Here is a 57,258-nt window from a genome sequence, read left to right as displayed (position 1 = left end):
GACGCTGCCGAATTCCACTACCTCGCCGCGCTGCATAACCATGACGTGATCGGCAAAATCCCGAACCACCGGCAAATCATGCGCGATGAAGATGAAAGAGAGGCCCATTTCGCGGCGCAGCTTGTCCAGAAGCGCGATGACCTGCGCCTGAACCGAGACGTCAAGCGCCGAGACTGCCTCGTCACAGATGATGAGCTTCGGCTCCAGCGCCAAGGCGCGGGCAATGGCGATCCTTTGCCGCTGGCCACCGGAGAACTGGTGGGGATAACGGCGCATATGTTCCGGAGACAGGCCGACCTGATGCAGCAGTTCCGCGGCGCGTTCGCGCCATCTTGCCCTGGGCAATATGTCCGGGTGGATGACCCAGGCTTCGGAGATGAGCTGAAATACCGTCATGCGTGGGTTGAGCGATTGGGTGGGGTCCTGAAAAACCATCTGCAGGTCACGCCTGAGCGCGAAAAGCTCCGCCGGCGAAAGCTGGAAGAGATCCCGCCCCTTCCACAGGGCGCTGCCGGCATCCGGCTCGTCGAGCCGCAGCAGAATGCGCGCCAGCGTTGACTTGCCGGAACCGCTTTCCCCAACGACGGCAATGGTCTCGCCGGCCATCAGGTCGAAGGAAACACCCTTCAAGGCCTCAAAGGCGCCGTAGCGCTTGCGCACATCGCGCACGCTGAGCAAAGGTTCCCCCCCTGCTTTCGGTTCGTGCATTTCGCCCCGGCCGGGGGCGGCGCTGATAAGCTTGCGGGTATAGGGGTGCTGAGGGTTGCGGTAAACCTCGCGAACGGTGCCGGCCTCCACCAGCACGCCCTTCTCCATCACCACTACCCGGTCGGCGATTTCGGCAACGACGCCGAGATCATGGGTGATGATGAGTACGGCCATACCGGTTTCCCGCTGCAGCTCCTTGAGCAGGGACAGCACCTCCGCCTGCACCGTCACGTCAAGCGCCGTGGTCGGTTCGTCGGCGATCAGCAGGTCGGGCTGCAGCGCCAGCGCCATGGCGATCATGACGCGCTGGCGTTGGCCGCCGGAAAATTCATGCGGATATTTCCTCAAGGCGCCATCCGGATCGGGAATGCCGACACGCGCGACAAGCCGCCTTGCCTCCGCCTCAGCTTCCGCCTTGCCCATGCCATGGGTGGTCATCGCCTCACGGATCTGCCAGCCGACGGTATAGACGGGATTGAGATGGCTGAGCGGATCCTGAAAGATCATGGCGATGCGCCGGCCGTTGACCTCGCGGCGCGCTTCTGCCGGCATGGTCAGAAGGTCTTTGCCGTCAAGCAATATCTGGCCGCTGCTGATATGTCCGGGCGGCATGTCGATGAGGTTCATAATGGCTGAGGACGATACCGATTTGCCGGAGCCGCTTTCACCGAGGATCGCCAGCGTTTCGCCACGGTCGATATGGTAGGAAACATCCTTGACCGCATGGACGACACCGCTTGCGGTGTGAAACTCCACGGAAAGATTGCGCACGTCGAGAAGATGGTCAGCCATGCTTGCGGCCTTTCATTTCCAGCCGCCAGCGTTGCACGGGGTCCAGCGCGATGCGCAGCCAGTTGGAAAGCAGGTTGAGCGACAGGGTGGTGAGGATGATGGCAAGGCCCGGCCAGAAGGACAGCCACCAGGCATTAGTGAGATATTGCCGCCCCTGCGAGATCATCAGGCCCCAGGTGATTTCCGGCGGCTGAATGCCGATGCCAAGGAAAGACAATGCGCTTTCCGCCAGCATTACATAAGCGAAATCGAGCGTCGCAAGCGTCGTCAGCGTTGGCAGCACCACGGGCAAGATGTGGCGGAACAGAATGCGTTTTCCCGATGCGCCCATCACCCTTGCCGCCTGCACGAACATGCGCTCGCGCACCTCCAGCACCTCGGCCCTTGTGGTGCGGATGTAAACGGGAATGCGGGTGATCGCCAGAACAAGCATCAGGTTGAGGATGGAGGAACCGAGCAGATAAAGCACGATGACCGCGATCAGCAGCGACGGAAACGACATGATCACATCGGCAAGCCGCATGATGATCTGGCCGACGCGGTTTGAGGAAAAACCGGCGATGAGGCCAAGCACTGTGCCGGTGACAGCGGAGAGAAGCACGGCGCCGGGGGCGATCATCAGCGTGTTTTGCGTGGCGGCGATGATACGAGCCAGAAGCGAGCGGCCGAGCGCATCCGCTCCCAGCCAGAAGTACCATTCACGCTGCCAGTCGAAGGGGGCGAGATTGCGTCCGCGCAGGTTCTGTTTCGTCGCGAGATCGCCAAGCCAGGCCGGGCCGACAAAGGCAAGTATGACGATGACGATGAGGAAAATCGCGGCACAGAGCGCGAATTTATCCGCCCACAACATGCGCAGCATGCGCGTTGCAAAGGACGGCTCGTCGATGATCTCAGTATCGGCGTTCAAAAGGCTCATGGCTGAATGGCCTCCTCAGTGCCGGATACGCGGATCGAGCAGCGCATAGGCGATATCGATCAGCAGGTTCATCAGGAAGATCGCCAGCGCCGTCACGAGAATGGCGGCCAGAACGACATTGAAATCGCGCTGAAGAATGGAATCGATCATCAGCTTGCCGACACCCGGAAACCCGAAGATGGTTTCAACGATGACGGCGCCATTGAGAAGGCTTGCGGCCTGATCGCCGATGACGGTGATGACGGGAAGCATGGCGTTGCGCAGGGCATGGATGAAGATGATCGGCCCGGATTTCACACCCTTGGCGCGCGCCGTTTTCACGTAAGCCGACGACAAAGCCCCGATCATCGAGCCGCGCACCACCTGCACGATGATACCGAAGGGGCGCACGAACAACACCGAGATCGGCAATATCCAGTGCAGCACCGAGCCCGTGCCTGATGTGGGCAGCCATGCGAGATTGACGGAAAAAACGACGATCGCCACGATGGCCAACCAGAAATCCGGAACCGAAGCGCCGACGAGCGAAATGGTCGAGGCCATGCGGTCGAAAAAGCCACCGGACCGGAAAGCCGCAAGCGAGCCGACAACGATGGCCGCAGTGGTAACCAGCGACATGGTGATGACCGCGAGCCAGAGCGTCCAGTTGAAAGCCTCCAGCACCACATCCAGCGCCGGACGGGCTTTTCGGAGCGATTCACCCAGATCACCCGTCATCACATCACCCGCATAACGCAGGAATTGCACCATCAGCGGATCGTTCAGCCCATGCAGCGCGCGAAACTGCTGCTTCAATTCCTCCGAAGCCTCCACCGGCAAAAACAGCGCGGCCGGATCACCCGTCAGGCGGGAGAGGAAGAAAACCATCACGATGAGGCCGATCAGGGAGATCAGGCTCGCAACGGAACGTTTTCGGATGAAGCTCAGCATGGTTGCCTCCGGGTTTCAACGCGGCGGCAAGGCTTTCGCCCTGCCGCCGCTCATTGGCTTAAGGTTCGGGGCTTTATTTGATGCCGATTTCCGAAAGCTGCAGCATCGAGTTGGTGGCAATGGTGGGCTTGAAGTCCAGACGTTCGGAAACGCGGGAGAAACCGACCATATGGAACAGCAGCACATCGGCCACGACATCATCATGCAAATAGGCGATGAGCTCGGACCAGAGCTTGGCGCGCTCGTCACCAACAGCTGCGGAGGCGCGTTCGATCAGGTCATCCACCTTGGGGTCCGAGAAGCCGGACTGCGTGCCCTTGGTGGCATATTTGAAGAACATGGTGAAAGACGGATCGCCCTTGGAATTGTCGTGCATCGCGGCGACGATCTGCGGTCCACGACCTTCCTTGAAAGGCTTGGAATAATAGCTCTCGTGTTCGGCCACTTCCACGAATTTCAGGTCGATCTTGAAGCCGACATCCTGCAATTGCTGCTGGATCGCCTCCATGATTTCGGTGACATTCGGGAAATTCGCCGTGCGTGCGATGATGGTGATCGGCGTATCCACCTTCACACCGGCAGCTTTCGCTTCTTCCAGCAGCTTCTTTGCGCCGTCAGGGTCGTAAGGGAAAACCTTGACGTCGGGGTTCCAGCCAAGCGTCGTCGGCGGAACCAGCGCGGTCGCCAGCACTGCACCTTCCGGAACCAGCGTGCCGAGGAAGGCCTGACGGTCGATGGCGAGGTTGAGCGCGCGGCGCACCCGCACATCGTTTAGCGGCGCGATGTTGTGGTCGAGGCGCATATAAACCGTCTCGCTATCGAGATAGGAAAAATCGGTCTTCGAATTGGTCGCGTCGAGCTGGGAAATGGAGGGCGAAAGATCGGCCTCGCCGGTCTGCACCATGGCAGCGCGAACCGAAGGATCGGCACGGAAAAGATATGTCGCTTCCGTCACCTGTGGCTTCTTGCCCCAATAATCGTCACGTGCAGTCAGAACGATCTGCTGGCCCGGCGTCCAGTTGGTCAGCTTGTAAGGTCCGGTACCGACAGGCTCGCGGATGAATTCCATCTTGGTTTCTTCAGGAACGATGGTGACCAGCGACATCAGCAACGGCAGAATGGGTTGGGCCGGGTCTGTCTTGAAGTCGATGGTGTGGTCGTCAACAATCGAAGGCGTCACCGTCATACCACCGAAATAACGGCGGGATTCGCAGGCGTTCTTGTCGCTCATGATACGCTCGAAGCTGTGCTTCACGTCCTTGGCGTCGAAGGTGGTGCCGTCAGAGAACTTCACGCCTTCACGCAGATGGAAACGCCAGCTTCCATCGGCATTCTGCTCCCATTTTTCGGCAAGCCGCGGCTGAACGCCGTTCTTGCCGCGCACATCAAGCTCGGTCAGCGTCTCGCTGACATTTTCCATGATGATGCGGCCAATGTTGGAGCGGGTCGCCATGCAGGGCTCCAGCAGGTCAGCCTCTTCCGCCAGCACGATCTTGATCGGCCCCGATGCCGCAAGCGCCGGCGAAACCGCGGCGCTGAGGGAACCCAAAACAAGGGCGCCCGCAATCAATGACTTCTTCATTCCGTTCTCCTCCCAGATCAGAAATTCAGCAACATGGCGGCGTGCCGCAAGGGGTTTTAAAAAAAGCCCCGCCTCCTGCATCGAGGAGCATGGCGTGCGGATGATCGTCTCCTCCACCCGTGAACAGAGCATCGACGCTATCACATTTTTTGTCAATTTATTTTTCGTAAGCATTTTTTATTCGCGCCATAATAACAATTTTTATTATTTTAAAACAGATAATTAGATAAAATAATCAAAACCTATAAGATCCGTTTTTTGTCTAAATAAACTTGACAACTTTTCAACTATGCCATTTTCATCAGGCCAAGAGGAGACCACGATGACCCCTGATGACATCGCTCACGCCATGACCGGAGCCATCCGCGCCACGTCAGAAAAACGGCAGGAAGCGCTTCTGCCGTCGCCGATGATCCAGAACCACGCAAGCTTTCTGCACTTGGCTGATGACGGCGCTTTGCTGTGCGCGTGGTTCGGCGGCACGCTGGAAGGAAAATCGGATATTTCGATCTTCGCTTCCGTGCTGATGCCCGGCGCTACCAGCTGGGGCGCACCACAGCGCCTGAGCCACGATCCTGCCCATTCCGAACAGAACCCGGTTCTTTTCACCGCGCCGGATGGCGCCCTCTGGCTGTTTCACACCGCCCAGCCCTCCGGCAATCAAGACGAATGCCGCATCCGCATGGCGCGTGTTACCCGTGATGCGACGGCACCGGAAAAGCTCATCTCCGAAGAGGGGCGTTTTCTCGATCTTCCGAAGGGCTGCTTCATCCGCGCGCCGCTGCGCATTCGTGATGACGGCGCCTGGCTGCTGCCGATCTTCCGCTGCATCCAGCGCCCCGGCCAGAAATGGAACGGCAGCCATGATACGGCAGCGCTTGGCATATCCAAGGACAATGGCCTGACGTGGCACTTGCAAGACCTAGGAGATTCGACCGGCTGCGTGCATATGAGTCCTGTTGCGGGCAGTAATACGCGCTATTCCGCCTTCTTCCGTCGCCGGCAGGCCGATTTCGTTTATCGCACGGAAAGCGCCGATGGCGGCCGCTCCTGGTCAAAGCCACAGCCGACCGACGTGCCGAACAACAATTCCTCCATCGCCGCAATCAGGCTCGGTGACGGTCGGCTGGCGATGATCTGCAATCCCGTCAGCGCTGCGCAATCGAGCGACCGGCGCGCCTCGCTTTATGACGAGCTTGGAGAGGATGACGGCAGGCCGGAGGCCGATCCGACAGGCGGATGTGTGCCCGTCTGGGGCGTGCCGCGCGCGCCGGTTTCCATCTGCATCTCCGATGACGATGGGCGCAGCTTCCCCATCCGTATCCTGATCGAAGATGGTCCAGGCACCTGCCTGTCGAACGATTCGACTGACGGCCGCAATCTGGAAATGTCCTATCCATGGCTTCTGGAAGCGCCGGACGGTACGCTGCACGCAAGCTACACCTATCATCGCCGCGCAATCAAATATGTCCGGCTGGCGCCCGGCTGGGCCGAGGCCAAGGACGAGGAAAAAAGATGAGCAATATTATTGGCATCACCATGGGCGACCCCTGCGGCGTAGGCCCTGAGGTCACCGTCAGGGCGCTGGCTGAAATGTCCGCGCCTGACCGGGCCGCGACGCGGATTTACGGCAACCTCGCAACGCTTCTGGCGGCGCGGGATGCGCTTGGCGTTGACATTGATCTCTCGCAGCATGTGGTTGACCTGCCCATCGAGGGCGCGCCGCTGCCCTGGGGTACACTGTCGCCGGTCGCTGGTGACGCCGCTTTCCGTTTCATCGAAAAGGCCGTTCGTGATGCAGAAGCGGGCGCAATCGGCTGTATCGTCACCGCACCGATCAACAAGGAGGCGCTTAACCTTGCCGGTCACCATTATGACGGCCACACCGGCATGCTGCGCAGCCTCACCGGCTCTTCGGCCGCCTATATGCTGCTTGCCTCCGAACGGCTGAAGGTCATCCACGTATCGACCCATGTCTCCCTGCAAGACGCCATTCGCCGGGCGACGACGGAGCGGGTGCTGGCGACCATCCGCGCCGGCAATGCCCACCTGAAGCGCATCGGTTACGAGCGGCCGCGCATCGCGGTTGCCGGCATCAATCCGCATTGCGGTGAAAACGGTCTGTTCGGCACCGAAGATGACGATCAGATCGCCCCGGCAGTCGCCGCCGCACGCGCGGAAGGCATCGAGGTGCAGGGGCCGATTTCCGCCGATACCGTGTTTCACCGGGCCTATTCCGGCGCTTTCGATCTCGTCGTGGCGCAATATCACGATCAGGGCCATATCCCGATCAAGCTCGTGGCCTTCGATACCGCCGTCAACGTTTCGGTCGATCTGCCGATAGATCGCACCTCCGTCGATCACGGCACGGCCTTCGACATTGCCGGCAAGGGCATCGCCAATCACGGCAACATGAATGAGGCCATCGCCTATGCCCGCAAGCTCGTGGCGGGCAAGAGCGCGAAAGGATAAACACCATGTCCATAGCTCCCATTCTCCTCCATCAGCCACGCAGACTCGCCGTTGGCGCAGGCACCATCGCGCAGGTCGGCGCCTTCGCCGGCAAAACCGCGTCGACCCTGGTGATCGCCACGCCACTGACGGCGAAATTCGTCGACCGTCTGCAATTGCAGGGCCCATTCACGGTCTTCGATGCCATTCCCGGCGAGCCGGACACGGCGACACTCAATGCAGCATTGACGGCAGCACGCGCCGCCAAACCCGATCTCGTCATCGGCCTCGGCGGCGGTTCCGTGATGGATGTGGCAAAGCTGGTCTCCGCATTGTGGAATTCCAACCAGACGCTCGAACAGGTGGCCGGACCGAACAGGGTTACAGGGCGCGATACACGGTTGGTGCAAATAGCCACCACTGCGGGCACCGGCTCGGAGGCCGGTATCCGCTCGCTGATCACCGATCCCGTCAAGGGCAACAAGATCGCGGTCGAAAGCCCCTATCTCATCGCGGATTTCGCGGTTCTCGATCCGGAGCTGACCTATTCCGTGCCATCAGCCGTGACGGCAGCGACGGGCGTGGATGCCATGGCCCATTGTGTCGAAGCCTTCACCAACCGCAAGGCTCACCCGATGATCGACGGGTTTGCCCGCATGGGCTTCGCGCTGGTCGGCAAATATCTGGCGCGCGCCGTTCGAGATGGCGCGGATACTGAAGCCCGTGAGGGAATGATGCTTGCCTCCTATTATGGCGGCATCTGCCTCGGCCCGGTCAATACGGCGGCCGGCCACGCCATCGCCTATCCGCTCGGCACGCTTCTCAACCTGCCACACGGACTGGCGAATGCCATCGTTTTTCCGCATGTTCTGGCCTTCAACCAGCCTGCGGTTTCAGCAAAAACAGCGGAAGTGGCAGATGCGCTGGGGCTTCGCGAGCATCTTTCGCCTGATGATCTGCGCAAGGCGGCAACGGATTTCTGCGCCGGGCTCGGCATCGAAATGTCGCTGGCAAGGCATGGAGCGACAGAGACCGATCTTCCCCGTTATGCCGAGGACGCACACGCCATCCGCCGGCTGATGGACAATAATCCGGTCGATATGAGCCTTGAAGATGTACTCGGCATTTACCGCCGCGCCTTTTGAAAGAATGGCCGGCGCGCCTCCGGGCGCATCGGCCTCAATCCGAATGCGAAGACTCGAACAGACGGTCGCGCGATCCCGTTAGATGCTGGAGCATCAACTGACGCGCCGCCTCGGCATCTCCATCGGCTATAGCCTTCGCAATGGCCTCATGCTCGGCAAAAACGCGCGTCAGGCCGGAGGCCTCGCGCTTTACCGACATGCCGTGGAACTTCATTCCCATCGCGATATGATCTTTCAGAGCCTCCATCGCGGTGGAGAAATAACTGTTCCTGGCCGCCCGCGCGATGGCGAGGTGGAACTGGTAGTCGGCATCCTCGCGGTGGGACTGGCGATTGGTGGCGTCCCGCATCAATTCGAGCGCCTTTTTGATCGCCGCAAGCCTCTCGCCATCATGCCGTAATGCCGCCGCAGCGGCCGCGGCCGGCTCCAGCGTCAGCCGGAATTCGTAACAATTCAGAAGGTCGGCGACATTTTCCAGCTGGCCGAAGCCGAGCGGCTCGCGCAGGCCGAAAGCCCGCACATAGCTGCCGGACCCTCTTCGGGAATAGATAAATCCCTGCTCGCGCAGCCGCCGCAGCGCCTCACGCACCACCGGCCTTGAGACCTCGAATTCCATCGCGAGTTCGTGTTCTGTCGGCAGCCGTTCGTCCGGCTTGTAAGCACCGGATTTGATCGCCCTGTGCATTCTCTCGAAAATAATGTCCGGAAGTGCCTTGCGCGCCGTTTCTTTCATCAACCCCATCTGGTCAGCTCTCTCCAGCGTCGTTTACGCCAAGCATCATTTTCGCAATGTGTTTCAACGTGTCAGCTTGCCCAAAACCGCCGGACTTCGCAATGATGCATTGGTCGCCACACCAGCCGACGCCCAGGCCCGGCAGACATTCGCCGGCAAGACGCAGCCGCGAAATGCCCATGGCGCGCAGCACGGCTTCGGCCGTGGCCCCGCCCGACAGAAGCAGCCTGCCAGCACCTGCCGTGAAGTGCGGCACGACGCCCTCCGCCAGCCGATCGGAAACGATAAGCGGTGAAAGATCTTCTGCCCCTTGCGTTGCACGAACAAGTGTCAGGCCGGAACCATCATATGCATGGGAAGGCACGGCACCATTGGGCGCATCGATAATCGACGCAAGCCCGGCACGCTCAAGCGCTTCCATTTGCTCTACCGTAATCGGATCACGCGAACCAACGACGAAAAGTCCCTTGCCGGCCGGAATGATCGCCGTTTCGGGAACAGTCCGCCCCGTCATTACTTCAGCCAGCGCCTCGGCAAGCCCGCGCGCGCCGACCAGAAGATCGACGCCTTTAGCCTGTGCGGCGACAAGAGCTTCCCGGATGTCGCCCTGCGATCGCGTGTCGGGTATCGTGCAGCGACCAGCATGTCCGCCGAGCTTTTCATGAACCGGAATGACGACATCAATGCCAAAGCCGGATACGGACCCGCCAACAACGATACGTCCAAAATCAGGGATGGCGGGCGCGACAAGCGCGTGCCGATAGGACATCGCATCCATTTCAACCGCAATATGCCCCTTCAGCCGGGAATCGACCTTCTTGAACAGAATGGTATCCGCTGGAACCAGCGCCAATAGTGACCGCGTGCGCTGCCCGGCTTCATCCGCATCACCGTCACGACAACCCAGATTGACGCTGAGAACAGCAGGCGCATCCGCCAGTGCTGAGGGTACACCGTCAAGCCCGATCGCAACCTCAGTCGCCAGCCCGCGCCCGGCAAAGGGTGCGGCGGCGTCGAGAGCGCCTGTCAAATCATCGGCGAAAATCAGCAGCACGGGCGGAGCTTTCAAAAAGTTGTAATGTTTTACCTCAATAAATTTATTTATAATCAATAGATAAACAGATGTGAATAACAAAAATTATTATGCAGGCTCTCGGATTGGCTTGCTGGCTATGAAGAGGCCCGCCGGGCCATCGCCGAATTCAGAAACGATGGAGACAAACGGCAAACGCGGCCCGCCGGCATGCAGATCCGCAGGCAAGGCGAAAGACGACAAACAGGATGTCGCCGCTAGATGAACCGGAAAGGCAGCCCTGAGATAAGCGCTTTGACAAAACGCTTCTTTTGAAAGCGCCCGTTCAGCGAAACACGCGGCAACTGCGTTGGCTTTTCGAGGCTATGAGGGCCAAGAACACCAGCCTGCGTGGTGACCGCCACGGAAAACCCCGCGTCAAGCACCGCCTGCGCCTCACGCTCTGCCACGGCCTTTGTCCAGCCATAGGGATAAGAAAAGGATTGTGGCCGACGGCCGACATAAGCCTCTAACCGGCGGGTCGATTCCCTGATCTCTTGCGCCAGACGCGCGGCATCTATCTTGCGCATGTTCACATGCGTCATGGTGTGCGCGCCGAAATGCACCAGAGGATCGTCCGACAGCGCCCTGAGTTCGTCCGCATCCATGACAAGCTCATCCACGATCGCTATGGGATCGATGCCGTGCTGCCTCGCGACGCGGTCGATCCTTTCCACTGCCTCATCCTCTGAAAAGTTCTGCACGAAATTCTCCAGGCGCGTGAATGCTTCCGCCTTCTGCTGAGGCGTGGCGGATGTCACAGGCTCCGACCCAGAGCCGAAATCGAAGTCAAACGATGCGGCTTTTTGCGTCAACGCAGCCGCGGTTTCCCACCACAGGCTGCGCGTCCGCTCAACAAAACCCGGTGTGATGAAAATCGTGTAGGGAATGGCATATTTGCGGAAGACCGGCGCGGCATGATCGGCATTATTGCGATAACCGTCATCAAGCGTGAAGGCGCAAAAAGACTGGCCTTCGCGATTGTCGGCAAGCAGCGCCGGTAAATCGTGCAGGTGGACGGGAACGAGACCACATTCGAGTGCGGCCTGTATCGCCTCTTCCAGAAACTGAGGCGTGACGGACAATTGCACATTGGGCGCAAAAGGCGAGATGGCCGCCCCCGGGCGCACATGATGAAGCGTAAAGATCACGCCACGCCCGGCAAGGGACGGAAATGCGGCGCGGATCACGGGCAGAGAACTCGCCTCCAGCCCGGCCCTTATGGCTCCGTATTTCAAGAGGCGCTTTACCGGCTGCCAGGAAACCGTTGCGGATTGTTTTGACTTCAGGCCGGGTAGAACCCGTTTTTTGACGACTCTCCACGCGGTGAGCGGCAGATCGATAAGACCCGGCAAGGGATCATTCAGTGCAAAAGCGGCCCAGCTGCGGACCTTGCCCAGAGACGCAACGTAGTCGCCGATATCTGCCTTGCCGCGCCAGCTTAATGTAAAGGCGGCAACCGCATCACGGACAAGATAGGACCACGACACACCTTGTCGCACAGTCTGGGACTGGCCGGCCGGTACGCCATTGGCAACCTGCCACAATAACGCGCCAAGATCGACGCCCGCCGCCGAACTGAGCCCGAACCACGACCATGGGCGCGGATTGACATCGAGAAGCTTCAGCGAACCATCCCTGCCGTCGAATTTGAATTCCACCTCGACCAGACCGCTGTGGCAGGCCGATTTTAATATCGTCCGGGCCGCCTCGGTCGCCTGATGGTTGTCGACAACCTCGACGCAGGTGCTGGTATATCCGAAATCAACGGGATATTGACGCGTGCGCCGGGCGGTGAATTCGGCAACCGGTTCTCCGTCGCGCCATAGCGCCGCATAGGAAAACTGGCTTTCTCCACCGCCAGGAATGAGTTCCTGCACCACGACATTGCCTGCGCCTATCTCCGCGCTCGCATCGGCAAAGGCAGTTTTCAGCGCCTGCCGGTCATCGGCGCGAACGACCTTCGCCCGGGAGATCACGGTGTCGCCGCCACCCATATTCGGCTTGAGAATGACGGGAAACGTCGCGTCCAGCGCATCGATGTCAGCGGTCGATGTCAGCGCATAGGTTCGGGGAAAGCTGACGCCAAGCGCCGCCGCGCGTTTGTAGAGCAGCGGCTTCTCACACAACCATTGCAGGGATTGCCATTCCGGCAGGATGATTTTGTAAAGGGCGGAGAGTTCTTCGCGATGTTGTGAAACGAGCTGTACCTCGCCATCCCCGGATGGCACGAGCAGACAGCCCTTCAGATGATGCTTTTCGGCCATTTCCCGCAAAAACGGCAACGCCCCGGCATCGTGCGGGCCGGCCCAGCGGATCGTCTCCCGCACGAAACGCGACCAGCCCGGTAGGGGTGAATCATGGGTGAGATAATAAACAGGCACATTCAGGGCGCCAAGGCTGCGGGCAAGGGCAAGCGTGCCGTGAGCGCCGCCGACAATAACAACACCTGGAATGGTCAAAGCCTGATCCCCGTCCTATTCCGTACCTTGATCGCAAAAATTGATAAATAAATTGGATATTTCTAAAGTATTGAGCGGTCGACGATCGAACTGCCGGAGCCGAAGCGCTTCTTACTCTCCTGAGCTTCTTTCAGCGCTTCGGAATTTGCTTCGAACTGAACGGGAACCGCCTCACGCGTCTTTGCGGACGGGGCGCGGCTCGCCATTGTCGTCCACCGCGACCATGATGAAGACGGCTTCCGTGACCTTTTCGCGCGAATCCTGATAATGCCTGCGGGTCCAAGCCTCGATCTTGAGCGTGACTGAGGTGCGCCCAACCTTCTCTATCCGGGTATAGACGCACAATGTATCGCCGATCTTGACCGGCTTCTTGAAGACGATTTCATTAACAGCCACGGTCACGGTGCGGCCGCCGGCCACATCATTGGCGCGGACGAAAGCGGCAAGGTCCATTTGCGACATCACCCAGCCGCCGAAAATATCGCCGGCCGGATTGGCGTCGGCGGGCATCGCAAGCGTTCTGAGGGTGAGTTCCATATCGGCGGGCGGTTGCTGGTCCATATGTCAAATTCCTTTCACAAACCTCCCGCTGCCGGACTTAGACAACCGCGCTTCATCAGCCAATAGCTGATTTATCGCGGCAGCCCTTCCAAAACAGCAAGGAATCACAAAGCCATCGTAAGCTTCGGTTAACCATGATGGGGCACGATTCCAAAAAACGCGAGGGCGTGCGAATGGCCTATGACTGGAGTGGGAACAACACGATACAGCAACGTTACGACCGCATCATTGTGGTGGTCGCAAGCGTTATCGCCGTTAGTCTGGCGACCGGAACCATTGCCCTGCGTTCGCAGGCGGGACCGGAGACCACCATAAATCTCGCCAAACAACAGCGGCTCGACCTGGAAAAATGGCATTTGCGGCTGTGATCAGCAGCGACCAACCCAAAAGATGACATAGCGAAACGGCTATTGCGAATTGCCATCGCGCTTGGCGATATTTTCCTTCGGTACGGCGTGGTCCAGATGGGCGACAGCCGGGGAAAGAACCGACAGAAACGTCTCAGAGCGACCGATATAGATGATCGCCGCGCCGTCGATGCCGTTCAAAACCTCGGCCAGCGTATCCTGCGTCTGTTTCTCCAGCCCTTCCAGCAAATCGTCGATGACAACGAATTTCGGCTTCAGCAACAAGGCATTGGCGACGCGGATGCTGGCCTGTTCGTCCGGATCCAGTTTCTTGTCCCAGCGGATGTTTTCATCGAGACGGGGCGCCATATCGCCAAGCCCGCACGCGATGAGCGCCGCGACATAATCCTCCTCGGCAAACCGCTGCGGCGCACGTGGGTAGGCCAGAATTTCGCGCAGCGAACCCGTCGGCAAATAACCATGTTGGGCAATGAACAGCGTGTCGGATTGTTCGGGCATTTCTATTCTGCCCTGCCCCCAGGGCCACAATCCCGCCATGGCGGCAAATAACAGCCGCCGGTTCACGCCCTGCTCGCCATTGATCATCAGCCGCTCGCCCGGCCCGATCTCCACATTCGCCTCACGCAGTCTGAAACCGCGCTCCACATCCTGCCCGCCTGCATCACGGCAGATCGTGACCGACTGAAGGCGAATCTTTTCATTCTCCGCGCTCCGTTGCAGATCGATCGCCAGCCCGTGCTGTTCGACGCTGTCCATCTGGATCAAGGCGTTGCGAAACACCGAGACGCGCTGCAATGTCGCCTTCCAGCTGGCAATCGGGCCGAAATTGTCGATGTACCAGCGAAGCGCGGTATTGACCTGGTTGAAGGCGCCGACAGCCATCATCAGCCCGCCAAAGGTAAGGTTGCCGGAAAAATAGACCGGGGCAGCGATCAGGATCGGTGCAACAACCGCCAGCCAACCATAGCCCGACGAAACCCAGGTCAGATGCGTCAGCGCCATGGCCAACCCCCGGATCACACCGAGCACGGCATCAATATCGACACCGATCCGCCGCCGTTCGTTCTTTTCACCGCGGGCCAGCGCAATCGCGGCCAGATTTTCGCTGGCGCGCATCAGGGAAAAGCGCAGTTCAGCCTCTTTCGAATAACGTTCGGCGTTCAGCCCAACCAGACGATAACCGACAAGGTTGCTCAGCAAAGACGCAGAACCGGCATAAAGGATCGCGGCCCAGACCATATACCCGGGAATAGGGACAAGATCGCCATTGATGGTGATGGAGAAACCCGCCGACAGGCCCCAGAGAACACCGATAAAGCTAATAAGCAGGATCGTTGCGTTCACGAGACCGATGGACAGCGCCGTGCTGCTTTCGGCAAGGTTGCGGACATCGTCATGCAAACGCTGGTCCGGATTGATGGCGATCGTGCCGAAACCGGCAAGACGGGCGGCGCGACCCGGTTTCAGCCATTGATCCACCATATCCTTGGCAAGACCCTCGCGCATGTTCAGCGCCGTCATCTGGTTGAGCCAGGTCTGGATGACGTTGAGGAGAAGCAGCAGCCCGGCGATGATCGCGAAGACCTCGAGCTGGTGAATGAAGGCATCAAGATCGCGCCGCTCCAGCGCATTGTAGAACGGCGCATTCCACTCGTTAAGGCGGATCTGCCCGTAGGCCGTCAGCAATATTACCGTAAGCAGGGCAAACGACAGCAATATCAGCCGGTTACGCACCGGCGATGTCCAGAAGGCATTGCCCATCATGCGCAATTGCGCAGGAAAATCGAGATCGAAACCCGAAGGGTTAGCCGCGCTCTTGCGCTGATCGTCGGTCACGGTTGTTGCCATTCATTCCATTCCGAAACGTCAGTCGGCAAAGAAAGCGGGTCGCGATTCTGCGCCTTGCGATGCCAAGCAATAACACGCTGTTCGACCTTGTCCACAATCCCGGCGAAATCCCGGCGGCGGCGATTGAAAAGCGCGGATAGATCTTCGCGCGGGCAAACCTCGCGGCCCGTAGCAACAATGCGGATGTCCCCGGAAATGATCCTTGCTTTCTTTTCCTGCATTGCACAAAATCCGAATAATTTCAGAGGGGCGGATAAACCGCATAGACCGGAAAAACCGGGCAAGGCAGATTAATGGCGATCAAAGCGAGCATCTATCATCTGACGCATTATAAATATGACAATCCGGTTCGCCTTGGACCACAAATCATCAGATTAAAGCCCGCATCGCACTCCAGAACCCGTGTTATCAGCCATTCGCTCAAGGTTTCGCCATCCAATCATTTCGTAAACCTGCAGCAGGATCCTTACGGCAATTACCTTGCCCGCTTTGTCTTTCCCGAGCCGGCAACGGAATTTAAGATCGAGGTCGATCTTGTCGCCGATATGACGGTCTATAATCCGTTCGATTTCTTCGTCGAGGAAGAAGCGACCAAATGGCCGTTCGATTATCCGCAGGAATTGCGGGACGACTTATCCATCTACATGAAACCGGAGCCGACCGGCCCGTTGCTCGCCGCCTTCATGGCGACCGTCGACCACACGCCCGGCCAGCCGACGGTCGATATGGTCGTGGGCCTCAACGCCCGTCTGCAACAGGAAATCGGTTACGTCATTCGCATGGAACCGGGCGTCCAGACGCCGGAGGAAACACTGGCCTCCGGCAAGGGATCGTGTCGCGACACCAGCTGGCTGCTCGTACAGATTCTGAGGCATCTTGGTCTCGCCACGCGTTTCGTATCCGGATACCTCATCCAGTTGACACCCGATCTGAAGGCCCTGGACGGCCCTTCCGGCACCGAGGTGGATTTCACCGATCTGCACGCCTGGGCCGAGGTCTATATGCCCGGCGCCGGCTGGATCGGTCTTGACCCCACATCGGGGCTTTTGACGGGTGAAAGCCATATTCCACTGGCGGCAACACCGCATTATCGCAACGCCGCACCGATTTCGGGCGGTTATTTCGGCCATGCCAATACAGAATTCGCTTTCGACATGCAGGTCCGGCGCGTTGCCGAAACCCCACGCATCACCAAGCCCTTTTCCGACGACAGCTGGGAAGACCTCAATACGCTTGGCGAAGTGGTCGATAACGTTCTGAACGCCCATGACGTCCGGCTTACCATGGGCGGCGAGCCGACCTTCGTTTCCATCGACGATTTCGAATCCGAAGAATGGAACACCGGCGCGGTTGGACCCACAAAACGCGAAAAGGCAGACGCTTTGATCCGCCGCCTGCGCGAGCGTTTCGCGCCGGGCGGCTTTCTGCATTATGGGCAGGGAAAATGGTATCCGGGCGAAAGCCTGCCGCGCTGGACCTTTTCGCTCTACTGGCGAAAGGACGGGCTGCCAATCTGGCAGAACCCGGCGCTGATAGCCGAAGAAGGCGCAGATGCCGGCGTCGATGCCGATGATGCGCAGAAGCTGCTCAGCGGCATCGCCACCCACCTCGGCATCGAGAAGGAACTGGTACTGCCCGCCTATGAGGATCCGGCCGAATGGATCATCAAGGAAGGCAGCCTTCCCGATAATGTCGACCCGTCCAATTCCAAATTGAAGGACCCCGAAGAGCGAAACCGCATAGCTCGCGTGTTCGAACGCGGGCTTACGACGCCGACGGGTTATATTCTTCCCGTGCAGGCGTGGAACGCCAGAGCCGAAGGCAAACGCTGGGTCAGCGAAAAATGGAAGACGCGGCGCGGCAAGATTTTCCTTGTTCCGGGTGACAGCCCGGTCGGTTACCGCCTGCCGCTCGGTACCCTGCCATATGTACCACCCTCTGCTTACCCCTATATCCACGAGGCCGATCCATCGATCCCCCGCGGGGCCCTTCCCGATCTCGCTTCGCCGTCGGGCCGCGCCCTGCCGGCAGCGTCCTTCCATGTGGATGAGGCTGCCGCCCAAGCGCGTGTCGAACAGACGCTTGGAGAAATCGGCGGTGCGGTGCGCACCGCGCTCTCCGTAGAGCCGCGCGACGGCCGTCTCTGTGTTTTCATGCCGCCGGTCGAACGCATTGAAGACTACCTCGAGCTAGTCGCAGCGGCGGAAGCCGCGGCGGCAGAACTTGGGCTGCCCGTTCATATCGAGGGTTATGCGCCGCCGCATGACGAGCGCATCAATGTCATCCGCGTCGCGCCCGATCCCGGTGTCATCGAGGTCAACATCCATCCCGCCGCAAGCTGGAAGGAATGCGTCGATATCACCTCGGCGGTTTATGAGGAAGCACGCCAGACACGTCTCGGTGCTGACAAGTTCATGATCGACGGTCGCCACACCGGCACCGGCGGCGGCAATCATGTGGTCGTGGGCGGCGCCAACCCCAATGACAGCCCCTTTCTGCGCCGACCCGATCTTCTGAAAAGCCTCGTTCTGCACTGGCAGCGGCACCCGTCGCTTTCCTACCTCTTCTCCGGGCTGTTCATTGGCCCGACCAGTCAGGCGCCCCGCATTGACGAGGCCCGCCACGACAGTCTCTACGAGTTGGAAATCGCACTCGCACAGGTGCCTGCTCCCGGTGAGGGCGCGCCGCCGCTGCCATGGCTGGTCGACCGTCTGTTCCGCAACCTGCTGACGGATGTAACGGGCAACACCCACCGCGCCGAAATCTGCATCGACAAGCTGTTTTCGCCTGACGGACCGACCGGTCGCCTCGGCCTTGTGGAATTCCGCGGCTTCGAAATGCCGCCGAATGCCCGCATGTCGCTGGCCCAGCAATTGCTGGTGCGCGCGCTTATCGCCCGCTTCTGGAAAAACCCCGCCGGCGGCAAATTCGTGCGCTGGGGCACGGCGCTCGCCGACCGCTTCATGCTGCCGCATTACATCTGGGCGGATTTTCTGGATGTGCTCGCCGATCTCAGGGAAAACGGCTTCGATCTGAAACCCGAGTGGTTTACCGCCCAGCAGGAGTTCCGTTTTCCCTTCTTCGGCGAAGTGGAATATGAAGGCTCGAAACTGGAGTTGCGTCAGGCGCTGGAACCCTGGCATGTGATGGGCGAACAGGGCGCCATCGGCGGAACCGTGCGTTTTGTCGATTCCTCGGTCGAACGTTTGCAGGTGCGGCTGGAAACCTCCAACCCTGCCCGTTACGCCGTGGCATGCAACGGCCGCGCCGTTCCGCTGACCCCGACGGAGAACCGCAGCGTCGCGGTTGCCGGCTTGCGCTTCAAGGCATGGCAGCCCGCTTCCGGCCTGCATCCCGTTCTGCCCGTCAATTCACCCTTGACCTTTGACATTTATGATACATGGTCGAGGCGATCGATCGGCGGATGCATCTATCATGTTGCTCATCCGGGCGGGCGCAATTACGAGACGTTTCCCGTCAACGGCAACGAGGCCGAGGCACGCCGCCTTGCCCGTTTCGAACCATGGGGACATACGGCAGGGCAATATCCGCTTCATGCGGAAACCGTGTCGCCAGAATTTCCGCTGACGCTCGATCTGCGTCGGCCATACGGAGTGTAAATTGTCCAAAGCCCCGGCAACGGAACGCAAGACGGAAACCGGCGCGCCGCTGCGCGGGCTTGGTTATTCCACTTTGCCGGGCGTGGCCGACGAAATGCTCGATACCGACGGCAAGGTCAGGCCGGTCTGGAAGCACCTCCTCGGTGCGCTCTCGCGCATGTCGGAACGCGAATTGCACGAGCGCTTTGCCCGCACCGACCGCTATCTGCGCGACGCGGGTGTGTTCTACCGCGATTACAGCAAGGGCAGCAGCGAACGAAACTGGCCGATCTCGCATATTCCAGTGCTGATCGACGACAGGGAATGGACGGTTCTCTCTGAAGGGCTGAAACAGCGCGCCGATCTTCTGGAGGCCATGGTCGCCGATTTTTACGGCGAAAACCGATTGGTGAACGAAGGTTACGTGCCGCCGGCGCTGATCGCCTCCAATCCGGAATATCTGCGTCCAATGGTCGGCGTCAAACCGGCAAGTGGCCATTACCTGCATTTCTGCTCATTCGAAATCGGACGCGGACCTGATGGAAACTGGTGGGTGCTGGCGGACCGGACGCAGGCGCCTTCCGGCGCGGGCTTTGCCCTGGAAAACCGGGTGGCGACCACCCGCGCGCTTTCCGATATCTATGCCGAAACCCATGTTCACCGTCTCGCCTCATTTTTCGGCGCTTTCCGCGACACGCTGCAGGCCCACAGGAAGCATCCTGACGATCGCATCGCGGTGCTGACGCCCGGCCCCGCCAACGAAACCTACTTCGAACACGCCTATATCGCCCGTTATCTCGGCTTCATGCTGCTGGAGGGCGAGGACCTCACTGTCGTCAACGGCCGCGTCATGGTTCGAACCGTGGCGGGGTTGAAGCCGATCGGTGTGCTCTGGCGGCGTCTCGACGCCTCCTATTCCGATCCGCTGGAACTCAACCAGCAATCCCATATCGGCACACCCGGCATGGTACAGGCGCTGCGCAACGAAGCGCTCACCATCGTCAACGCCCTCGGCAGCGGCATTCTCGAAACGCGGGCGCTGCTTGCCTTCATGCCGCGCATCTGCCGCCACCTTCTGGGCGAGGAGCTGAAGCTGCCGTCGATCGCCACCTGGTGGTGCGGACAGGAATCGGAACGCCACCACGTTGCCGGCAATATCGAAGGCATGGTCATCGGCCCGGCCTATTCCCGCCTGCCCTTTTTCGACGACAACGGTCAATCCGTGCTCGGCTCTTCCCTGCGCGAGACGGCGAAGGAATCGATCAGCGACTGGCTGGCCTCCGATGGTCACAAGCTGGTGGGCCAGGAAGTCGTGAAGCTTTCAACCACGCCGGCCTATATCGACAACAAGCTGGTGCCGCGTCCGATGAGCCTTCGTGTGTTTGCCGCCCGCACGCAGAATGGCTGGCAGATCATGCCGGGTGGCTTTGCACGAATTGGAAGCGGCGATGACGTTTCCGCCATTGCCATGCAATCGGGTGGCAGCGCGGCGGATGTCTGGATCGTCAGCGAAAAACCGGTGGAACGCACGACCCTCCTGCCGGCGGAAGAGAGCTTTACCCGCAATATGCCGGGCAGCCTGCCAAGCAGGGCTGCCGATAACCTCTTCTGGCTCGGCCGTTATATCGAACGTTCTGAAGGCGCATTGCGCATCCTGCGTGCCTGGCACGGGCGTTATGCCGAGTCGGCCGATCCGCGCCAACCCCTGCTCGCCCATGTGACGCGGTATCTCGAAGCGCTTGACGTGGAGATGAACGATGCCGTGCCGGAAAGCCTGCTGAACAACATCAACAGCGCGCTTTATTCCGCCAGCAATATCCGTGACCGCTTTTCGCCCGATGGCTGGCTGGCGCTGAACGATCTTGCCAAGACAGCCCGCCGTTTCCACGCGAAAGTGGCGCCAGGCGACGATGCTACCCACGCCATGACGATCCTTTTGCGCAAGCTTGCCGGCTTTGCCGGTCTCGTGCATGAAAACATGTACCGCTTCACCGGATGGCGTTTCCTGTCGATCGGCCGTTATCTCGAGCGCGGCCTGCATATGACGCGACTTCTCGGCCACATGACCGGGCCGGACGCGCCTGACGGTTCCTATGACATGTTGCTCGAAATCGGCGACAGCGTCATGACCCATCGCCGCCGTTACAATGTCGCTACGGCAGGTCTGACCGTCACCGATCTTCTGGCGCTTGATCCGCTCAATCCGCGCTCGATCCTGTTTCAGCTGAACGAAATCCGCACCGAGGTGGAACAGCTTCCAAATGCCTTCGTGAACGGCCAGATGTCTCCTTTTTACCGCGAAACGATGCGTCTGCATTCCGGACTCGCCGTCATGACTCCGGAAAACATGAACGGTGCGGTCTATCGCCAGCTCGAAACCGACATGGAACATCTGTCCGATGTTCTGGCCCGCACCTATCTCGGATAGCCTTATGCTTTACGATCTTTCCCTGCATATGGGTTACACCTACGACACGCCGGCCCATGGCGCACGCCACATTATCCGCGTGCTGCCGCTGTCGATCCCGGGTCGGCAGAGATTGGTCGCAGGTTCCATCGACGTTTCGCCGGTGCCGGAAGAACGTGCCGTCTTTGACGATTTCTTTCATCAATCGTCTACCTCGGTGCACCTGCGCGCGCCGCATGAAAAGCTGGATATCCGCATGCAGGCGCGGGTGATGGTGGAAGCGCCGGCCATGACGGCCGATTTTTCACCCGAGCTTTCCCGCCTGCCGCAAGACCTTGCCGATGTCTGGTCCATCGATTTCCAGTCACCGCATCATTTCATCGGCACAAGCCCGAGAATAGGGATGGATGCGGCGATCTCGGCCTATGCGCGGGAATTGCTGAAACCGGGAATGACCATCCGCGAAATCGCGCTGGCCATGTGCAAACGCATCCACAAAGACTTCACCTATGATGGCGAGGCGACCACCGTGGATACGACACCATCCGAAGCCTTTAAATTGAAGCGCGGCGTGTGCCAGGATTTTTCGCATATCATGATCACGGCGCTGCGCAGCCTCGGCATTCCCGCCGGTTATGTCAGCGGTTTCCTGCGCACCATTCCTCCGCCGGGCAAGGAACGGCTGGAAGGCGCCGATGCGATGCATGCCTGGGTCCGCATCTGGTGCGGAGAAGCGGCCGGTTATCTGGAACTGGACCCTACCAATGATATCGTGGCCGGCAGCGACCACATCGTCGTCGGTTATGGCCGCGACTATTCGGATATTGCACCGGTGATCGGGGTCCTGAAGAGCTACGGCAACCAGCAGATAAAACAGGCCGTGGATGTGGTTCCCGTCCAGCAATGACACACTGTGTGTTATTTCAATCTTCCAACCCATTAATTCTTGAAAATACTTCGAAAACTGCGCCAATTTGAACGGTTTATAAAATTATAATCTTCGTGTTAGCGGATTTTACATCCTTTGCGGGTTTCCTGCGCTTAATCGAATATTCTAATCGGTGAGCCCCATCATGACCGCCTCCACAGACAAAAAACTGAAGCGCCGTTTCCTTGCCGATACCAGCGGTAATTTCGGCATCATGACGGCAATATTGCTGCCGGTGTTGTTGGGCGTGGCCGGAGCCGGTTTGGAGCTGGCAAATGTGATGCAGGTGAAAGCCGACCTGCAGAACACGGCGGATTCTGCGGCGCTCGCTGCAGCAACCGAGGCGCGCCTGAAAGAAGGCGATGCCACCGACGAGCAAATCAAGGAAATCGCCAAGGCTTTCATCGCCAGTCAACAGATAAAGAACCTGACCGAGGAAGAGAGGAAGGAGCTCGAAAAGAACTCTCCGATCAATATCTCGTCAACCGAAGACGCACGCGGCAAGACCTACTTCATCGAGACCACGATCAACCGTCAGCTGCAACTCAATCCTCTAATCGGTTTTTTGGGACTGAAGACTATCGATATTTCCGCGACCGGCACCGCGAAAAGCACCGTCAACAAGGGAGCGCCGATCTCCATGTATCTGGTGCTTGACCGTTCAGGATCGATGTCCTTCAAGACCGATACGATCAATAGTGCGAAAAAATCGTGCCCGAATTACACTTCCAGCAATTGGGGCAAGAGCGAATCGCAGGTTACCTCCAGTCCGTGCTACGTCAACAAGGCCACATCGCTGAAAACCGCGGTCGGCTTTCTCGTCGCTACGTTGAACAAGGCCGACCCGACCTATACCGCCAGCGGTGGTTCCCAGCTCGTTCGCACAGGTGCATCGGTCTATACACATGAGACCTATCCGACGCAGGCCACCACCTGGGGTACAAGCAGCGTTGTCACTTATGTTGATAAACAGATCCCGGAATTTCCGACCGGCGGCACAGATGCCCGCAGCAGCCTGACCGCTGCCTACAACGCCCTTAAAAAATCCAACCCCGACGAAGCGAAAGCACACAAAGACAAAGGCAGTGAATCCTTCGAGCGCTATATCGTCTTGATGACCGATGGTGAAATGACTGGAAACAGCGCCTCGTGGAGTTCCAGCATCGACCAGTCGGTGCGCACCACCTGTGAGACCGCCAAGAAAGACGGGATCAAGATTTTCAGCGTCGCCTTCATGGCGCCGGACAAGGGCAAGTCGCTGCTGCAATATTGCGCCTCCAGCCTGGACAATTATTACGCGCCCGAAAACATGGAGCAGATTGTCACCGCTTTTGGCGAAATCGCCCGCAAGGCAGCCGGCAGCATAGCCACGCTGACCAACTGACGAAAATTCGGCAGACGAAGACGCAAACATATCGCTTCCGGGGTATTTGCCCCGGAGGCCAGTGTTCTCAGGCTCTGCATGGCTGACAAGACATGAGCGGCAGGTGACAGCGGCGGCGACCCGTGGCATAGGAGGGCCGCTCCCATTCATAGGCCCCGTCATGATCCGCATCGAAAATATCAGCAAGTCGAACAGTCACCGCATTCTTTACATCGAGGCCTCCGCCGCGCTCAATCGTGGTGAGAAGATCGGCCTTGTCGGGCCGAACGGTTCTGGCAAGACCACGCTGTTTCGGATGATGACCGGCGAGGAGCAGCCCGATGAGGGCCAGGTCGTCGTCGAAAAGGGTATGACGGTCGGTTATTTCGATCAGGATGTCGGTGAAATGTCCGGACGCTCCGCGGTCGCCGAAGTCATGGAAGGCGCAGGCCCGGTCAGCGAAGTGGCGGCGGAACTGCGGGAGCTGGAAGCCGCCATGTCCGATCCCGACCGGATGGACGAAATGGACGCTATCATAGAACGTTACGGTGAAGTGCAGGCGCGTTACGAAGAGCTTGATGGCTACGCACTGGAGGGCCGCGCCCGTGAGGTTCTGGATGGCTTGAGCTTCAGCCAGGAAATGATGGACGGTGATGTTTCAAAACTGTCCGGCGGCTGGAAGATGCGTGTGGCGCTCGCCCGCATCCTTTTGATGCGCCCGGACGTGATGCTGCTTGACGAACCGTCGAACCATCTCGACCTCGAAAGCCTGATCTGGCTTGAGGATTTTCTGAAGAACTATGACGGCGCGTTGTTGATGACCTCGCATGACCGCGAATTCATGAACCGCATCGTCACCAAGATCATCGAGATTGATGCTGGCAGCCTCACCACCTATTCCGGCGACTATGGATTTTACGAACAGCAGCGGGCACAGAACGAAAAGCAGCAGCAGGCGCAATTCGAGCGTCAGCAGGCCATGCTCGCCAAGGAAATCAAGTTCATCGAACGCTTCAAGGCGCGTGCCTCGCATGCCTCGCAGGTGCAGAGCCGCGTCAAGAAACTTGAAAAGATCGACCGCGTCGAACCGCCAAAACGGCGTCAGACTGTCGCTTTCGAATTCGCACCGGCCCCAAGATCGGGTGAGGATGTCGTGGCGCTGAAGAAGGTCAACAAGGCCTATGGCAGCCGCACGATCTATGGCGAGCTGGACTTCATGGTGCGGCGCAAGGAGCGCTGGTGCATCATGGGCGTCAATGGTGCTGGAAAATCGACCTTGCTGAAGCTGGTGACCGGCACGACCGAGCCGGATTCCGGCAATGTCACGCTCGGCGCCAGCGTCAAGCTCGGTTATTTCGCCCAGCACGCCATGGATGTTCTGGATGGCGACAGCACCATTCTGGAATGGCTGGAGGAACGTTTTCCAAAAGCCGGGCAGGCGCCTCTGCGTGCGCTTTCCGGCTGTTTCGGCTTCTCCGGCGACGATGTTGAAAAACGCTGCCGTGTTCTTTCCGGCGGCGAAAAAGCCCGTCTCGTTATGGCGGCCATGCTATTCGATCCACCGAATTTCCTCGTACTGGATGAGCCGACGAACCATCTCGATCTCGACACCAAGGAGATGCTGATCAAGGCCCTGTCGGATTATGAGGGTACGATGCTGTTCGTTTCCCACGACCGCCATTTCCTCGCCGCCCTTTCAAACCGGGTACTTGAACTGACCCCGGATGGTATTCACCAATTTGGCGGCGGCTACACGGAATATGTTGAAAGCACCGGGCAGGAAGCACCGGGCCTTCGCAGCTGAGGAGACTTACCAGACGCATGGTCTCCGCAACGGTAACTTTCGTACTCGATACTGGAGAAGCAGATGCGGATCGTGGTTTACAGCGCCAAGCCCTATGACAGGCAGTTCCTTGACGCCGCCGCCGGGCCGGGCATGCGGATACAATATTGCGAAGCGCGCCTGTCGCTTGAAACGGCGGCCCTGGCGGAGGGAACCGATGCGATCTGCGCCTTCGTGAATGACGACCTGTCGCGGCCTGTGCTCGAAAGGCTGGCGGAAATGGGTGTGCGGCTCGTCGCCCTGCGCTGCGCCGGCTTCAACCAAGTCGATCTTGCGGCCGCCGAGAAGCTGGGCCTCACCATCGCTCGCGTCCCCGCCTATTCACCCTATGCGGTTGCCGAACATACAATGGCGCTCATCCTGTCGCTCAACCGCAAGATCCACCGCGCCTATAACCGCGTCCGCGAAGGCAACTTCGCCCTTGATGGCCTGCTTGGTTTCGATCTCCACGGCAAGACCATCGGCATCGTCGGCACGGGAAAGATCGGCGCGATTTTTGCGCGTATTGCAGCCGGCTTCGGCTGCCGTCTCATCGGTCACGATCTTCATACGAATCCTGATTGCGAGGCGTTGGGCATGGCCTATGTCACGCGGGAGGAATTGTTTCGGACATCGGACATTCTTACGCTGATGTGCCCCCTCACACCGGAAACCAGGCACCTGATCCGCAAGGAGACGCTGCCCTTCCTCAAGAAAGGCGTGATGCTCATCAATACCAGCCGCGGCGCGATCATCGACACGCGGGCCGCGATCACGGGTCTGAAAGATGGCAGGATCGGTTCTCTCGGCATCGATGTCTATGAGGAGGAGGGCGATCTCTTTTTCGAAGATCTTTCCAATGACGTGCTGCGCGACGATGTCTTTGCGCGGTTGCTGACCTTCCCCAATGTTCTGGTAACCGGTCATCAGGGGTTTTTCACGGAGGAAGCCCTCAAAAACATTGCGGACACCACGATCGGCAATATCGAGAGCTTCATCAGCACTGGCAAAGCGCTGCATTCGGTTTCCACCGGGCAGCTTGCAAGCCCCGTTTAGCGCTGCCCCCGGTGACAGGACATTCGTAACCCCGGTCGCACGTGACCTTTGGATGAAACATGTATTTTCATCCTTCCCGACTGTGGGCACGGAAATGTGGATGTCGGTCCTCCGGCTTTCGGCGAAGCACCTCGCTCCAGGAGCTGCTGCTGCCGCCCCGACCCTGAATTATTCATGCTTCGAGCCTGCGGAAATCGTCGGCAGGCCGATTGCCCGCCCCAAATCCCCGGTATAGGTTTCGAGCAATCTTTTCAGGGCTTTCAAACCGGACCGGTCGAGCGACAGATGCAACTCAAAGACTGCTATAATTTCCACGATTTTCGCCGCATGGCCAAACAGCGTCTTCCCGGGCCGATCTTCAACTACATAGACGGCGCCGCCGATGACGAGGTAACGTATCGGCGGAACACGGCTGCGTTCGAAAATTGCGATCTTGTTCCGGATGTGCTGCGCGGCGTGTCCGACGTGGACATGTCAGTCACCGTCATGGGGCTAAAGCTCTCCATGCCGGTCTATTGTTCCCCGACGGCGCTGCAGCGCCTCTTCCACCATCAGGGAGAGCGAGCGGTCGCGGCCGCGGCGGGAAAATTCGGCACCATGTTCGGCGTCTCCTCGCTCGGCACCACCAGTCTTGAGGAAGCGCGCCGGATCAGCGGCGGGCCGCAGGTCTATCAGTTCTATTTCCACAAGGATCGTGGCCTCAACCGCGATATGATGGCACGCGCCAAAAGCGCTGGCGTCGAGACAATGATGCTGACCGTGGACAGCATTACCGGCGGAAACCGCGAGCGCGACAAGCGCACCGGTTTTGCCATCCCCTTCAAGCTCAATCTCTCCGGCATCGCGCAATTCGCCATCAAGCCGGCCTGGGGCATCAATTATCTGACACATGAGCGCTTCAGCCTGCCACAACTCGACGGCCACATCAAAATGGATGGCGGGGCTCTGTCCATCAGCCGCTATTTCACCGAGATGCTGGACCCTTCCATGAACTGGGACGATGTGGCGCAGATGGTACGAGAATGGGATGGGCCTTTCTGCCTCAAAGGCGTCATGTCGGTTGACGACGCCCGGCGCGCCGTCGAAATCGGCTGCAGCGGCATCGTGCTCTCCAATCATGGCGGCCGCCAGCTCGATGGTTCCCGCAGCGCCTTCGACCAGCTGGCAGAGATCGTCGATGCGGTTGGCGACCGGATCGATGTGATGATGGACGGCGGCGTACAGCGCGGAACCCATGTCCTGAAAGCCCTGTCTCTGGGCGCAAAGGCTGTGGGGCTCGGCCGCTATTATCTTTTCCCTCTCGCTGCCGCCGGCCAGCCCGGGGTGGAAAGGGCGCTGGAAATGATGCGTATCGAAATCGAACGCGGCATGAAGCTGATGGGCTGCACCACTGTCGAGCAGCTGACGCGACGAAATCTACGGTTTCACGGCTAGAGCCGTATTCCGTATTTCCAAGCATGCTCACAGCTTCCCGCTGTAATCACACGCCATTTCCACCGCGTTTCGCCGACATTCCAGGAGCGCTGCACCGATATTCCAGATAAGCGCCAAAGATACCAGCACGCAAATGCTACCGGAAATCAAGGAGCGGTGGCGTTTGGCACCCGACAGAAACAGCCAGCCGATGATGGCATAGGCTGCAAGCGCTGGTACGGCAGGCATCAGAACCGATATAGGCCCGTCGCAATCTGCCGCCTCGATGCCGATGGCGCGATACTCAGCCGGCGTTGTCACGACACCGAGGACAGCGACGGGCAACATCGCAGCGAGAACGGCATAACGGAAGAAACGAGGCGTATCGGGCATATCGGCTCCATAGCCGGATAATTAAATTTTGCGACTTGCCCGCAAACTTCCATACGGACTGCTTTAATGGTCTTTTCTCGAAAGCCGCCGTTCAGCAACGCCATGTTGGCGTTGCCGAACGGGAGCTTGCCCTATTTTACAGAGAAATCCAGCATTTTACGGAATCCAAACTTGGCAGACGGCGCAGAATGTGATTATGGTTGCATGATGCAACCATAATGGATTTAGCATGCCCGAACAGTCCCTTCCCATAAATGACATCCGCTTCACCTCGCGCCGGCTTGTCCGTGAACTCGGCTTCATGGGCGGGGATTTCGCCGGCACCGATCTGCCGCCCTCTGCCGTGCATGCCCTGATCGAGATCGAGACATGCCCGGGCATCACGGCGCGCGATCTGGGGAAGCTTCTGCGGCTCGAAAAATCGAGTGTCAGCCGCATGCTTCGCAAACTCATTCTGTCCGGAGATGTTCTGGAGGCGGCGGACAGTGAAGATAACCGCATCAAGCGGCTCTATCTGGCCGGACGAGGGCAGGATCGGGTCGGTGCCATTCACTCCTTCGCAAACCGGCAGGTATCGAACGCCCTTTCACGACTTGCCCTGGCGGATGGCCGCGCCATTCTGGAAGGGCTTCGTCTTTACGCCGACGCGCTGGAAGACCGGAGCGATGCCGCGGTGCCCACCGTGGAGATCGTAGAGGGTTACAGGCCCGGTCTCATCGCCCGCATCACGCAGATGCATGCGCTTTATTATGCCCGGACATCCGGTTTCGGCCAGCCTTTCGAATCCGTTGTGGCTGAGGGTCTCGCCTCCTTTTGCAACCGGCTCGAAAAACCACAAAACGCAATATGGGCCGCAATGCGCGGGCAAGAGATTATCGGCTCCGTCGCCATCGACGGCGAAGACTTGGGATCGGACATCGCGCATCTACGCTGGTTCATTGTTGATGACGGCGTGCGCGGTGGCGGTGTAGGGCGCAGGCTGCTCGCCGCAGCACTCGCCTTTGCCGACAGAAAGGCTTTCGCCGAAACGCATCTATGGACATTTAACGGTCTTTCGGCCGCACGGCATCTTTACGAGACCCATGGTTTCGCCTGTGTCGAGGAACGTCCCGGCAGCCAATGGGGAAGCGAGGTTCTGGAGCAGCGTTTCGTCAGGCCACGAGAGCTTTGATCTCACAGACACCCTGCAGCCAAACCGATGGCCGCACTTAAACACTGCTGAGCAGGAGGCTGGTTTCGCTGTTCGAGACGCCGTCTATCATACGGACCTCCCGCAGCACCCGGTCGAAATCCGAGAGGCTGCCGGCGCGGATATTCGCCACCAGATCCCAATTGCCATTGGTGGTATGGAGCGAGGAAATCTCGGCAATGCCACGAAGCTTGCGGATAACCTGCGTGGTCGATTTTCCCATGACCTCGATCATCATCACCGCATGGACCGCCCGGTCATCATAATCCTCGCGCACCCGCACGGTAAATCCAAGCAGTGTGCCGGTTTCCGTCAGCCGGTCCAGCCTGTTCTGTACCGTGCCGCGCGCGACACCCAGCGCATCGGAAAGTTTGGCAAGCGATGCCCGGCCATCGACCCTGAGATGGGCGATGATTTGCCGGTCGAGTTCATCGGGTATGTATTTTGCAATACTCATGGAATCTGACCGATTTGACAATTGGATTGAACATATTGTTCAAAATGGCTTCAGAAACAACAAGCTTCTGCGATTTCGGTTGAACAGGCCCGGCAGCTATCTTCGTTGCAGCAAGCGAGGAGTTGCCCATATGCCCCTGTCCCCGTCCCCAAAAGCCCTTATTCCTTTCGTCAGCGTCGAGAACATGATGCGCCTGGTGCATCATATCGGCATAGAGCAGATGCTGGTTGAGCTTACAGATGCCATCGAGACGGATTTTCGCCGGTGGCCATGCTTTGACAAGACGCCGCGCGTCGCCTCGCATTCGCGCGAAGGTGTCATCGAACTGATGCCGACCTCCGACGGGGAAATTTACGGCTTCAAATATGTGAACGGCCATCCGAAAAACATGGCGGAAGGGCTTCAGACTGTCACCGCCTTCGGCCTGCTCGCATCCGTCTCCACCGGTTATCCGGTGCTCTTGACGGAGATGACCCTTTTGACGGCGCTGCGCACTGCCGCCACCTCGGCAATGGCCGCCCGGCATCTCGCGCCGAAGGGTGTGAAAGCCATGGCGATGATCGGTAACGGAGCTCAGGCGGAGTTTCAGGCGCTGGCGATGAAGGCGGTGCTCGGCATTGAGGAGGTACGCCTCTACGATATCGATCCCCGCGCTACCGAAAAGACCGCCGCAAACCTGAAGGAAAGCGGCCTGACGGTGATCCCATGCAAATCGGCACAGGCTGCAATCGAAGGGGCCGGCATCATCACCACCTGCACCGCCGACAAGCAATATGCGACCATCCTGACCGACAATATGGTCGGCGCCGGCGTGCACATCAACGCCATCGGCGGCGATTGCCCCGGCAAGACGGAATTGCACAGGGATATTCTGCTGCGCGCCGACACCTTTGTCGAATATCCGCCGCAGACACGCATCGAAGGTGAAATCCAGCAGATGGACGCGGATTATCCGGTGACCGAGCTTTGGAAAGTGGTTCTCGGCGAGGCCGAAGGCCGTCAGGACACACGCCAGATCACCCTGTTCGACAGCGTCGGTTTCGCCATAGAGGATTTTTCCGCCCTGCGTTACGTGCGTGGCAAACTCGAAGGCTCGAGCTTCTATCAGGAAATCGACATCATCGCCGATCCCGATGATCCGCGTGATCTCTTCGGCATGCTGCAACGCGCCCGGGCCTGAGGAGCCAGAAGATGATGAAAAGAACCTATTCCATTCAGGCGCCGGCCGCCGTCGTCATGGTGCGTCCGCATCATTTCACGGTCAATACAGAGACCGCCGCTGACAACCGGTTTCAGGCAACACCCGACAGCGGCGAGGACTTCAGCGCCATCGCCCATGCGGAAATCACCCGAGCGGCACAGACACTGGAAAGCCATGGCGTGACGGTGCATCTATTTGAAGACGAAGGCACACAAACACCCGATTCCGTCTTTCCCAACAACTGGTTTTCCACCCATGCCGGCGGCCATGTCGCAATCTATCCGATGAAGGCCGAAAGCCGCAGGCGCGAGCGTCGGCACGATGTCATCGAGATGTTGAAGAGCCGCTATCGCGTTCAGGACATCATCGATTATTCCGGCCTGGAACCGGACGGTCTTTTTCTGGAAGGCACGGGCGCCATGGTTCTCGATCATATCGACCGTGTCGCTTATGCCGTGCGGTCCGACCGCACCGACCCGATCGCGCTCGAGCGCTTCTCGACGCATTTCAATTTCGAGCCGATGGTGTTCGATGCCCGTGATGAGGCGGGCGTGCCGGTCTACCACACCAATGTCCTGATGTGCATCGGCACGGATTACGCAATGATCGGCCTCGACATGATCGCCGACGAAGGCCGGCGCGCGGAAATCGTCGCCCGCCTCGAACGATCGGGACGACGGGTCATCGCGCTCACCAATGCCCAGATCCGTGACTTCGCCGGCAACGCGCTGGAGTTGCAGGGGCGGGACGGCCGCATCCTCGCCCTTTCCAACACCGCTTACGCTTCGCTCACCGCGGCGCAGAGGGACACGATCCGCGAAAGCGCCGTTCCAGTCGCGCTTGACATACCGACCGTCGAGAAAGCCGGCGGTTCAGTTCGCTGCACGCTTGCCGGCATTCACCTGACACCACGATGATGGGATCTCAGGCCGGGATTTTGAGCGAATGTCGATTTCACCAATGCGACTATACAAATCGCTCAAAATGCCTGCAGAAAATGCGCTGAAATGCCATTTTTTATAGCCGTTCAACTTCGCTAGACTGTTTTTTATCGATGCAGCGGCGGTCCTTTCATCTGGGCCGCCAGCGCATCTCTCGTCATCCAAAGGCTTGGGAGGGCCTTCCTCATGAAGATAAAAATAAAGAAATCACTGCTCATGTTCTGAGGTTCGTCGCCAGAAGAAGCCCCGTGCCGTCTCTATGATCCGCGACAGCAAAAGGGCGTTTCCTCAACATATATTCCCCGTTGTTTTTCACCTTCGTGCAGCGCGTTCCGCTGTCCGCAGCCAGATGGCTGCACGCTTTTTATACGGAGTTTTCCCATGTCGATCCTCAAGAAAATAGCTCTTGCCGGGCTGGCCGTCGCGGCGCTGGCATCGGCCTTGCCGGCCTCCGCCAACGATCTGGCCAAGGTCAGGGAACGCGGCACTTTCAGCTTCGCCATGAGCGGCAGCTTTCCACCCTTCAGCTTCGTCAACGACAAGAACGAAGTCGTCGGCTTCGATGTCGATATCGGCAATGAACTGGCAAAGCGCCTTGGCGTGAAGCCGGTTGTGGTGACGACGGCATGGGACGGCATTATCGCCGGCCTGATTTCCGGCAAATACGAAGCAGTCGTGGGATCCATGACCATCACGCCGGAACGCGAAAAGGCCGTCGCCTTCGCCGGTCCCTATTACCATAGCGGAAGGGCCGTCTTCGTCCCCGAGACATCCCCGGCAAAATCCCTCGATGACCTGAAGGACAAGAGCGTCGGCGTCACCCTCGGTGAAGTCAGTGACAAGTGGGCGCGCCAGCGCGGCGACTGGACCGTGCGGACATACAAGGCTCTGTCGGAAGCGCTGCTCGACCTCCAGGCCGGCCGCATCGACGCCATCGCCGCCGATTCCATTCCCGTTCTCGTGGCCTCGAAAAGCAGCGGGCAGAATGTACGGGAAATTGCCATTCCCGATGCCGGAAACGGCGACAGTATCGGCATTGCGTTGCGCAAGAACAGCGGCGAACTCAAGGAGGCGATCCAGAAGGCGCTGGAAGACATGCGCGCCGACGGCACCTACGAAAAGATTTCGATGAAATGGGTCGGCCGCGACATTCGCTGACAGCCGCCCCGATGCAAACCGTGGAAGGAAGGTTCCCTCCGTGGACCTTCCCTTTCCTTTCTCAGTTCGAGAGGAGGCACAATGGGCTTCTCCTTAATGACGCAGGTGTTTCCATTTTTTCTGGAAGCCGCGCTCGTCACGCTTGAAATCACCGTACTCGCTCTGGCGCTAGGCCTCGTCCTCGCCACGCTCGCAACAGCGGCGCGCCTTGCCCGGTCTAAGCTTCTGCGCTTTGTCGGGAGCGCCTATGTCAGCGTTTTTCGCGGGACGCCCTGCCTGCTGCAGCTTTTCATCCTCTATTACGGTGGCCCACAGATCGGCATCGATCTCGACCCCTTCACTGCCGGCGCGATCGGCCTCGGCATCAATGTCGGTGCCTATCTTGCCGAAGCCATGCGCGGTGCGATCCTGACCGTCGACAAGGGGCAAACGGAAGCGGCCCGGTCGATCGGTTTCGCCCGCGGGCAAACAATGCGACTCGTGGTGTTGCCGCAAGCCGGCCGCTTGATGATCCGTTCCATCGGCGTCAATACGATCATGCTGCTCAAGGGCTCTTCGCTGGTCTCCGCCATCTCGGTCGTGGAACTGACCTATACCGCCCAACGCTTCATCGGCTCGACCTATCGTCCCTTTGAAATCTTCGCCGTCTCGGCAGCCATATACATGGTGCTGGTCTATCTGCTTGCCCGTCTGATCGACGCGCTCGATGCCCGCTTTGCGCTGAAATAGGAGGTATTCCATGCTGGATTTCACCATCGTTCCGCCCTTTGCCGCCGCGATCCTCACCGGTGCGCTGTGGACAATCATCATCGCCGCAAGCGCCGCCGTCATCAGCTTTGCCGGCGGCGTGCTCATCGCGCTCGCCACGCTTTATGCACCGCGTATCGCCCAATATCCCGTGCGTTTCGTCAGCTGGGTGCTCATGGGAACGCCGCTGCTACTGCAACTCTATTTCATCTACTACGGCCTTTCCCAGATCGGGGTGAACATTCCGGCAATATGGACCGGCATCATCGGCCTCGGACTGCATTTCGCCATCTACAATGCCGATATCATCCGTGTCTGCATCCTCGGCATCGATAACGGCCAGACGGAGGGCGCCCGCAGCATCGGTTTCAGCAAGGTGCAGACGCTGCGTTACATCATCGTGCCGCAGGCCGTGGTCCGCGCGCTGCCGCAAATCGGCAACAACATGATAGCCATGCTGAAGGACACCGCCGTGGTTTCGGTTCTCGGCGTTTCCGAACTGGTTCTCGCCTCCCAGCAGGCGATCAGCGAAACCTATCGCCCCTTCGAATTCTATCTCGTCGCCGCCGCGATCTACTACGCGATCAATCTGACGCTGGAATTCGCATTGCGCAGGACCGACAAGAAAATGGAGTTTATCCGATGAGCAATTCCCAGCCGATGGTCCAGCCCACCGTGGACGTGCGCAATGTCGCAAAGTCCTATGGCGACCTCGAAGTTCTCAAGAACATCAATCTTTCGGTAGCAAAGGGCCAGATCGTCGCGATCATCGGGCCGAGCGGCTCCGGCAAGAGCACGCTACTGCGCTCCATCAACCATCTGGAAACGGTCAACTCGGGAGAAATCTACCTCGAAGGCCTGCAGGTCAACCAGCCGCTCACGGGCCGCGCTTTTGAACGCCACATCAATGCCGTGCGGCAGGACATGGGCATGGTCTTCCAGCACTTCAACCTGTTCCCGCATCTCAGCGTGCTGGAAAACATCACACTGGGGCCGATCACGCTCAAGAACATGACCAAAAGCGCGGCGACAGAGCTTGCCCTTTCGCTGCTGGCCAAGGTGGGGCTGGATGCCAAGGCGGCCGCTTATCCTTCCATGCTCTCCGGGGGCCAGAAACAGCGGGTTGCGATTGCCCGCGCGCTCGCCATGCGGCCGAAAGTCATGTTGTTTGACGAGGCAACCTCCGCTCTCGACCCGGAACTGGTGGAAGAGGTCAACCAGGTCATGAAACAATTGGCGCGCGAGCATATGACCATGCTGATCGTGACCCATGAAATGCGCTTCGCCGCGGAAGTCGCCGACCGCGTAGTGTTCATGGACAAGGGGCTGGTGGTGGAGGAAGGCCCACCATCCGAAATCTTCGTCCGGCCGCAGCAGGAGAGGACGCGCAGCTTCCTCAAGACCTATTTGAACAATTGAGCGTCCGAGCAAAACCACAGGCGCAAGCTATTGCGCCTGTGTTCTCAAGGCCTGGCCACGCCGACAAAATTAAAAGGCGAGCTGAACCTTCATGGATTTGCTCCTGTCACCGGCGGTTTCAAATGCCGTGACTGCCTCTTCCAATGGGAAAGTTCCGGTCAGCAGAGGTTTCAGGTCGACACGGCGTTGGTTGATGAAATCGACGGCAAGTCCGAATTCCTCATGGAAACGGAAGGTGCCTTTCATCTCGATTTCCTTGGCAACCACCATATTCTGCGGGATAGAAACATCGCCGCCAAGGCCGAGCTGAACCACGGTGGAGCGGGGTTTCAGCGCTTCGAGACCTGACCGGACGGCCCTTTCATTGCCGGACGCCTCGAACTGCACATCGAAATAACCCTTGTTCACCGAATAGGCGGAGAGCGCATCCGGGTCACTGGCGACATTGATGACGCGGTCGGCCCCAATGGCGAGCGCCTTTTGCAGAACCGCATCCATGACATCGGTCGCGACAATTTCCCGGGCGCCATGGGCGCGGGCGGCGATGATGGCAAGCGCCCCGATCGGCCCACAGCCGGTGACCAGAACACGTTTGTCCGTTAGTGCGCCGGCGCGGTTGACGCCATGCAACGTTACCGCGAAAGGTTCCGCCATCGCCGCCTCATGAATGGAGACGCCATCCCGCACCTTGTGGCACTGATACGCCTCGGCGACCAAGCGCTGGCGGAATGCGCCCTGAATATGCGGCATGGGCATGGCTGAGCCGTAAAAGCGCATGTTCAGGCACTGGTTCTGCTGGCCCTTCAGGCAGAATTCGCAATGGTTGCAGGGCCGGCTCGGCGATACTGCGACGCGGTCGCCGACGGCGAGATGGGAAACGCCCTCCCCCAAAGCTTTGATGGTGCCGGCGACCTCATGACCGAGGATCATCGGCTCCCGCACGCGCACGGTGCCGAAGCCACCATGATTGTAATAATGCAGGTCGGAGCCGCAGATGCCACCCGCTTCGATAGCAACCTCGACCTGCCCCGGACCGGGCTGCTCGGTCTCCCGTTCCTCGATCCGCAGATCCTTGGCCGCGTGGATGACAACCGCTTTCATAGTCTCTCCTCCCATGAGGGTTTGGCTCGGCGGCTGTTGCCGCCAGGCCTTTCCTCGAATTTTTCTCAGATATCGACAACAAGTCCCTTGGCTTTCAGAACCGGCTCAAGCTTGCTGACCTCGATCACCGACTTACCCTGCTTGTAGGCTTCGATGTAACCGGCCTCGGCATCTTCGCGGGCCTGCGAAAGCTTCGCCGCTTCCTGCGCTTCCTCGCGCCTGACGACGACAAGGCCATCGGCGTCACCGACGATGATATCGCCCGGATTGATGATTTCGCCGCCGACAATCACCTGGTCGTTGACCGCAGCAATGGTCTCCTTGACCGTGCCCTTGATGCAAACGCTGAGCGAAAAGACCGGAAAACCGAGGTCCCGCAGTTGCAGCGTGTCGCGCACGCCGGTATCCGTCACCAGACCGCCGATGCCTTTTGCGAGGCAGGCATTGGCGAGAACGTCGCCGAAGGAACCCGCTTCTTCATATTCGCCGGCGGAAACGACGATGATGTCACCCGGCTTGGCATAGTTGATGGCGAGCTGCAGCATGATGTTGTCGCGCGGCGCGCATTTGACCGTGAAGGCCGGGCCGCAGAGCTTCATGCGATAATCGACCGGCTTCAGCCGCGAAGACAATGCGCCGCGACGCCCCTGCGCCTCATGGATGGTCGCAGGAGAGAATTTGGCAAGGGCTTCGACATCGGCCTTGGCCGGACGCTGCGCGATATCTTTAATGTGGATCATGAAAACCTCCCACGTTGAAGCTGTCGGCGAGAGCGTCTCGCCGACCGATAGTGTTGAAGAGTTGGAAAATTTGACCGAGGCTGAGCCGAAGCTCAGGGGATCGGGTCGAACTTCAGTTCGGACAGAGGCACGACCTTGTCGGTGCGTGTCATCTTGTATTCGGTGTTCGGGCCAAGCCACTTGTCCCAGATGCGGTTGATCTCGCCATCCGCATCGAGCTTGCGCAGGATTTCGTTGATCTTGGCGGTCAGCGCCGGGTTGTCCTTGGCCATGCCGATGCCAATGGGCTGGAAGAGCATCGGCTCTTCGATCATGCGCATCTGCTTGCCCTTGGTCTTGGATTCATTGACGAACTTGGTCATCGTCATGGTGTTGCCAACGATGCCGCGCGCCTTGCCCTGCTGAACGGCAAGATAGGCCGACGCCGTATCCTGGAATGTCAGCGGCTCGGACTTGTTGAGCTTGACCGAGAGTTCCGATGTCGAGCCCTTGCTGGAAGCGATGCGCTGGCCGACGAAGTCAGACTTCTTGGTGCCGGGGTCATCGACCGGAACGATAAGCATTTCCTTAGCCAGATAATAAGGGTCGCTGAACTGGATCTGCTCGGCACGGCTCTGGGTATAGGCGAGGTTGGCGACCGAGAGATCGACGCGGCCGAGCTTGACTTCGGGAACGCGTGCTTCGACCGACACCGGCTTGACCTCGGCCTTGACGCCGAGTTCCTTGGCGATGGCGCCGCACAGATCAACATCGAAGCCGGCCATTTCACGTGTCTTCGGATCCGGCGAGGCGAAAGGCGGTACGTCGGCGAAAGTGGCGCAACGCAGCGTCTTGTTCGCGATAATCGTATCGAGCTGGTCGGCCTTGGCCGGCATGATGGCAGCCGAGGTCGCCAAAGCGGCGGTAAGAGTAATGCACTTCCAGTTCATTTCAGTTCTCCCTGTTATTATAGAGGTTGGGTTGATAGTTCGGTCCTGAGCGAGATTTCAGGCGAAAACCGCTCACACTTTTCGCCATCCCGCTCTAGTGCCTGAGATCAGCGAGAAAACGCTGGGCACGGGGATGTTGCGGATTTTTGAAAAACTCGTCCGGCTTAGCCGTCTCGAGAATGCGTCCCGCATCGATGAACCAGATGCGGTCGGCCACTTCACGGGCAAAGCCCATTTCATGGGTGACGCAGAGCATGGTCATGCCTTCGGCTGCGAGGCTCTTCATGACGGCGAGCACCTCACCCACCATTTCCGGGTCGAGAGCGGAGGTCGGCTCGTCGAACAGCATGACCGGCGGCTCCATGGCGAGCGCCCGCGCGATTGCGACGCGCTGCTGCTGGCCGCCGGAAAGCTGTGCGGGATAGGAATTGGCCTTGTCGGCAAGGCCGACGCGATCGAGAAGCTTCAGCGCCTTGTCATGGGCGACGGCCGGAGAAACACCCTTCACCCGGATCGGCGACATGGAGACATTCTCCACCACCGAAAGATGCGGGAAGAGGTTGAAGCTCTGGAAGACGAAACCCACCCGGCTGCGCAGCGCATTCAGCTCCTTTGCGCGCATCTGGGCATGGATGTTCCTGCCATCGAGCATGATCGAGCCGCTGCTGATCTCCTCCAGACGGTTGATCGTGCGGATGAGGGTGGACTTGCCGGAACCCGATGGCCCGCAGATGACAACGACTTCGCCACGGGTGACGTTTTCGTTGACATCCTTGAGCACCTGATAATCGCCATAGCTTTTGCAGACCTGCGAGAGCGTGATGGTGTAGGGATCTTGAGTGGCGGAAACTGGCGCGGTCATAGCTGCTCCGTAACGATATTGGCGGGGGCCGGGGCCGTGTCTGCGGCAAGCTTGCCACGCGGGCCAGCCCGCCGGCGGGCGATACGCCGCTCGAGAAGATTGGCGACATGGGTCAGCGACCAGCAGATGATGTAATAAACCAGCGCCAGAATGAGGAAGACCTGGAAAGGCTGGGTCAAAAGCTGGTTGTTCACCTGGTTCGCCGCAAAGGTCAGATCAGGCACATTGATGACGTAGCCGAGCGTCGTATCCTTGATGGTGGACACGAATGTCGAGATCAGGCTCGGGATCATGTTGTAGAGCGCCTGCGGGAGGATGATATAGCGCATCGCGCTGAAATATCCGTGCCCCAGCGCACGCGCCGCATCCATCTGCCCCGCTCCAAGCGACACGATGCCGGCGCGGACAACCTCGCTCATGAAAGCACCCTGATAAATGACGAGCGTCGCCAGCATGGTAACGAAGCTCGGCACATCCGCCCCGGTCCACAACGGAACGAGAAAATAGCTCCAGAGAATGAGCATCAGCAGCGGCACGCCACGGGTGAAATAGACCACGGCGGTGACCGGCCAGCGCAAGAGCCGCCATTTCGACAGCCGCGCCAGCGCCATCAGAATGCTGACGGGAAAGGCTAGCGCGATGCTGAGCGCTGAGAGGATGAGCGTGTTGGCAAGGCCGCCCAGCGGCCCGTTGGGATATTGGCCGATCAGGAGAAGCAGCCAGTAATCCTTGATGATTGCGATCATGTCGTGGATCATGCCCGTGCCCTCCGCAGTGGATCGGCACGCATGGAGATATAGGCTCCGAGACCCATGATCAGCAGCGAGAAGAACAGATAAAGCACGGTGGCGACCAGATAGACCTCAAACGTCCGGAAACTCAGATTCTCGACTTCCTTGACCGCATGGGTGAGTTCGGGCGCGCCGATCAGAACGCCGAGACTGCTGTTCTTGAACAGCGAAGTGCTGTGATTGATCAGCGGCGGCAGCGCGTTGCGAACGCCCTGTGGCATGATGACGAAACGCATGGCCGAGACATAGCTATGCCCGAGCGCACGCGCCGCTTCCATCTGGCCGGGATTGATGGAGCGAACGCCGGAACGCAGATCTTCGCTGAAATAGGCGGCCTGACAGAGGCCGAGGCCGATAATGGCGAAGATCGCTTCCGCATTATGGCTGGAAAGCCAGCTGGCCAGCCCGCTCGGCAACAGCGTGAAGACGCCGAAATACCAGAGCATCAGCTGCACCAGCGTCGGAACGTTCCGGTGATAGGAAACATAGGCCGCCACCAGCGGATCGCCGAAGCGGAAGGGCGACAGGCGGACGGCGAGAAGCACGATGGCCAGCGACATGGCGAGAAGCCACGAGCCGGCATAGATGATGAACGTCATCTGGATGCCATGCAAAAGCATCGAGACGTAATCTGTATTGCTCAGAATTGCCCAGAGGTCAAAACCGCTCACGCGAGTTTTCCTCCGGAACCGCCCGCAGCTGCCTGATATTCGGCGGTTTGGGGCTTGGCCGTCTGCAGCCCGCCCATGACCTGAAGCGTCGGGGTGATTTCCATGTGGCCGATATTCATGGCCACGGGTGCGGCGATGGCAAACGCAATCGCATCGGCGATATCGGACGCCTGCGGCAACTCGAAACCATCGATGAAACGTTCGCGAATGCTCGGATCATCGCCATGCACATGATTGAAAATATCAGTCGCGACGCGACCGGGGCAGATTTCCGTCACCCGCACGCGCTTGCCGAAAGCATCGATGCGCAGCTGGTTGGACAGCATCGCCACGCCGGCCTTGCTGGCGTGATAGGTGGAATTACCGCCGAAATTGTAATTGCCGGCAATGGAGGAGATGTTGATGACGTGACCGCGATCACGCGCCACCATTCCCGGCACCACCATGCGGCACAGATGCAGCACGGCCCGCAGGTTGACGTCGATCAGGAGATCGATATCGCTCTCATCCGCTTCCAGGAACTTCTTCGGGCGGTCGACGCCGGCATTGTTCACGAGGACATCGAACGCTACCTCACTGGTGAGCTTTGCAAGCGCCGGTCGGTCCGTCACATCGATGGCATGGGCAAAGCAGCCCGTGCGCTTCGCCAGCTTGTTGAGAGCGTCCGCGCTTCTGGCAACCGCATGCACTTCCAGCCCTTCGCGGCAAAGGCGCTCCACGACGGCGGCGCCAATTCCGGAAGATGCGCCGGTTACGAGTGCGGTCTTGTAGTCTGAGAATGGCATGTTTGTCCCCTATCGTTGAACAAACATTAGTGAAGCTTTCATCGCTTGCCTAAGACCGATTTTTTTTGGAGTAATAAGCAACTTGTATGGATGACGGATGCGAACGCTACTTTCGGCACTGCGCCAGTCCGGCTGGCGAAAGGGCACACCTGCCCCGTCACCGCCCGAACCGCCTAGACGACCGGCGTCAGCAAATCTTTCCCCGCAAAATGCGCATCCAGATTGGCGAGAACCAGAGCGCCCATTTCCAGCCGCGTCTCATGGGTCGCAGCGCCGATATGCGGGGCGAGAACCACATTGCGCATGCCGAAGAGTGCCTCGGGAACATGCGGTTCGTTCTCGAAGACGTCGAGCGCCGCACCTTTCAACCCACCCGCCATGAGAATATCGACCAGCGCCTTTTCATCCACCAGCGACCCTCTGGCGACATTGACTAGAACCCCATCCGGCCCCAGCGCCTCCAGCACCTGGCGGTTGATGGCATGTTTCGTCTCCGGCGTCGCCGCAGCCGCGACAATCAAGACGTCACAGGCACGCGCGAGCGACACCGCCGTCGGATGATATTCATGGGCCACATCCTGTTTTTGCCGACTGAAATAGGAAATTTCCGCATTAAAGGCTTCCAGCCGCGCCGCGATGGCCCGGCCTATGCGGCCGAGCCCGTAAATGCCGTAACGCCGGCGCGACGCCTTGTTGCCGAGCGGCATCTCGCCTCTTTTCCATGCGCCAGAGCGGACATGGTGATCCGCATTGACGAGTTGGCGCAGCAGCATGATGGAAAGTCCAATGGCGAGATCGGCGACGTCCTCGGTCAGCACGTCCGGCGTGTTCGTCACCCTGAAGCCGTGCGCGCGGGCCTGATCGAGATCGACCTTGTCGAAACCGACGCCGTTGATGGCGACGATTTCGAGAGCCGGCAGGCAGGCGGCGAGATCAGGGGCGACACCGATATGGCCGCCGGTGACGACAGCCTTTATCGACGCCGCCTCCGCCTGCAAAAACGCCTGTTTGTCGGATATTTCGTGCCAGCGATGGACCCGGAAGCGCTTTTGCAATTCGGCTTCTATCTGTGGCTGAAGCGGGTAGGTTTGCAGAAGATCGGGCTTCATGCGCGCTCCTTAGCCGCGACCGACGAAAGGCATGCCGCTCGCCATCACCGTCATGGTCAACACATTCGCTTCGAGCGGCAGCGAGGCCATATGCACCACGGCCCGGGCGACGATACTCGCATCGATGGTGGGTTCGATGGCGGTGCTGCCATCCGCCTGCAACACACCGGTGGCCATGGCGCGCGTCATTTCGGTGCTGGCATTGCCGATATCGATCTGCCCGCAGGCGATGTTGAATGCCCGACCATCCAGCGCGGCCGACTTGGTAAGGCCGGTGATCGCGTGTTTGGTCGCGGTATAGGGTGCCGAACGCGGCCGCGGCGTGGTGGCCGAAATCGAGCCGTTATTGATGATGCGCCCGCCCTGCGGCGATTGCGCCTTCATCTGGCGGAACGCCGCCTGGGTACAGAGAAAGGCGCCCGTGAGATTGGCCCCGACCACCGCGTTCCAGGTTTCGAACGGCACATCTTCGATATAAACGGCCGGCGCCGACATGCCGGCATTGTTGACCAGAAGATCGAGACGGCCGAAACGTCCGGTGACCTCCGCAAACAGCCGTTCGACATCGGCCGGAACGGAAATATCGGCCGCGACGGCCAGAACGCGGTCTCGATGTTCGCGCCATTCGCCGACAGCGGCGTCCAGAACCTCCCGCCGTCGCCCGGTGATCGCGACGCTGTAACCATCGTCCAGGAGCGCTTTGGCAATCGCCTTGCCGACTCCTGTTCCTCCGCCCGTGACGAGCGCGATCTTTCCATCACTCATGCTGCTTTCACCTCCAGCTCATCTTCCACATGCGCCTGAATGATTTCGGCAAAGGACGTTTCCGCCCTGAAGCCGAGCGACAGCGCCAGTTGCGGATCGTAGTCCTCGGCCCAGCCATCGACGATCCGGATGATCCGCTCGTCGGGAACGCGTTTGATAAGCGCCACAGCCTTTTCCCCGGCAAAGGCGCGCAGGGCCTCGATTTCATCGGCCACCGTGGCAGAAAGCCCCGGCATGATGAGATTGCGGCGAACGCCAAGCCCGGAGAGATCAACACTCGCGGCGCGCAGAAGGAAGGCGACAGCCGAGCGCGGGCTGGCAAACCAGTGGCGCACGGTATCGGCGACAGGCAGCACCGCTTCCTGGCCCACCAGCGGTTCGCGCAGGATATTGGAGAAGAAGCCGGAGGCGGCCGCATTCGGCTTGCCGGGGCGGATGCAGATGGTGGGCAGGCGGATGCTGACGCCATCGAAGAAACCACGACGGCTATAATCCGCAAGCAACAGCTCCACGATCGCCTTCTGCGTGCCGTAGCTGGTCAGCGGAGCCGTCAGGAACTCATCGCCGATTACCTTGGGGAATGGCGAGCCGAACACGGCGAGCGACGAGCAGAACACTACGCGCGGCCGGTATCCATCCTTTTGATGCTCCAGACGGATGGCTTCGAATAGCGAACGTCCGCCATCGAGATTGATGCGATAGCCTTTCTCGAAATCGGCCTCCGCCTCGCCCGAAACCACGGCGGCGAGGTTGAAGATCACATCCGGTCGCCTGGCGATCAGCTTTTCGGCGACGCCGACATTCGACAGATCGCTACGCTCGATGGTCACTGCGCCGCCGAAGCCTTTCGGCGCAACCGGCTCGAAAACATCCGTCAGCGTCATTTCGGTGATCTTCACACCGCCAAGCGCTCCGTCAGAAGCGAGACGTTGCATCAATTTGCGGCTGATCATTCCCGCCGCGCCGATTATCAGAATATGCATATTTCACCTTTGTTTGGCCGGCCGCGCCGGCTCGATTGATTGTCAGTCGTCGTCACCCTGAAACACCACCTCGCGACGGCGCATGATCGCCGGCATCGCCATCATGATGACGACCATGCCGGACAAGGCGAGCAGGGTGGCGCTGATTGGGTGAGTGACGAATGTCGAAAAATCGCCCTGCGAAATCAGCAGCCCCAGGCGCATGTTCTGTTCCAGAAGCGGACCGAGGACGAAGCCCAAAACCAGAGGCGCGGGTTCGCAGCCGATCTTGCGCAGGAAGAAGCCGACAATGCCAAAGACTGCGCAGAACAGAACATCGACGACGCTGTAGGACAGGCCATAGGCGCCGATGGCGCAGAACATCAGAATGGCGGGGCACAAAAAGCGGTAAGGAATGCCGAGAAGCCGCACCCAGATGCCGATCAGCGGCAGGTTCAGCACCAGCAGCAGCAAATTGCCCACCCACATGCTGGCGATCAGCCCCCAGAAAAGGTCGGGCCGCGATTGCATGACCTCCGGTCCCGGCGTAATGCCCTGGATCATCATTGCACCGACCATCAGCGCCATCAGTCCATTGGCGGGAATACCGAGCGTCAGAAGCGGGATGAAGGAGGTCTGCGCGCCGGCATTGTTAGCGCTTTCCGGCCCGGCCAACCCTTCGATCGCACCCTTGCCGAACCGGGATGGATCTTTGGCGATCTTGCGCTCCAGCGCATAACTCGCAAACGAACTCATGATCGCACCACCACCGGGGAGCACGCCGAGGAAGGAGCCGAGTGCGGTGCCGCGCAACACAGCGGGAAAGGCCTGTTTGAAATCCTGCCGGGTCGGCATCAGCGATCCGGTCTTTGCCGCGCCCGCATCGCGCTCCACGCCCTGCTGCAGATTGAAGAGAATTTCGCTGACGCCGAGCAGCCCGATGGCCAGCACCACGAAATCGATACCGTCGAACAGTTCCGCCATGCCAAAGGTGAAACGCTGCTCACCGGATGTCGGATCAATGCCGACGAGGCTGAGCGCGATACCGAAGGCGACCATGCCGACCGCCTTGACCGGCGATCCGCTGGACAGAAACACGGCGAACAGAAGCCCGAAGATCACCAGACTGAAATAATCAGCCGGCCCGAAGGCAAGCGCGACGGCGGAAAGCGGCTTTGCGACAACAACGATCAGCACGGTCGCCACCGTGCCGGCAAAAAACGACCCGAGCGCCGCCGTGGCCAGCGCCACACCCGCCCTGCCCTGCCGGGCCATGGCATATCCATCGATGCAGGTGACGACGGATGAGGATTCGCCCGGCAGGTTGACGAGGATCGCCGTGGTCGAACCACCATATTGCGCACCGTAGAAAATGCCCGCAAGCATGATCAGCGCCGCCGTATCGGGCATCGTATAGGTAATCGGCAGAAGCAGTGCGACGGTGGCGGAAGGACCGATGCCCGGCAGGATGCCGATCATCGTGCCGAGCGTGACACCCAGCAGGCAATAGAAAAGATTGACGGGCGTGACTGCCACGCCAAAACCGAGAACGATATTGGAAAGAAGATCGGTCATGGCAGCAGCGGTATCCTCTGTCCGAGGCCCACAACGAAAATGAGGATGCAGGCGAGGATGAGCACGGCGGAAAGCAGCAGAACCTCAACCGGGCGGATCCTGCCATAAGCGATGCAGGCGAGCACGATCAGCACGAAGGCGGCGGCGATAAAGCCCAAAGGCTCGATCAGCAGCGCAAAACCGGCAATGCCGGCCACCGCCAGAAACGGGCGCATCTTCGGCGCCACCCAGGCTTCCGATGGTGTCTTTCCCAGCATATCCTGTAAAAGCAGCGCGATACCCAGCGCAAACATCAAGGCTGCGATGACCGTCGGCATATAGCCGGGTCCGGGCTGGAAATTAGTGCCCATGCTCAGCGGTCGCGCGCCGTAATAAAGCCCGGCGGCGGCCGCCAGAAAGAAGGCCCCGGACAGAATATTCGCGGTCAGTTTCGAGCCGTTTTCGGCCATGATTATCTCCCCTCCTCATCAAGGAATACGCCGCGCCTCCGACACGGCGTATTCAAATGCCGAATTGCTGGCTCAATCGGCCCAGACACATCCCTTCGAGCGCATCATTTCATAACGATCCTCGATATCCATCTTGCCCTGCCGGTGCAGCTCCATCATGTGGTTCTCGTGGTCGTCGCGCTCCCGGCAGGCCTTGACGAGTTTCGGGATATCGCTCTCGCGAACGACGACGACGCCGTCATCATCGCCGCAGACGATATCGCCGGGGCTGATCAATTCGCCGCCCACCACGACCTGATGGTTGATGGTGCCGAGCGTGTCCTTGGAGGTGCCCTTCATGCAAAGCCCGAGCGAGAACACCGGGAAACCAATTTCGCGCAGACCCTTGCCATCACGCACGGCGGCGCTGACCACAAAGCCGACAATGCCCTTGCCGATGCAGGCGGCGGCCAGCACATCGCCAAAGCCGCCCTGATTGGGATTGTCGCCGCCATCTATGACCAGCACATCACCGGGCTTTGCCAGATTGATGGCTTCAAAAATCATCAGATTGTCGCCGATATGGCATTTCGCGGTGATTGCCGGGCCGCAGATTTTCAGGCCGGGCTTGATCGGCTTGATGCGATAATCGAGAGCGCCGAGCTTGCCCTGTGCCTCGTGAATGGTCGCGGGGCTGAACTTGCTGATCGCCTCGACATCGGCCTTTGAAGGACGCTGGAAATTGCGGATGACATGGGCCATTGGCCGGATTCCTTTCAATAGTGGGTCATGCCCGGGCCAAACGCAGGCCCAAGCGTCATTTTGGTTTAGGTTGAGAGAAGCAGTCGTTGCCGGCCGCTTATTTTGTCCAGGGCTTGCTTTTCCAGAGCTCGGCCAGATTGGCGTTGCCCTTCTTGAGAGCCTCGGCAAATTCGGCCTGGGTCAGCGGCAGCGTCGTCAGTTCGCGCTTCTTGGCGTCGGCAAGATAATCCGGGTCCTTCAGCGCCTTCTGGAAGGCATCGACCAACTTTGCCTCCACATCCGCTGGCAGGCCTTTAGGCGCACCGAAACCGGCAAGCAGACTGAACTGAACATTGTAGCCGGCTTCCTTGAAGGTCGGCGCATCAGGCGAGAGCGGCGAACGCTCTGCACCGGAGGTCGCGAGCACACGCAGCGCGCCCGAACGGTTGTCGGCAAAGACCTCGTTGAGGTTCATGAAACCGAGCGTCACGTGGTTGCCAAGCATGGCGAGCCTTGCCGGCCCGCCACCGTTGAAGGGCACAAAATTGAGCTTCACGCCCGCTGCGTCTTCAAACAGCAGGGCGGTGATCTGGCTCGGATGGCCGATGCCCGTCACGCCGACGACGACCGGGTTCGCCTTGGCCGCCTCGGCAAATTCCTTGGCGGTCTTGATCGGCGACGCCTTATTGACGGTCAGCGCCAGATCGCCGCCGATCTGGTTGGCGAGCGGCGTAAAGGCATCTTCCTTATAGCTGGCATTGCCCTGCACGATCGGCGAATACATGGACGGGAAATTCAGCGCGCCGATGGTGTAACCGTCAGGCTTGGCATTGGCGATATAGGTGGCGCCTATCAGCCCGCCGGCACCTTCGCGGTTTTCCACCACGACCGATGTGCCGAGATATTTTTCGAGGTACGGCACCAGCGCCCGCGACTGGATATCGGTGCCACCGCCGGCCGGATAACCGATGACCAATGTGACCGGCCGCTCCGGATATTCCGCCGCTGCCCCTCCTGCAGCCAGCATTCCCGCAGCCGCCAGCACAAAAAACAGAGATGTCTTCAAACGCATATCTTTTCCTCCCCGATACGCTTTCACCGGGGAGGCTAGGAAGAAGCCATCAACAACACAAATACCGAGTTTTCAAATTACCCATACAAATCTTTTATGGGTTAAGCGAAGGCTCACGCCTTGCGACCGACCGCAACAGGTCTCGAAACAGCCTGAAGGTGCGCTCGTCCACCTCCCTGCCCTTCAGCAGATGGATGGAGCGATAGATAACCGGATCGGTTATATGCGCGGCCTGAAGCTGGCCAGCCTCCTGCTCCTGCTGAACCGAATTCCATGACAGAATCGTCGCACCGATGCCGGCGCTGACGGCGCGTTTGATCGTATCCTGCCCGTCAATTTCCATAGTCACGTTCAGTGTAATGCCGGCACGGGCGGCAGCCTCGTCTATCGATACGCGCAGCGGATTGTCCTTTGGCGGCAGAATAAGGTCGAGCTTTGCGGCCCCCTCAAGCGGCATCGCCCTGCCGAGTGGCCTTGACGACACGGCAAACAGGCTCTCCTTGACGATAAGATCGTCTGCCTTTTCCTCCGCACCGACAAGCGCGACCGCCATATCCACCTTGCCGAGACGGATGAGGCGCAGCGATTCATCATTGCGCGCCTCTATCAGCCGCAATGAGACCTTGGGCATCGAAGCGGCAACCTCGCTGATGATGCTTGGCGCAAAGGCGGTCGCCCAGGAGGGAATGAGGCTCAGTCGGACCACCCGCTCATCCAGATAGGCCATGGCGCGGATTTCCGCTTCCGCCTGCCTGACCTTCTCGGTAATCTCCCGCGCATGGGAAAGCAGGACTTCACCCTTTTCCGTCGCCTTCACCCCGCGCGCCAGCCGGTGCAGCACGGGAAACCCCACCAGCCTTTCCAGTTCCGTGATGTGGTGGCTGAGCGCCGGCTGGGCGATGCCCAATTGCCGCGCCGCCGCCGACATGGAGCCGCAATCAGCAATCGCGACCAGATATCGCAGCCTGCGCAAATCCAACATGCCCGCTTAAACCTCCCGCCAGTTCGAGAGGTGATCATGACACCAAATCGCCGCCATGACCTAGGGCAAAAAGCCCTTTTCCGCGAAAGGTGGGCAATGGGCCAAGTGATGGGGTAAGACAAGATTCTTATGACAGCCGGCCAAGGCTTTTCTCCGCTTCTTCCCCATGACACGGTCTCGGCTGCGATGGGGAGCGGGATGGATCCTAAGACCGGTATTTTGCTCAAGCTGACGGCCATGCTGGCATTCACAGTCATGTCCGCCTGTGTGAAGGGTTTGGACGGGGCGATCCCGGTCGGCGAAGTCGTCTTCTGCCGGGGATTTTTTGCGCTCATTCCCCTCTGCCTCTGGTTCGTCGCCTCGTCAGAGCGGATAACCGTGCCCGCCACGAAGAATATAGGCCGCCTGCTTGCCGGAAGCTCGGCCGGGCTCGGCGGCATGTTCTTCGGCTTTCTGGCGCTCGCCTATCTGCCGCTGGTGAATGTCACGGTGCTGAGCTACACAACGCCGCTTTTCACCATCATGCTGGCAGCGCTGCTTTTGCGCGAAAAGGTGCGGATTTACCGCTGGTCCGCCGTGCTCACTGGCTTCATTGGCGTCTTTATTACTTTATCACCCAATCTGGTCTTTGATGCCGCATCAGGCCCCGCCCGGATCGACGGCGTTGCGATGATCGGAACCGCACTGGCGTTGACCGGCGCGCTTTGCGCCGCCTTTTCCTCCATCGCCGTCCGCCACCTGAACAGTATCGAAAAGCCGTCGCGCATCGTGCTCATTTATACGCTGACGGGCGTGGTCGCCGGCTTCACCACGATCATATTTGGATGGAAGATGCCGGATTTTCACCAGTTCCTGCTGCTTGCCGGCGGGGGCCTCGCCGGCGGCATCGGCCAGATCACCATGACGCTCAGCCTGCGCCACGCCCAGGCGTCGCTGCTGGCGCCCTTCGATTACACGACGATGGTCTGGGCGATCGCCCTCGGTTATCTCTTCATGGCCGAGGTGCCGACGGGTGCGACCATCGTCGGCGCGCTGACGGTCATCGCCGCCGGACTGTTCGCCATGTGGCGCGAAAACCGGCTGGCAAAACGGTCTATCAGGGAGCCGACAGCGTCAACTGTTCCGTGACGCGCCTTTTGTGCAGCCGCCTTTCCCGCCACAACGTGAACAAGCCGGCGGCAACGACTATAGCAGCCCCCAGAATGGTCGTCAGGGCCGGAAGCTGATCCATGAAGGCATAGCCAATCAACAGCGCCCAGACCATCGTCGTATAATCGAACGGCGCCAGCAGCGAGGCCTCCGCATAACGCAGGCTGAGCGTTACCAATATCTGCGCGGTTCCGCCGATGAGACCGGTGCCGATCAGCAGGGTCCATTGCCACGCGGTCGGCATTTTCCAGCCCATGCCGATGCTCGCGAAACCAATGACGGTTGTGAGCAGGGTAAAATAGAAGATGATTGCGCCGGTATTTTCCGTCTGCGTCAGATGCCGAATCTGGATCATCGATATGGCAGAGAAAAAAGCAGCTGCCAGACCAAACAGGCCGCCGAGCATGGCGACGCCGGAACCGGAAGTGACATCCGAAACATCGAAGGAAAAATGCGGCGACAGGATCAGCACGATTCCGCAGAGCCCGACGACCACCGCCGTCCAGCGGTAAATCCTCACGACTTCCTTGAGAAGCAGCACCGCCAGAATGACGGTGAAGAGCGGTGTCGCGTAGCTGATTGCCGTTGCGTCGGCCAGCGGAATATAGGCGAGCGCCAGATAGCTGAAGACCATGCCGCCGGTACCGGAAAAACTCCGCACCAGATGGCCGCCAATGTGACTGGTCGCAACCTGTTGCCGAAATCCTCCCTGCACGGCCATCCACAGGCAGAGCGGCAGCATGGCCACCGCCGACCTGAAGAAGACCACTTGCCCGATGGGTATCTCGCCCTTCAAGCCGCTGATGCAGGCGCCCATCAGCACCAGAGCGAGCGCTGCGGATATTTTGAGGAGAATGCCTTTGCGGGAATCCATGGTTCGTTCCTTCGGACGTCTTCGAACCGTTTCACCACGCCGCGGCGGGATATCAAACCTCAAACCCGTGTCCATAGGAACTTCGTCTGACCCCATCAATCCCGCCTCCATGGTAGCTATTGCTGATGGACAGGGTGCGGATTCCGCTCCGCCTGCCCGCCACCGTGGGAACAAAAAAGACGTTGGAAACCAATATGGATCTGGAAAAGATCAAGAAACTGATCGAGTTCGTCGGCTCTTCGCGAGTATCCGAATTGACCGTGAGCCAGGAGGGAACCACGGTCCGGATCATCCGCGAAAACAATGCCGTTTCGCCGCACGCACCATCATCGCAGGCCCGGCCCGTTCCGGTGACGGAAACGGCATCCGAGACATCCCGCGCCGAAGAGAAGGCGCCGGCATCCGCCGCAGCCACACCGGTGTCATCCGGCATCGTCGCGGCACCCTCATTCGGTCTTTTCCATCGCGCCCCGAGCCCGGGTGCGGCACCTTTCGCTGAAGCCGGCGACGAGGTCAGGCAAGGACAGGAACTCTTCATCATCGAGGCGATGAAAGTGTTCAACACCGTGAGGGCCGAACGAAGCGGCAGGATCGCCAGATTTATCGCCAATGACGGCGAAGACGTCGAACTCGGACAGCCGGTGCTGGAGTTCGAATGATGGATGCGACACTCCCAAAGGTGGCTGAGCCAAGAGCATTCGACAGCGTGCTGATCGCCAATCGCGGCGAGATTGCCTTGCGGGTGCAGCGCGCCTGCCGTGAACTCGGCCTGAAGACGGTCATGATCTATTCGGAAGCCGATAAGGACGCCGACTATCTGAAGGCGGCCGATACCGCCATCTGCATCGGCCCGGCATCGCCCGGGCAGAGCTACCTCAACGCGCCGGCCATACTGCTTGCGATGGAGCTGACCGGCGCTGGCGCGGTTCACCCCGGCTATGGTTTCCTGTCCGAAAGAGCATCTTTTTCGGAAGCCGTGGAGGCGGCAGGGGCGGTCTTCATCGGCCCGCACGCCGACGCCATCCGCACCATGGGTGACAAGATCGCGGCGAAGCGGGCGATGATGGAAGCAGGCGTGCCCTGCGTTCCCGGCCCTGATTCCGCCCTGCCGGATGATATGGCGGAGGTTTCGAAAATCGCCGCCGAAATCGGTTATCCCGTCATCGTCAAGGCGGCCGGCGGCGGCGGCGGGCGCGGCATGCGTGTCGTGCGCGAAGCCTCCGCCCTTCAGGATGCCGTTCTCGTCACGAGTGAAGAAGCGAGCCGGGCCTTCGGGACACCGGAACTCTATATCGAGAAATTTCTCGAGCATCCGCGTCATGTCGAAATTCAGGTTCTCTGCGATGGTCAGGGCGGCGGGGTCTGGGTGGGGCTGCGCGATTGTTCCATGCAGCGCCGCCACCAGAAGGTCGTCGAAGAAGGCCCGGCCATCGGCATCCCGCCTGATGTCGCGGCTTTCGTCGGCAATCGCTGCGTCGAAGCCTGCCGCCAGATCGGTTATCGCGGTGTCGGCACCTTTGAGTTTCTCTACGAGAATGGCGAATTCTATTTCATCGAGATGAACACCCGCCTGCAGGTCGAACATCCGGTCACGGAAATGACCTCAGGCGTGGATCTGGTGCGCCAGCAGCTTCTCGTCGCTCTCGGCCATCCGCTGGAAATTTCGCAGGAGGATATCGTCTGCGAGGGCCATTCGATCGAATGCCGCATCAATGCCGAAGACCCTTACAACTTCATTCCCTGCCCCGGCCTGATCACGGCCCTTCACCTGCCGGGTGGCCCCGGCGTTCGCGTCGATACGCATGTGACGGCGGGTTATCGGGTTTCGGCTCATTACGATTCGCTGATCGCCAAGCTCATCGTCCATGCGCCGACCCGCGAGCAGGCGATCCTGCGCATGCGGCGTGCACTTGGCGAAATGCGCATCGAAGGCGTTTCCACCAACCTGCCGCTGCATCGGGAAATATTGCAGGACCCGGCCTTTTCCGAAGGCGGCACGGATATTCATTACCTCGAGCATTGGCTTGCAGCGCGGAGTGCAAAGTGAAGCGACAGCCTGTTTCCATATCCCGCTACAGCGAGCCCGGCACGATTGCCGATCTTGCCGCTCACCTCGAACGCAACAACCTCTCCGCCATTGAAATAGAGACGCCGGATGGATCATTGAAGATCGTTGCCATGGCAGGCGGTCAGGCCCCTGCCGCACAGCGGCCCATTGAAGCGGCCAAAGCGCCGGTAAAGGCGGGGGATATTCTTGCCCGTGCACCGATGGCCGGCATCTTCACACCCGCACATCCGCAGCGCCCCGACCGGGTGGTTCAGGCCGGACAATCCGTGGTGAAAGGCGAGATCGTCGCATTTATCGCGGCCGGACCCGTGATCGTTCCAGTCATCGCCGAAAAAGCCGGCACCGTCAGCGAAATCGTGACGGAAACCGGCGCGCTTGTCGGCTATGGCTCCACTCTTCTCAAGACCGAAACATGATGGTGACGTCGATGAGCAACCTCCCGCTGAAAACGCCCCACCTGACCCCCGCCCATCTGGGCCTGCCGAAAATCTCGATGATCGGCAACAAGACGTTCCTGATCGAAGCGCCCGGCGAGCTGGACCTGCCCGCCCAGAGGCGCATCTGGGCGCTGACACGCGCTTTGAAGGACCGCCCCGAGGTGCTGGAACTCATACCCGGCATGACCAACCTGCTGATCGTGCTGCGCAGCACGCCTGAAGACGCCGGGCGTTTGCAGGATGAGCTTCTCGACATCTGGCAAACGACTGCGGAACTCGATCTTCTGGGCAAGACCATCGAGGTGCCGACGACCTATGGCGGTGAACACGCCATCGACCTTGCGGCGATCTGCGATTATTCCGGCCTGCCGGACAAGGAAGTCCTGCGCCTGCATTTCGAGCGGACCTATACGGTTTTCGCCGTCGGTAGTGCGCCGGGCTTTGGCTATCTCGGCGGCCTTGATCCGCGCATTTTCATGCCGCGCAAGAAAGTCCCGTCGCTTCGCATGTTGAAGGGCATGGTGACGATCGGCGGCATGCAGTCCGGCATCTCGGTTCTGACCGGGCCGAATGGCTGGAATTCGCTGGGCTTCACCGAAATCACCATGTTCGATGCCACCGCCGAACAGCCGGCGGTGCTGGCGCCCGGTGACCGCGTTCGTTTCCTTCCCGAAAGGATCGAACTATGATCCATATTCTTGCCTGCGGACCGCTGAACACCGTTCAGGATCTCGGCCGCGCCGGTTATCGCAATATCGGCATCACCGCCACGGGCGCGATGGACCCGATTGCGCTCAGGGTCGGCAATATTCTCGCCGGTAACGGCGAGGATGCCGCCGCGATTGAAATCCAGACCTTTCCGTTCCGCATCGAATTCGAAGAGGCGCTGACCTTCGCCGTAACCGGTGCGGATTGCGCCGCACGGCTCAATGGTACTGATCTGCCGCCTTACTGGTGCGCGCGGGCAGAAAAGGGTCAGATCCTCGAATTTTCGACGCCGCTTAAGAATGCGCGCGCCTATCTCTGCCTTCACGGCGGCGTCGATGTTCCTGTGGTGATGGGATCGCGCAGCACCTCGCTTCGCGGCTCCTTCGGCGGCCATGAGGGACGCCACCTCACCACCGGCGACAGGCTGTCCGTTCTGCCATCCGAGCCGCCGGCGCCGCCGGCAAGCGGCCTCGGCGTCATGCCGCTTGCCGAGGCGATGCCGGACATGTTTCCAGTGTCCGACAATGGCGAATTGCTGCTGCGCGCCATTCCCGCCGCCGAACATGATCTTTTCGGCGAAGGTGCGGAACGTTTCTGGTCCGAAGCCTGGAAAATCACCTCGCAGAGCGACCGCACCGGCTACCGGCTTGCCGGCACGCCACTTATGCTTTCGGCTCCCGTGGAACTGCGCTCCTATGGCGTCATACCGGGTGTGGTTCAGGTACCGCCGGGCGGCGAGCCGATCATCCAGATGAGCGACGCCAACACCGCCGGCGGTTATCCCAAGATGGCTGGTATCATCGACAGCGATCTTTGGCGGCTCGGACAGGCGCGCATCGGCAGCCGCATCCGTTTCGTGCAGGCAACAGTGCGCGAGGCGCTGGAGGTCGAGCAGGCAATCGACGCCTATTTCGCAGATATCCGCAAGACCCTGCCACTGGTCACCGCCGCACTCGGCACGCTCGCAAAACGATAGTCCCTAAGAACACGGAGAGGGAACCATGAAGATCGATGTTAATTCCGACATGGGCGAAGGTTTCGGCGTCTATAAGGTCTGCGACGACGAGAAGCTTATGGAGGTCGTCTCTTCGGCGAATATCGCCTGCGGCTTCCATGCCGGCGATCCGGAAATGATGGCGCGCATGGTGCGTCTCGCCAAACAGAACGGCGTCGGCGTCGGCGCACATCCGGGCCTCGCAGATCGTCTCGGCTTCGGCCGCCGCGAAATTCCCGTCGATGCGGAAGAAATGGAACAGCAGGTTCTCTACCAGCTTGGCGCGCTTTCGGCAATTGCGAGAGCGCAGGATGTCTCCCTCTCCCATATCAGCTTCCATGCCGCCATGGGCAACATGATCAACCGCGATGCGGCGCTTGCCGAACGGATCATGAAAAAGATCAGGGCGGTCGATCCCAATCTCATTGTCTTTTCGATGCCTGATATGCTGATCGAAAAGGCGGCGCTGGATTGCGGGCTGAAGGTGCTCAACCTCTTTCTCGCCGACCGGGCCTATGATGTGAAGGGCCAGCTCGTGCCACGCAAGCTGCCAAATTCCGTCATCAAGGAAGAGGGAAAAGTTCGCGCGCGGGTACGCCAGTTTCTGGAAAAAGGCACGGTCACGACCATTGAGGGCGAGACCATCCCCGTTCGCGCCAGATCGATCCTCGTCCACAGCGATACGCCCGGCTCACTGGAGCTTGCGCGCACGGTGCGCAGCGAAGTGGAAGCATGTGGTGGCAGCGTCGTGCCGGCTCGCGAAGTGGTCGCCTGAAGCGGGATACGCCTCATATTCTGAAGCACAAAAATTACGGCACCGCATTCCATGTCAGGAGCGCGGTGCCGTAATTTTGTCGGCTATGGAATACGGCACGGATTTCGATCCGTCGCCAGCCGGGCCGCCTGAGCGACCCGGTCGCATAAGCATCAATTCAGCTGGANTCCACCGAGATCTACACTCTTTCCCTACACGACGCTCTTCCGATCATTGCTGTCGCTCATCCAGCTCAGTCTCACCCGGTCGCCAGCGGCGCTGACGGCATTGGTGAAACCTTCGGTCTGGGTCTGCCGGTAGGCGATCATCGGCTCGCCATTGTCCAGCCGCAGGTAATAATGCAGCATGAAACCGCGATAGACGACCTGCTCCACCCGCGCCGTGGTGGAATTGCTGGTGTTTTCACCCGCATCGACCGCAAGCGGCGAGACCGAGATCGCTTCGGGGCGAACGGTGACGACGACCTTGTTGCCCTGAACCGCCCCCATATCCTCGACATCGAGCCAAACGCCGGAACCAGTGACCAGCCGTGCGGAACGGCCACTGCGCTCCGCCACGCTCGCCTCGAAGAAGTTAGAGGCGCCGATGAAACCGGCGACGAAGCGGGTCAGCGGCTTCTGGTAGATTTCACCGGCCGGGGCGATCTGCTCGAGATTGCCGTCACGCATCACAGCGATCTGGTCCGCCATGGTCAGGGCCTCATCCTGATCATGCGTCACCATGATGGTGGTGAGGCCAAGCCGCTGCTGCAGGCTGCGGATTTCAACCTGCATGCTTTCCCTCAGGCCCTTGTCGAGCGCGCCGAGTGGCTCGTCGAGAAGCAGCATCGAAGGTTCGATCACCAGCGCACGCGCCAGCGCCACACGCTGCTGCTGGCCGCCGGAAAGCTGCGCCGGCAGCCGGTCGCCGAAGGTGTGCAGCTGAACGAGATCGAGCGCCTGCTTCACCCGTCCTTCCCGATCTGCCTTCGAGATACCCCGCATTTCGAGGCCGAAGGCGACGTTTTCGGCAACGGTCATATGGGGGAACAGGGCATAGTTCTGGAAGAGCATGCCAACGTTGCGGCGGTGAACCGGGGT

54 protein-coding genes (1 of these 54 only partly in view) are annotated in these 57,258 nt (G+C 59.6%); 25 read left to right on the top strand and 29 right to left on the bottom strand.

The genetic code is table 11. The features are described 5' to 3' along the window. From AKG12_RS14705 to AKG12_RS14690, 4 genes are all read right to left on the bottom strand, one after another. On the bottom strand, positions 1–1,500 hold the 5' portion of the coding sequence (locus AKG12_RS14705) for an ABC transporter ATP-binding protein (RefSeq protein WP_052819384.1). Its footprint begins 144 nt before the window's first position; only the first 1,500 of its 1,644 coding nucleotides appear in the window; the start codon lies at positions 1,498–1,500; the stop codon falls past the left edge of the window. Further along, positions 1,493–2,416 carry an ABC transporter permease gene (locus tag AKG12_RS14700; protein ID WP_052819383.1) on the bottom strand — a complete coding sequence of 308 codons (924 nt, stop codon included), beginning with the start codon at positions 2,414–2,416 and terminating at the stop codon, positions 1,493–1,495. The genes AKG12_RS14705 and AKG12_RS14700 overlap by 8 nt, the downstream gene beginning before the upstream one ends. Positions 2,417–2,431: 15 nt before the next feature. Then, positions 2,432–3,346, bottom strand: a complete 915-nt coding sequence (locus AKG12_RS14695) for an ABC transporter permease (protein WP_052819382.1) — start codon at positions 3,344–3,346, stop codon at positions 2,432–2,434. Positions 3,347–3,419: 73 nt separating this feature from the next. Continuing rightward, entirely contained in the window at positions 3,420–4,928 is a 1,509-nt protein-coding gene (locus AKG12_RS14690; RefSeq protein ID WP_046800045.1) for an ABC transporter substrate-binding protein, read from the bottom strand. Positions 4,929–5,250: 322 nt separating this feature from the next. Here AKG12_RS14690 and AKG12_RS14685 point away from each other — a divergent pair, with 322 nt between their 5' ends. Genes AKG12_RS14685 through AKG12_RS14675 form a run of 3 tightly spaced genes read left to right on the top strand, consistent with a single transcriptional unit; the run spans position 5,251 to position 8,524 of the window. Further along, a complete protein-coding gene (locus AKG12_RS14685; protein ID WP_052819381.1) occupies positions 5,251–6,447 on the top strand; it encodes a sialidase family protein in 1,197 nt (398 codons plus the stop codon). After that, the gene (gene pdxA / locus AKG12_RS14680; RefSeq protein ID WP_046798990.1) at positions 6,444–7,400 is read left to right on the top strand and encodes a 4-hydroxythreonine-4-phosphate dehydrogenase PdxA; all 957 of its coding nucleotides are present in this window, start codon (positions 6,444–6,446) and stop codon (positions 7,398–7,400) included. The genes AKG12_RS14685 and pdxA overlap by 4 nt, the downstream gene beginning before the upstream one ends. A gap of 5 nt (positions 7,401–7,405) precedes the next feature. After that, positions 7,406–8,524, top strand: coding sequence for an iron-containing alcohol dehydrogenase (locus AKG12_RS14675; RefSeq protein WP_082178867.1), 1,119 nt, complete (start codon positions 7,406–7,408; stop codon positions 8,522–8,524). Between the two features lie 34 nt (positions 8,525–8,558). Here AKG12_RS14675 and AKG12_RS14670 read toward each other — a convergent pair whose 3' ends face one another. The 4 genes from AKG12_RS14670 to AKG12_RS14655 form a co-directional block, all read right to left on the bottom strand. Then, positions 8,559–9,266, bottom strand: a complete 708-nt coding sequence (locus AKG12_RS14670; RefSeq protein ID WP_046798992.1) for a FadR/GntR family transcriptional regulator — start codon at positions 9,264–9,266, stop codon at positions 8,559–8,561. A 4-nt stretch (positions 9,267–9,270) separates the two neighbouring features. Then, the gene (locus AKG12_RS14665; protein ID WP_052819379.1) at positions 9,271–10,311 is read right to left on the bottom strand and encodes a four-carbon acid sugar kinase family protein; all 1,041 of its coding nucleotides are present in this window, start codon (positions 10,309–10,311) and stop codon (positions 9,271–9,273) included. A 236-nt stretch (positions 10,312–10,547) separates the two neighbouring features. After that, positions 10,548–12,791, bottom strand: coding sequence for a polysaccharide deacetylase family protein (locus tag AKG12_RS14660; RefSeq protein WP_052819378.1), 2,244 nt, complete (start codon positions 12,789–12,791; stop codon positions 10,548–10,550). Between the two features lie 171 nt (positions 12,792–12,962). After that, positions 12,963–13,352, bottom strand: a complete 390-nt coding sequence (locus AKG12_RS14655) for an acyl-CoA thioesterase (RefSeq protein WP_046798994.1) — start codon at positions 13,350–13,352, stop codon at positions 12,963–12,965. Positions 13,353–13,525: 173 nt separating this feature from the next. Here AKG12_RS14655 and AKG12_RS14650 point away from each other — a divergent pair, with 173 nt between their 5' ends. Next, entirely contained in the window at positions 13,526–13,720 is a 195-nt protein-coding gene (locus AKG12_RS14650; RefSeq protein WP_046799408.1) for a hypothetical protein, read from the top strand. A gap of 39 nt (positions 13,721–13,759) precedes the next feature. Here the strand turns inward: AKG12_RS14650 and AKG12_RS14645 are convergent, their stop codons facing one another. Next, positions 13,760–15,568, bottom strand: coding sequence for an ABC transporter ATP-binding protein/permease (locus tag AKG12_RS14645; protein WP_052819377.1), 1,809 nt, complete (start codon positions 15,566–15,568; stop codon positions 13,760–13,762). Beyond that, entirely contained in the window at positions 15,553–15,789 is a 237-nt protein-coding gene (locus AKG12_RS30250) for a hypothetical protein (RefSeq protein ID WP_046798996.1), read from the bottom strand. The genes AKG12_RS14645 and AKG12_RS30250 overlap by 16 nt, the downstream gene beginning before the upstream one ends. A 72-nt stretch (positions 15,790–15,861) precedes the next feature. On the opposite strand from AKG12_RS30250, the gene AKG12_RS14635 reads away from it, so the two are divergent. The 7 genes from AKG12_RS14635 to AKG12_RS14605 all read left to right on the top strand — a co-directional run bounded on the left by AKG12_RS14635 (position 15,862) and on the right by AKG12_RS14605 (position 28,177). Next, positions 15,862–19,188 carry a transglutaminase family protein gene (locus AKG12_RS14635; RefSeq protein ID WP_052819376.1) on the top strand — a complete coding sequence of 1,109 codons (3,327 nt, stop codon included), beginning with the start codon at positions 15,862–15,864 and terminating at the stop codon, positions 19,186–19,188. Position 19,189: 1 nt separating this feature from the next. Further along, entirely contained in the window at positions 19,190–21,595 is a 2,406-nt protein-coding gene (locus tag AKG12_RS14630; protein WP_052819375.1) for a circularly permuted type 2 ATP-grasp protein, read from the top strand. A gap of 4 nt (positions 21,596–21,599) precedes the next feature. Beyond that, positions 21,600–22,481, top strand: coding sequence for a transglutaminase family protein (locus tag AKG12_RS14625; protein WP_052819677.1), 882 nt, complete (start codon positions 21,600–21,602; stop codon positions 22,479–22,481). Positions 22,482–22,647: 166 nt separating this feature from the next. Further along, positions 22,648–23,886, top strand: coding sequence for a vWA domain-containing protein (locus AKG12_RS14620; protein ID WP_052819374.1), 1,239 nt, complete (start codon positions 22,648–22,650; stop codon positions 23,884–23,886). 160 nt (positions 23,887–24,046) lie between these two features. Next, positions 24,047–25,669 (top strand): ABC-F family ATP-binding cassette domain-containing protein, encoded by a 1,623-nt coding sequence (locus AKG12_RS14615; protein ID WP_052819373.1) that lies wholly within the window; start codon positions 24,047–24,049, stop codon positions 25,667–25,669. A gap of 63 nt (positions 25,670–25,732) precedes the next feature. Continuing rightward, on the top strand, positions 25,733–26,743 hold the full coding sequence (locus tag AKG12_RS14610; RefSeq protein WP_052819372.1) for a 2-hydroxyacid dehydrogenase: 1,011 nt from the start codon (positions 25,733–25,735) through the stop codon (positions 26,741–26,743). A 285-nt stretch (positions 26,744–27,028) separates the two neighbouring features. Then, entirely contained in the window at positions 27,029–28,177 is a 1,149-nt protein-coding gene (locus AKG12_RS14605) for an alpha-hydroxy acid oxidase (RefSeq protein WP_052819371.1), read from the top strand. Positions 28,178–28,204: 27 nt separating this feature from the next. On the opposite strand, the gene AKG12_RS14600 is transcribed toward AKG12_RS14605, so the two are convergent. Continuing rightward, complete coding sequence (locus tag AKG12_RS14600) at positions 28,205–28,549, bottom strand: hypothetical protein (RefSeq protein WP_052819370.1); 345 nt, start codon at positions 28,547–28,549, stop codon at positions 28,205–28,207. A gap of 229 nt (positions 28,550–28,778) precedes the next feature. On the opposite strand from AKG12_RS14600, the gene AKG12_RS14595 reads away from it, so the two are divergent. Continuing rightward, on the top strand, positions 28,779–29,720 hold the full coding sequence (locus AKG12_RS14595; RefSeq protein WP_052819369.1) for a MarR family winged helix-turn-helix transcriptional regulator: 942 nt from the start codon (positions 28,779–28,781) through the stop codon (positions 29,718–29,720). A 37-nt stretch (positions 29,721–29,757) separates the two neighbouring features. Here the strand turns inward: AKG12_RS14595 and AKG12_RS14590 are convergent, their stop codons facing one another. Then, positions 29,758–30,195 (bottom strand): Lrp/AsnC family transcriptional regulator, encoded by a 438-nt coding sequence (locus AKG12_RS14590; protein WP_046799006.1) that lies wholly within the window; start codon positions 30,193–30,195, stop codon positions 29,758–29,760. A 130-nt stretch (positions 30,196–30,325) separates the two neighbouring features. Here AKG12_RS14590 and ocd point away from each other — a divergent pair, with 130 nt between their 5' ends. The 6 genes from ocd (at position 30,326) to AKG12_RS14560 (ending at position 35,661) form a co-directional block, all read left to right on the top strand. Further along, a complete protein-coding gene (ocd, locus tag AKG12_RS14585) occupies positions 30,326–31,375 on the top strand; it encodes an ornithine cyclodeaminase (RefSeq protein ID WP_052819676.1) in 1,050 nt (349 codons plus the stop codon). Positions 31,376–31,386: 11 nt separating this feature from the next. Further along, positions 31,387–32,313, top strand: a complete 927-nt coding sequence (gene ctlX, locus AKG12_RS14580; RefSeq protein WP_156316054.1) for a citrulline utilization hydrolase CtlX — start codon at positions 31,387–31,389, stop codon at positions 32,311–32,313. Positions 32,314–32,718: 405 nt separating this feature from the next. After that, positions 32,719–33,495, top strand: a complete 777-nt coding sequence (locus tag AKG12_RS14575) for an ABC transporter substrate-binding protein (protein WP_052819368.1) — start codon at positions 32,719–32,721, stop codon at positions 33,493–33,495. A gap of 81 nt (positions 33,496–33,576) precedes the next feature. Further along, on the top strand, positions 33,577–34,224 hold the full coding sequence (locus tag AKG12_RS14570; RefSeq protein ID WP_052819367.1) for an amino acid ABC transporter permease: 648 nt from the start codon (positions 33,577–33,579) through the stop codon (positions 34,222–34,224). Positions 34,225–34,234: 10 nt separating this feature from the next. Next, positions 34,235–34,888 (top strand): amino acid ABC transporter permease, encoded by a 654-nt coding sequence (locus tag AKG12_RS14565; RefSeq protein ID WP_052819366.1) that lies wholly within the window; start codon positions 34,235–34,237, stop codon positions 34,886–34,888. Further along, positions 34,885–35,661 (top strand): amino acid ABC transporter ATP-binding protein, encoded by a 777-nt coding sequence (locus AKG12_RS14560; protein ID WP_046799010.1) that lies wholly within the window; start codon positions 34,885–34,887, stop codon positions 35,659–35,661. Before AKG12_RS14565 ends, AKG12_RS14560 begins: the two co-directional genes overlap by 4 nt. Before the next feature lie 69 nt (positions 35,662–35,730). Here the strand turns inward: AKG12_RS14560 and AKG12_RS14555 are convergent, their stop codons facing one another. The 15 genes from AKG12_RS14555 to AKG12_RS14485 form a co-directional block, all read right to left on the bottom strand. Beyond that, a complete protein-coding gene (locus tag AKG12_RS14555; protein ID WP_052819365.1) occupies positions 35,731–36,762 on the bottom strand; it encodes an L-idonate 5-dehydrogenase in 1,032 nt (343 codons plus the stop codon). 65 nt (positions 36,763–36,827) lie between these two features. Then, positions 36,828–37,502 carry a 4-carboxy-4-hydroxy-2-oxoadipate aldolase/oxaloacetate decarboxylase gene (locus tag AKG12_RS14550; RefSeq protein WP_046799012.1) on the bottom strand — a complete coding sequence of 225 codons (675 nt, stop codon included), beginning with the start codon at positions 37,500–37,502 and terminating at the stop codon, positions 36,828–36,830. Between the two features lie 92 nt (positions 37,503–37,594). Further along, complete coding sequence (locus AKG12_RS14545; RefSeq protein WP_052819364.1) at positions 37,595–38,431, bottom strand: ABC transporter substrate-binding protein; 837 nt, start codon at positions 38,429–38,431, stop codon at positions 37,595–37,597. A gap of 94 nt (positions 38,432–38,525) precedes the next feature. Continuing rightward, complete coding sequence (locus AKG12_RS14540; RefSeq protein ID WP_046799014.1) at positions 38,526–39,293, bottom strand: amino acid ABC transporter ATP-binding protein; 768 nt, start codon at positions 39,291–39,293, stop codon at positions 38,526–38,528. Continuing rightward, positions 39,290–40,051: an amino acid ABC transporter permease gene (locus AKG12_RS14535; protein WP_052819363.1), complete on the bottom strand. Its 762-nt coding sequence runs from the start codon at positions 40,049–40,051 to the stop codon at positions 39,290–39,292. Before AKG12_RS14535 ends, AKG12_RS14540 begins: the two co-directional genes overlap by 4 nt. Next, positions 40,048–40,755, bottom strand: coding sequence for an amino acid ABC transporter permease (locus AKG12_RS14530; protein ID WP_046799016.1), 708 nt, complete (start codon positions 40,753–40,755; stop codon positions 40,048–40,050). The genes AKG12_RS14535 and AKG12_RS14530 overlap by 4 nt, the downstream gene beginning before the upstream one ends. Beyond that, the gene (locus tag AKG12_RS14525; RefSeq protein WP_046799017.1) at positions 40,752–41,540 is read right to left on the bottom strand and encodes an SDR family oxidoreductase; all 789 of its coding nucleotides are present in this window, start codon (positions 41,538–41,540) and stop codon (positions 40,752–40,754) included. Before AKG12_RS14525 ends, AKG12_RS14530 begins: the two co-directional genes overlap by 4 nt. A 173-nt stretch (positions 41,541–41,713) precedes the next feature. After that, a complete protein-coding gene (locus AKG12_RS14520) occupies positions 41,714–42,649 on the bottom strand; it encodes a 2-hydroxyacid dehydrogenase (RefSeq protein ID WP_052819362.1) in 936 nt (311 codons plus the stop codon). A 9-nt stretch (positions 42,650–42,658) separates the two neighbouring features. Beyond that, positions 42,659–43,414 carry an SDR family oxidoreductase gene (locus tag AKG12_RS14515; RefSeq protein WP_052819361.1) on the bottom strand — a complete coding sequence of 252 codons (756 nt, stop codon included), beginning with the start codon at positions 43,412–43,414 and terminating at the stop codon, positions 42,659–42,661. Further along, complete coding sequence (denD, locus tag AKG12_RS14510) at positions 43,411–44,397, bottom strand: D-erythronate dehydrogenase (protein WP_052819360.1); 987 nt, start codon at positions 44,395–44,397, stop codon at positions 43,411–43,413. The genes AKG12_RS14515 and denD overlap by 4 nt, the downstream gene beginning before the upstream one ends. A 42-nt stretch (positions 44,398–44,439) precedes the next feature. Next, positions 44,440–45,951: a tripartite tricarboxylate transporter permease gene (locus AKG12_RS14505; RefSeq protein WP_052819359.1), complete on the bottom strand. Its 1,512-nt coding sequence runs from the start codon at positions 45,949–45,951 to the stop codon at positions 44,440–44,442. Continuing rightward, positions 45,948–46,400, bottom strand: coding sequence for a tripartite tricarboxylate transporter TctB family protein (locus AKG12_RS14500; protein WP_052819358.1), 453 nt, complete (start codon positions 46,398–46,400; stop codon positions 45,948–45,950). The genes AKG12_RS14505 and AKG12_RS14500 overlap by 4 nt, the downstream gene beginning before the upstream one ends. A 72-nt stretch (positions 46,401–46,472) precedes the next feature. After that, complete coding sequence (locus AKG12_RS14495; RefSeq protein WP_052819357.1) at positions 46,473–47,141, bottom strand: 4-carboxy-4-hydroxy-2-oxoadipate aldolase/oxaloacetate decarboxylase; 669 nt, start codon at positions 47,139–47,141, stop codon at positions 46,473–46,475. Between the two features lie 97 nt (positions 47,142–47,238). Next, entirely contained in the window at positions 47,239–48,192 is a 954-nt protein-coding gene (locus AKG12_RS14490; RefSeq protein WP_046799024.1) for a tripartite tricarboxylate transporter substrate binding protein, read from the bottom strand. Between the two features lie 94 nt (positions 48,193–48,286). Further along, positions 48,287–49,174 (bottom strand): LysR family transcriptional regulator, encoded by an 888-nt coding sequence (locus AKG12_RS14485; RefSeq protein WP_052819356.1) that lies wholly within the window; start codon positions 49,172–49,174, stop codon positions 48,287–48,289. 198 nt (positions 49,175–49,372) lie between these two features. Here AKG12_RS14485 and AKG12_RS14480 point away from each other — a divergent pair, with 198 nt between their 5' ends. After that, on the top strand, positions 49,373–50,302 hold the full coding sequence (locus AKG12_RS14480; RefSeq protein WP_052819355.1) for a DMT family transporter: 930 nt from the start codon (positions 49,373–49,375) through the stop codon (positions 50,300–50,302). Here AKG12_RS14480 and AKG12_RS14475 read toward each other — a convergent pair. Continuing rightward, positions 50,271–51,197: a DMT family transporter gene (locus tag AKG12_RS14475; RefSeq protein WP_052819354.1), complete on the bottom strand. Its 927-nt coding sequence runs from the start codon at positions 51,195–51,197 to the stop codon at positions 50,271–50,273. The genes AKG12_RS14480 and AKG12_RS14475 overlap by 32 nt on opposite strands. Positions 51,198–51,391: 194 nt before the next feature. On the opposite strand from AKG12_RS14475, the gene accB reads away from it, so the two are divergent. Genes accB through AKG12_RS14445 form a run of 6 tightly spaced genes read left to right on the top strand, consistent with a single transcriptional unit; the run spans position 51,392 to position 56,179 of the window. Next, positions 51,392–51,856 carry an acetyl-CoA carboxylase biotin carboxyl carrier protein gene (accB, locus tag AKG12_RS14470; protein ID WP_052819353.1) on the top strand — a complete coding sequence of 155 codons (465 nt, stop codon included), beginning with the start codon at positions 51,392–51,394 and terminating at the stop codon, positions 51,854–51,856. Continuing rightward, positions 51,853–53,244, top strand: coding sequence for an acetyl-CoA carboxylase biotin carboxylase subunit (gene accC, locus AKG12_RS14465; RefSeq protein ID WP_052819352.1), 1,392 nt, complete (start codon positions 51,853–51,855; stop codon positions 53,242–53,244). The genes accB and accC overlap by 4 nt, the downstream gene beginning before the upstream one ends. Beyond that, positions 53,241–53,681 (top strand): acetyl-CoA carboxylase biotin carboxyl carrier protein, encoded by a 441-nt coding sequence (locus AKG12_RS14460; RefSeq protein ID WP_052819351.1) that lies wholly within the window; start codon positions 53,241–53,243, stop codon positions 53,679–53,681. Before accC ends, AKG12_RS14460 begins: the two co-directional genes overlap by 4 nt. Further along, the gene (pxpB, locus tag AKG12_RS14455) at positions 53,678–54,391 is read left to right on the top strand and encodes a 5-oxoprolinase subunit PxpB (protein ID WP_052819350.1); all 714 of its coding nucleotides are present in this window, start codon (positions 53,678–53,680) and stop codon (positions 54,389–54,391) included. The genes AKG12_RS14460 and pxpB overlap by 4 nt, the downstream gene beginning before the upstream one ends. Next, positions 54,388–55,386: a 5-oxoprolinase subunit C family protein gene (locus tag AKG12_RS14450; RefSeq protein ID WP_052819349.1), complete on the top strand. Its 999-nt coding sequence runs from the start codon at positions 54,388–54,390 to the stop codon at positions 55,384–55,386. The genes pxpB and AKG12_RS14450 overlap by 4 nt, the downstream gene beginning before the upstream one ends. Before the next feature lie 25 nt (positions 55,387–55,411). After that, positions 55,412–56,179: a 5-oxoprolinase subunit PxpA gene (locus AKG12_RS14445; RefSeq protein WP_046799032.1), complete on the top strand. Its 768-nt coding sequence runs from the start codon at positions 55,412–55,414 to the stop codon at positions 56,177–56,179. Between the two features lie 191 nt (positions 56,180–56,370). Here the strand turns inward: AKG12_RS14445 and AKG12_RS14440 are convergent. Beyond that, the coding region (locus AKG12_RS14440; RefSeq protein ID WP_052819348.1) for an ABC transporter ATP-binding protein at positions 56,371–57,258 on the bottom strand (888 nt) is incomplete at its 5' end.

Source organism: Agrobacterium sp. SUL3 (genome assembly GCF_001263295.1).
GTDB lineage: Bacteria > Pseudomonadota > Alphaproteobacteria > Rhizobiales > Rhizobiaceae > Agrobacterium > Agrobacterium tomkonis.
Note: the sequence above shows the minus strand (reverse complement) of the source record. Positions and strands in the feature narration are given on the sequence as shown.

What these genes read in the sequence shown, in the direction of transcription:
- AKG12_RS14700 (WP_052819383.1), bottom strand. Translation starts at nt 2,416, where the DNA reads ATGAGCCTTTTGAACGCCGATACTGAGATCATCGACGAGCCGTCCTTT.
- AKG12_RS14695 (WP_052819382.1), bottom strand. Translation starts at nt 3,346, where the DNA reads ATGCTGAGCTTCATCCGAAAACGTTCCGTTGCGAGCCTGATCTCCCTG.
- AKG12_RS14690 (WP_046800045.1), bottom strand. Translation starts at nt 4,928, where the DNA reads ATGAAGAAGTCATTGATTGCGGGCGCCCTTGTTTTGGGTTCCCTCAGC.
- AKG12_RS14685 (WP_052819381.1), top strand. Translation starts at nt 5,251, where the DNA reads ATGACCCCTGATGACATCGCTCACGCCATGACCGGAGCCATCCGCGCC.
- pdxA (WP_046798990.1), top strand. Translation starts at nt 6,444, where the DNA reads ATGAGCAATATTATTGGCATCACCATGGGCGACCCCTGCGGCGTAGGC.
- AKG12_RS14675 (WP_082178867.1), top strand. Translation starts at nt 7,406, where the DNA reads ATGTCCATAGCTCCCATTCTCCTCCATCAGCCACGCAGACTCGCCGTT.
- AKG12_RS14670 (WP_046798992.1), bottom strand. Translation starts at nt 9,266, where the DNA reads ATGGGGTTGATGAAAGAAACGGCGCGCAAGGCACTTCCGGACATTATT.
- AKG12_RS14655 (WP_046798994.1), bottom strand. Translation starts at nt 13,352, where the DNA reads ATGGACCAGCAACCGCCCGCCGATATGGAACTCACCCTCAGAACGCTT.
- AKG12_RS14650 (WP_046799408.1), top strand. Translation starts at nt 13,526, where the DNA reads ATGGCCTATGACTGGAGTGGGAACAACACGATACAGCAACGTTACGAC.
- AKG12_RS14645 (WP_052819377.1), bottom strand. Translation starts at nt 15,568, where the DNA reads ATGGCAACAACCGTGACCGACGATCAGCGCAAGAGCGCGGCTAACCCT.
- AKG12_RS30250 (WP_046798996.1), bottom strand. Translation starts at nt 15,789, where the DNA reads ATGCAGGAAAAGAAAGCAAGGATCATTTCCGGGGACATCCGCATTGTT.
- AKG12_RS14635 (WP_052819376.1), top strand. Translation starts at nt 15,862, where the DNA reads ATGGCGATCAAAGCGAGCATCTATCATCTGACGCATTATAAATATGAC.
- AKG12_RS14625 (WP_052819677.1), top strand. Translation starts at nt 21,600, where the DNA reads ATGCTTTACGATCTTTCCCTGCATATGGGTTACACCTACGACACGCCG.
- AKG12_RS14620 (WP_052819374.1), top strand. Translation starts at nt 22,648, where the DNA reads ATGACCGCCTCCACAGACAAAAAACTGAAGCGCCGTTTCCTTGCCGAT.
- AKG12_RS14615 (WP_052819373.1), top strand. Translation starts at nt 24,047, where the DNA reads ATGATCCGCATCGAAAATATCAGCAAGTCGAACAGTCACCGCATTCTT.
- AKG12_RS14610 (WP_052819372.1), top strand. Translation starts at nt 25,733, where the DNA reads ATGCGGATCGTGGTTTACAGCGCCAAGCCCTATGACAGGCAGTTCCTT.
- AKG12_RS14605 (WP_052819371.1), top strand. Translation starts at nt 27,029, where the DNA reads ATGCAACTCAAAGACTGCTATAATTTCCACGATTTTCGCCGCATGGCC.
- AKG12_RS14600 (WP_052819370.1), bottom strand. Translation starts at nt 28,549, where the DNA reads ATGCCCGATACGCCTCGTTTCTTCCGTTATGCCGTTCTCGCTGCGATG.
- AKG12_RS14595 (WP_052819369.1), top strand. Translation starts at nt 28,779, where the DNA reads ATGCCCGAACAGTCCCTTCCCATAAATGACATCCGCTTCACCTCGCGC.
- AKG12_RS14590 (WP_046799006.1), bottom strand. Translation starts at nt 30,195, where the DNA reads ATGAGTATTGCAAAATACATACCCGATGAACTCGACCGGCAAATCATC.
- ocd (WP_052819676.1), top strand. Translation starts at nt 30,326, where the DNA reads ATGCCCCTGTCCCCGTCCCCAAAAGCCCTTATTCCTTTCGTCAGCGTC.
- ctlX (WP_156316054.1), top strand. Translation starts at nt 31,387, where the DNA reads ATGATGAAAAGAACCTATTCCATTCAGGCGCCGGCCGCCGTCGTCATG.
- AKG12_RS14575 (WP_052819368.1), top strand. Translation starts at nt 32,719, where the DNA reads ATGTCGATCCTCAAGAAAATAGCTCTTGCCGGGCTGGCCGTCGCGGCG.
- AKG12_RS14570 (WP_052819367.1), top strand. Translation starts at nt 33,577, where the DNA reads ATGGGCTTCTCCTTAATGACGCAGGTGTTTCCATTTTTTCTGGAAGCC.
- AKG12_RS14565 (WP_052819366.1), top strand. Translation starts at nt 34,235, where the DNA reads ATGCTGGATTTCACCATCGTTCCGCCCTTTGCCGCCGCGATCCTCACC.
- AKG12_RS14560 (WP_046799010.1), top strand. Translation starts at nt 34,885, where the DNA reads ATGAGCAATTCCCAGCCGATGGTCCAGCCCACCGTGGACGTGCGCAAT.
- AKG12_RS14555 (WP_052819365.1), bottom strand. Translation starts at nt 36,762, where the DNA reads ATGAAAGCGGTTGTCATCCACGCGGCCAAGGATCTGCGGATCGAGGAA.
- AKG12_RS14550 (WP_046799012.1), bottom strand. Translation starts at nt 37,502, where the DNA reads ATGATCCACATTAAAGATATCGCGCAGCGTCCGGCCAAGGCCGATGTC.
- AKG12_RS14545 (WP_052819364.1), bottom strand. Translation starts at nt 38,431, where the DNA reads ATGAACTGGAAGTGCATTACTCTTACCGCCGCTTTGGCGACCTCGGCT.
- AKG12_RS14540 (WP_046799014.1), bottom strand. Translation starts at nt 39,293, where the DNA reads ATGACCGCGCCAGTTTCCGCCACTCAAGATCCCTACACCATCACGCTC.
- AKG12_RS14535 (WP_052819363.1), bottom strand. Translation starts at nt 40,051, where the DNA reads ATGATCCACGACATGATCGCAATCATCAAGGATTACTGGCTGCTTCTC.
- AKG12_RS14525 (WP_046799017.1), bottom strand. Translation starts at nt 41,540, where the DNA reads ATGCCATTCTCAGACTACAAGACCGCACTCGTAACCGGCGCATCTTCC.
- AKG12_RS14520 (WP_052819362.1), bottom strand. Translation starts at nt 42,649, where the DNA reads ATGAAGCCCGATCTTCTGCAAACCTACCCGCTTCAGCCACAGATAGAA.
- AKG12_RS14515 (WP_052819361.1), bottom strand. Translation starts at nt 43,414, where the DNA reads ATGAGTGATGGAAAGATCGCGCTCGTCACGGGCGGAGGAACAGGAGTC.
- denD (WP_052819360.1), bottom strand. Translation starts at nt 44,397, where the DNA reads ATGCATATTCTGATAATCGGCGCGGCGGGAATGATCAGCCGCAAATTG.
- AKG12_RS14505 (WP_052819359.1), bottom strand. Translation starts at nt 45,951, where the DNA reads ATGACCGATCTTCTTTCCAATATCGTTCTCGGTTTTGGCGTGGCAGTC.
- AKG12_RS14500 (WP_052819358.1), bottom strand. Translation starts at nt 46,400, where the DNA reads ATGGCCGAAAACGGCTCGAAACTGACCGCGAATATTCTGTCCGGGGCC.
- AKG12_RS14495 (WP_052819357.1), bottom strand. Translation starts at nt 47,141, where the DNA reads ATGGCCCATGTCATCCGCAATTTCCAGCGTCCTTCAAAGGCCGATGTC.
- AKG12_RS14490 (WP_046799024.1), bottom strand. Translation starts at nt 48,192, where the DNA reads ATGCGTTTGAAGACATCTCTGTTTTTTGTGCTGGCGGCTGCGGGAATG.
- AKG12_RS14485 (WP_052819356.1), bottom strand. Translation starts at nt 49,174, where the DNA reads ATGTTGGATTTGCGCAGGCTGCGATATCTGGTCGCGATTGCTGATTGC.
- AKG12_RS14480 (WP_052819355.1), top strand. Translation starts at nt 49,373, where the DNA reads ATGGATCCTAAGACCGGTATTTTGCTCAAGCTGACGGCCATGCTGGCA.
- AKG12_RS14475 (WP_052819354.1), bottom strand. Translation starts at nt 51,197, where the DNA reads ATGGATTCCCGCAAAGGCATTCTCCTCAAAATATCCGCAGCGCTCGCT.
- accB (WP_052819353.1), top strand. Translation starts at nt 51,392, where the DNA reads ATGGATCTGGAAAAGATCAAGAAACTGATCGAGTTCGTCGGCTCTTCG.
- accC (WP_052819352.1), top strand. Translation starts at nt 51,853, where the DNA reads ATGATGGATGCGACACTCCCAAAGGTGGCTGAGCCAAGAGCATTCGAC.
- pxpB (WP_052819350.1), top strand. Translation starts at nt 53,678, where the DNA reads ATGATGGTGACGTCGATGAGCAACCTCCCGCTGAAAACGCCCCACCTG.
- AKG12_RS14450 (WP_052819349.1), top strand. Translation starts at nt 54,388, where the DNA reads ATGATCCATATTCTTGCCTGCGGACCGCTGAACACCGTTCAGGATCTC.
- AKG12_RS14445 (WP_046799032.1), top strand. Translation starts at nt 55,412, where the DNA reads ATGAAGATCGATGTTAATTCCGACATGGGCGAAGGTTTCGGCGTCTAT.